The following is a 57,671-nucleotide window of genomic DNA, read 5'->3' on the forward strand; positions in this document are numbered from 1 at the left end:
ATACTGGATAACTATGTTCGTCGCTGTTTCTTTGCCGAACTCTTTTCCTATAAGAGAACGGATGAAAGCATGGGCTTCTTGCGCTTGTTCTGGGGTTGCTGTTTTTCCAGTTCCAATTGCCCAGACTGGTTCGTATGCGATAACAACGTTTTGTAATTGTTCTGGAGTCATATCCCTTAAGCCCTCTATAATTTGCCGTCGTAGAACCGACTCCATCATATTCCCTTCACGTTCGTCAAGCGTTTCTCCAACGCAGAACATTACATTTAAACCTGTTGTTATTACATATTTAAGTTTTTGGTTTAACAACGTATCTGTTTCGCCAAAATATTGCCTACGTTCACTATGTCCTAATATAGTCCAACGACAACCTACATCCAGCAACATTTGTGGTGCTATTTCTCCAGTATATGCCCCTGATTCCTTTAAATAGCAATTTTGCCCACCTAATTCAATATTTGTACCTTTCAATACTTGTGATACGGCATAGAGGCTTGTAAATGGCGGACAAACAATAATTTTAACTTGGTCAATTCCCTCTACTAATGGTTTAAGTTTATTTACAAGGTCAAGAGATTCATTGACTTTTTTGTTCATTTTCCAATTTCCAGCAATAATCGACTTCATTTCATTTCCTTTCTTACAATGATTTTAAAAATGAAAAATAAAAAAATATCTCTTTCTATAAGGCTGTTGGGTATGAATTGGATATATAGATTATCATAAATCGTAACAATTTATCAAAAAGCTATCTATTAGATATTGACTGTGATTTTGAAAAAAAAGGGGCACGAATAGATAATACAATCCGCATTGCAATATTGAATATATCTTCTACAATAGTATAAAAAACGGGGACTACAAGCAATGTTAATATCGTCCCTAAAATTAAACCGCCGACCAATGCTTTACCTAAACCTGAAAACATGACAGCACCTCCTGATTTAGCCATTGCTAATGGGACAAGCCCCAAGATAGTTGTCAATGCTGTCATCATTACAGGTCTAAGTCGGTCTTTACTTGCTTGTACGATTACGTTAATCAAGTTGTTATTATTTGTTTTTCTCAAAAAATTTATATGGTCTACTATCACAATTCCATTATTAACGATTACACCAACCATTAATACACAACCGATTAGTGTAATCATATCCCAGTAGGAATTAGTAAAGTATAATGTCCATGCAGAACCTATGAGAGAAATGGGGACTGTAGTTAAGATAACTAAAGGCAAAAGTAATGACTCAAAAGTTGCACTCATAACGATATATATAAGGATAAGTGCCATACTCATAGTCATAGCAAAATTGGTTAAGTTCGATTGGATTTCTTCTAATTCTATGCCATAATTTAGATTGTAACCGTCAGGTAAATCGATGGATGATATTATAGATTGTAATTCATCTCTAATGAGTGTCAAATTCTCCGTGTTTGTTCTTGCACGGAAATTTATCACATTGCGACCGTTATACCTTTTTACAAGTTCCGGTCCGGGGCGTTTTTCATAAGATACAACCTGATGCAAGGGAACGAGAGTCCCTTTACTTGAAATGACTTTTAAGTTATCAATATTTGCTTTTGTTTTTCTGTCTTCTTCTTTATATTGTAGCCATACGGGAATTTCTCGTGTTCCCTCTTTAAAATAAGGAAGTTGAGCACCTCTAAGGGCTGTGTCAATGGTTTGGGCGATAGTAAATGGGTTGATACCTTGCTCATCTGCTTGAAGTTCATTTATTGCAACCCTCATTTCTTGTTTTTTTTGCTCAACATCCGTTTCTACATCTGTGAAGAGTGGATTACTTAGGAGTAATGATTTTATCCGTTGGGCTTGTGCAAATAGTATCTCATTATCCCCACCTGTAAGTCTTAATGTCACTAATCGTGATGTTCCTGATTCACCGGTATCAGCAATTGAAAACTCTAACTTGCCACCAGGAATATGGGAAGGAAGTTTACTTTTAACGATTTCTAATGCTTCTTCAGTAGTGCAAGGTGGATTTCTACCAATTTCACCATCATCTTCTGTGTACAAATACACATGAATTTCCCCTCCACTTTTTCCATGGAATAGCAATATATTTTTTATAGCTATTGATTCACGAATTGGTTCTAATTTCTGTGTAAGCTGGTCAAAGAGGTCTTTAACTTTTGCAGTGTCAAAATTCTGGTCAAGGGTAATTTTTATATCCACTTCACGTGTGTCTAATTTAATTAAATCTTTCATCCCTACTGATTTAACAGGGATAAGATAAGAAATCACTAAGAATAGACATAAAGCTAAAAGAAAAGCCAATCGATTTTTTAGAGACCAATGTAGCAATAATTCTAAAAAGAAGTATAGTTTTTCTAAAAGTTTAAAACTCCCCGCTTTTTCACGAATGGAAACTAATAAATTGTGGAAGAATATCATGAGTTTCATCTGATTTTTTTCTCGGGGTAGGACATGTATGGAAAGAACTAAAGGAACGACAGTTAAAGCGATTAATAGGCTTCCTAACAAAGCAACAATTAAAGGCCCTCCTAACTGTTTCATAAATACCGACATTCTGCCTGCTTCAAGATAATACATAGGTATAAACACAACAATTGTGGTAAGTGTGGATGCGGAAATAGCTATACCTACTTCTGATGCTCCACGAACAGCACTTGTTTTTATATCATAACCTAACTGTTGGTATCGGATAATATTTTCAACAGCAACAATGGCATTGTCTACCAACATTCCAACAGATATAATTAAAGACACCATCGTTATAATATTAAGTGACATGTCAGCAAAATACATAAAAATAATGCCAATCATAAGAGATGAAGGAATGGCAAATGCTACAATAATAGTCGGAATAAGTCGGTGTAAGAAGATAAGTAATACAATAAAAGCCATAATTCCGCCGTAGATTCCCTCACTGAACAGATTGTTTAATGCCCGATTAATTAAATCGGATTGGTCAAAAAAGATTTTTGTAACAGTTCCCTCAAATGCTTCCTCAGATAAAATATTCTTCAATTCACGTTTTATTTGATTGCACACATTTACTGCGTTTGCTTCTGATTCCTTAATAACAAGTAAAACGACCCCACCTTTTCCATCTAATGCTACTCTCTGGGAATCTTCTCTTGAACCAAATCGGACGGTCGCAACATCTTTTAGTCGCATACCATTTTTATTGACGACAAGGTTTTCAATATCAGATAAAGTTTTATACTCACCTTTAAATTGAACAAAGTATTTTTTATCTCCCTCTGAGATAGAACCAAGTGAAGCATCTAATGAGGCTGTCCGAAGAGTATTTAATAAACTTACTATGGGAATATTAAGGCTGTTGAGTCGGTCCTGAGAAACTTCGATTAAAACCTCTTTCTCAGGGATAGGAGATATTAATTTAATATCTGCAACTCCATCAAGCCGTCGGAGTCTTGGAATAAGAGAGGTGCGGACTAAATAAACATAATTTTCCTCATCTTCTGATTTAAATAAGCCGATAGCTATGACTGGAATGGCTCCTGAACTGAACCGTTGAATAATAATCCGTTGTACTTCATCTGGAAGAGTCATTTTTAAACGTTCTATTCTGTCTCGAACGTCTGCAGTTGCTAAAGTCATGTCAGTGTCTAAATTAAACCACATGTCAACAGAACAACCATTTGAAGAACTTGTAGTAGCAATGCTCCGAAGTCCAGGGATAGTCCTGAATTCTCCCTCCACTGGAATAGCGATTTGCTGTTCTATTTGTTCTGGTGAACTCCCAGGATAGGGAATATAGCATCCGATAAAAGGACGGTCTACTTTAGGAAGAAATTTCAAAGGAATACGGAACCATGAGATTAATCCCAGAACGAGAATGGATATAGAAAGCATGAACATAGTAATGGGACGATTTATGGCTATTTTAGGTAGAGACCATGTCACTTGTTTCGTACCTTATGAGAAAGGTTAGAAAACATATAATAAGCCATAGGGATGAGCCATAAAGTCAACAAGGTGCTTGCAGATAGCCCTGTAATTACAGTTAATGCCAATGGCTGTCTTAATTCGGAGCCTTCTCCTTTAGATAATAGCATGGGCAGTAGCCCAAGAACTGTTGTTAATGTTGTCATAAAAATAGGTCTCAAACGGACCATAGATGCTTGAATAATAGCATCGTGTAGGGATAGACCACGTGTAATAAGTTGATTAGTATAGTCAATCAACACAATAGCATTGTTTACTACGATGCCTGCTAATATGATTGAACCCAAAAAAACCATGATGTTTAAATTAGTACCTGTTAAAAATAAAATGATAATGACACCAATGAATGCTAAAGGCACAGATAACATCACTAATATAGGTAACCAAATAGATTCAAATTGAGAAGCCATTACCACATATACCAGAAAGGTTGCAAGTAATAGAGCAAGTCTCAAACTATGGTATGACGTTGCTAATTCACGGTTTTGTCCGCCAAGAGTAATAAAAAATTCTCGAGGTTTTTCAACATCTCGAAGTTTAGATATAACTTCCTGTGACACACTTGCCAAATCTCGTCCTTCGATATTGGCAGTTATTAATGCGACCCTTTTTTGTCCAATTCTCCGAATATCGCTCGGTCCAACATCTTCTACAATGGTTGATACATCACAAAGACGAACAGGAACAGCCCCTTCTATAATTGACATCTGTTTTAGGTCATTAATGCTTTGAAGGAATGTTTGATTTGTTCTAACACGAATATCAATTTTATCTCCACCACGATTAAATTTTGTGGCAATTTCTCCTTGAATTTCTGTTCGTAACTTATTTGCGACTTGAGCAGGGGAAAGTCCCTTCTCAGCTAACAGTTCTCTATCTAACTGGATAAGTATCTCTGGATAACCAGATTGTATTGATATATCAGCATCCTTAACGCCCCGAACTTGTCGTACTTTTTGGAGGCATGCCTCACCTACAGATTTCAAGGTATTTAAATCATCACCAAATATTTGAACCTCAAGATTACTTTTTAACGTGAATAATGTAGGAAGTGTAAAAATAATTGATTCCTCAGGAAGGGGAAGAAGAGATGAACGTATTTCATCTATAATTTTATCTTGTATTTGTGCAGTTTTACTACGATCTTTTAATAGAATTGTAAAAGTAGCTTTATTCTCGTTTTTTCCTTTGCTTTCAGTTTTGCTACTTTCTGTACCAACTTGTAATGTAATACGTTCTATATATGGATTCTCTTTTAATTTATTCTCTATTCTAAGCACCTTTTCTAAAGTTTGATTAAGTTGTGTTCCAGCACGGGTTTCATATTGGATATTAAATTCTCCTTGTTTCATTGGTGGGATAAGTTCTTGTCCTATTCGGGGTAAAAGCGTTATGGTATATGTAAAAAGTGCAATGGCTAAAAATATATAAATAGGTGCAAATTTAAGGTTGGAAGAAAGTGAAATTCTGTATAAATGCCTAAAACTTTCAAAAACGATATGAAATAGTTCTAATGGTAAAAAAAGTAAAAGACTAAGTGTCTTTTTAATCAGTAATGCACACAAGGCAAATGATAAAAATATGGGGGAAACTATAATGAAAAATAGGATTAATAAAGGATATACGAAAATATTTATAATGCCCCAAGAAATAAATTTTAACAAGATATTTATAGGGAAAAATATAATTTTAAGGAGATTTAACCATCGAGATGAACGTGGAGAATAACGTAATATTTCAAATAAGGTTTTCCTGCTGTATTGAATATGTCGTTTGAAAGTAAAAACAATTGTAAATATAAAAGAGGCAAACAGGCTTTTATGTTTTATTTGACGGAAAAATAAGAAAATACGGAAAGGGTGTAATAGATGTTGTGTATTGCTTGGTTCTGAAAAGAAATGGGTTTTTGATACTAATAATGGATTTAAAAACAAAGCAGTGAGTAGCGAAGCTAAAAGGGAGAAAGTAACAGTTAGAGCAAGGTCTCCAAAGATTTGTCCTGCAATACCCTCAACAAATGCAACGGGGAAAAATACGGCTATAGTAGTTAATGTAGATGCAACAACAGCGGAACTTACTTCAGATGTTCCACGGATAGCAGAATCAATAATAGAATCTCCTTCTTCTCGACATCTAGCAATACTTTCTAATACGACAATAGAGTTGTCTACTAACATTCCAATTCCTAATGCTAATCCGCCCAACGACATAATATTTAAAGAAATGCCTCGTATGAACATGGGAATAAATACAGTAATTATTGAAATTGGAATAGCGAGTCCAATTGTAAAGGTACTACGTATTTCTCGCAAGAATAAATAAAGTATAAGAAGGGCTAAAAAACCGCCATTAATCGCTGCGGATTGAACTTCTTCTATTGAACTAATAATAAATTGGGACTGGTCGCTTATGATATGAATCTTTGTATCAGGTGGAAGAGAACTAATTAAATTTTTCCTTTTAAATTGTTCTCGTCGAGCATGTGGGTCTTCAATTGTATGTTTTCCTTCTGAATCGTGAGCAACAGGGCTTAATTCAAGAGAAAGTTGCTCATTGATTAATTCAGAAAGACTTTTTTTCCTTTCAATACCTAAGAGGTCTTTTACCAGATTACATACAGTAACAGTGTTAGAATTTCCTTCCTTGTATATCTCCAATTCAATAGCTTCTTCTCCATCAATTCGTATTATTGTATCGCGTTCTTTAGTGCCCCATTTAACTGTAGCAACATCCTTTAAATAAATAGGGGTACTTTTTGGAGAGGTCTGTTGAATATTTGAAGATGTAGCATCGGTATTGAGGGTTAGAGATGAGATTGAAGAAATAGGATTGTTTGATAAAGAAGGTATGTTAAGGGAAGTAGAGATGATTACATTTTTTATGTCTTCTATATCTTGGAATTCTTTTAAAGTTCGGACAATATATTCCGTTTTCCCCTCAGACAATTTGCCTCCAGCCACATTTATATTTTGACTTGCTAAACTTCGGACAATATCATCCAAAGAAAGCCCAAGTGATTTAATCATTTTACTATCGACAAGAATTTGTATTTCTTCTTCTTGTCCCCCTTTTACTACCACCTGAGCAATTCCTGTTTCTGCTTCTAAATCACTTTTTAATTTTCGTTGGACAGATTCGCGAAGTGTAGTTAAATACCGTTCTTTTTCTACTGGTGATATATTTGCAGGGGGTGTTAATCCAATCCGTATTACAGGGTCTAAGTTTGGGTTAAATCTAAGAATAACAGGTTTTTTTGTAACTTCTTTAGGTGGTTCAAAAAGGTCTAAACGGTCTCGTACATCCTGTTGTGCAATATTCATGTCTGTATTCCACATGAATTCTAATGTAATTTCTGAAAGACCTACTGAGGAAACACTACTTATTTCTACCAACCCACTAACGATACTTAACATTTCCTCTAACGGTCTTGTAACTAATTTCTCGACATCTTCAGGGGCTGCACCTTCAAATTCAGTTCTTACAGTTAACGAAGGGTATGAAATATCAGGCATAAGGTTAATTGGGAGTTTTTGATATGAACGCCAACCAAAAACGATAATAGTTGTAAATATCATTATGATGGTAACTGGCCTTCGGATGGGAAAAGATATAAAACTTGAATTTGAATTAACTACTGTGGTTTGTTCGTTCACTATGACTCCCCTTAATTTTTATTGAATCAAGACCAAGAATGTTTTAATATTGATGTTATTATGTTGTAGATGTTTTTTCTTGTTGATTTAGTATTTTTTCTAATGAAGTTACTTCAACAATAGAACCAGGCTTTAAATTTAACTGCCCTAATGTAATAACTAATGTGTGTTCATCTAATCCACTCAAAATTTCAAAGTAAGAACTATCTTCTAAACCTACTTGAATTTCTACTTTCTGAGCAACAAATTGGACACTATCATGTGTTTTGTCTTTGTGATTTATATTTTCTATATTTTCACCACTTTTAGATTGTGCTATAAAAACATATTTTCGTCCATTCTCTTCCAAAACTGCATCTTTTGGTATTACTAATACTTGCTCCCGAGTTTCCATTATAAGTTTTATCCTTGCAAATGCAGAATCTTTGATGCATGTATTATTACGATGTTTCTCATGAAATTGTAATATGGTTTTAATTGTTCCAGTATTTGGGTCTATGGTAGGGTTAATTCGTAAAACGGTAGCAGTAAATTTTTCAGTTGGACAGGAATCGATAATGACATCGGCCTCTTGTCCTTTTGAGACTTTGGAGATTTCTCGCTCTGGTAAGTTGATAGGCAATATAAATGAATCAGGGTCAACAATCGAGAAAACTGGCATTCCAGTACTAACCAGAACACCTTTTTGTATATTTTTACGTGTGATTATACCGTTAATAGGGGCTGTTATTGTTTGGTTTTTCAATTGCAATTGTTGAATCTTAAGAGTGGATTCTGCAGCATCTAATGCAAAACGAGCATTGTCTCTCTCAACTTTGGAACCTATCCCTTCTTTTAAACTATTTTCTGCTATTTCTAATGCCGCTTTGCATTTTTCTATATTTACTTTTGTTTGGAGTATCTGGGTTTCGACTTCTGATGTGTCTAATTTAGCTAAAATTTGACCTTCCTTAACATAATCACCTTCCTCTACAAATAATTCCTCACAAATCCCAACCCCTTTTGAGATAACCTCTACTTTTTTTTCAGCAGAGACTCGGGTAGTTGTTTCAAAATATTTATTGATATTTTGTTTTGTGGGAAACGTAGCCTCTACTGGAAATGCAACAGGTTTACTTACATTTGTTGATAACTCATCGTTTGCATCAACTTTCTTATTAAAATAGCACCCCTGATATGATATAAATTGAAATAAGATAAACCAACTTACTAAAATCGGTACAAGTTTTTTTTCCATACACACCTTAAATAATTGAATTTTACTTTAAGTTTAGAACCTATATATATTGTATCAAAACAAGTATCGTAAAATAACTACCATTTAGACTTTATTTTATTACAAATTGTAACGTTTTTTTTACAAAAATTTTAAATTAAAATGTAAATTAAAATTTGTAAATAATTTCTTGACAATATATAATAAAAATATCATTATTAATAAGTGATATTATTAATAGAAAAATTGTATACTATGGTTGTGATTTTAAAAAACGACAGGAGAGAATTTATATGAATATGTTATGTCGTATGAAATGTGTAAGTAGTCTATTAGTAATAATTTTAATGTTAGTTTTATCAGGATGTCCGAGAAATGAATTAGGAGGGGGGCTTGTAGTCGAACCAACATCTATTGATTTTGGTTCAAAAGAGACAAGTGTAAATTTATATGTATGGAAGACATATACATCGACATCCATTGGCCCAATTATTGTAGAATCTCAAGTTCCCTGGCTTCTGGTTGAAAATTGTACCTCATCTGAAGATGGGTGTTATAGTTCAGGTCCTTACGATAGAAAGAAAATAAAAATCACGGTTGATAGAGAAAAGACGGAGTTAGGTTCTAACGTCGGCAATTTGATAGTTCGTGCTACGAATGCACCTGCAGTTACAGTTCTTGTTACATTACTGGATTTAATAAAAGTAGATTTCGATGCTTCTAATAAATTTGTATCCGTAAATGAATCTATTCGATTTTTTAATCAAAGTTCTGTTCAGTCAGGTAATATTAACAAAGTAACATGGGATTTTGGGGACGGTACGACATCAGAAAGTTATAATCCCACACATTTTTATCAAAAACCAGGTAACTATACAGTTACATTAACAGTAGAAACAGAAAATGGAACAGAGAAACGAGTAAAAGAGAATTTTATTAATGTTGCAAGTGGAAAATTGGAAGTTGATTTTTCCGCAAGTTCACAGATAGTTTTATTAGGCGAAGATGTCCAGTTTATTGACCGAAGTCGTTCTGAAAAGGAAACGATAACAAAGCGGTATTGGGAATTTGGGGATGGTAAAACGAGTACGGATGTTAATCCAAGATATAGATATTCTAAGCCAGGTATTTATACAGTTTCTTTGACAGTATATACAAATAATCAAAGTAGCACATTAGTAAAAGAAGGTTTTATTACAGTTCAGGAAGGTGTGGCTCCTGTAGCCAAATTCTCAGTTAGCAATATAAAGCCGTTTGTTAATGTCCCAGTCCAGTTTACTGATTTATCTGAGCCTGGAACAGCACCTATTACAGAATGGCTTTGGGAGTTTGGTGATGGAAATACCTCAGATGAACAATCGCCTCAATATGCTTTTTCAAGATTAGGAGTTCAGCAAGTAAGACTTACAGTTAAAAACAAGTTTGGGGGTAGTTCGTTTACTTTACCTGTGGAAGTTATTTATATGCCCCCTGTAGCTGATTTTGCTGCAGAGCCATTAGTTTCTTATCAGGGCGAAAATGTACTCTTTGTTGACTTATCAAAGAAAGGAACAGAACGTATTATCAAATGGGTTTGGGATTTTGGAGATGAAACTACAGAGACTATACAATACGAACCTTTTACTCATGAAAATGGTAATACAAACCATGTTTATACAGAATCGGGTGTATATTCAGTTTCTCTAACTGTGTATACAGGGACCTCATCTAATAACGAAAGTAGTGTTACAAAAGAGTCCTATATTACTATACACCAACCACCTGTCCCTAAAATTAGTGTCTCTACAAGAAGTCCACTTATTCAGAAAGAGACGAAATTTTTAAATAGAACTGCTTTAGGTACTGAAACAGATTTGACGTATGAATGGGATTTCGGAGATGGCTCCCCTACAAAAATTACTACAATCAAAGAAGATGTCTCTCATGTTTATAGCGAGCCAGGGGTATATAATGTAGTATTAAAAGTCAAAACAACATTAGATACCTTTGTAAGTGACCCTGTTGAGGTGTATGTCGATGCCCCGCCAATTCCAGATTTTGATTATGAACCCAAGAAAATTACAATCGAAGATTTTGTTCACTTTATCGATATGTCAAATTCAGAAGGGACAAGACCTATTGTAGGATGGGTATGGTCTTTTGGAGATAATTCAGAACCATCTACGATGCAGAATCCGATGCATCATTTTTCAACGCCAGGAAAATATAAGGTAGAACTATATTTACTGTTTGTACACTCTAAGAGTGGCGTTCAGTTAAAAACAGCACCTATATCCAAAACAATTACAGTAGGTACCGCAACACCTCCTGTGGCTAACTTCCGAGTGGAGAGTCCATCAGCCATTGTGAATAGTGAAGTTAAATTTATCGATTTATCCATCGCTGGGACGGTTCCTATTGCGGAATGGGAGTGGGACTTTGGTGACGGTGGGACATCCTCAGAACAGTCACCAATTCATAAATATAGCGAGCCAGGATTATATACAGTTAAATTGAAAGTTCGTACTGCTGGCGGATTGGAGTCCGAAGTCGTAAAAGAGAATTGTGTTATTGTAGGTCCTTATGCAGAACCATTAGATATTTTTGTGAGAGAACGTGACCCTGAATATTCATGGACAGCACCTACAGAGTATCCTGTTAGTTATGAATCTGGTTCTGTTACTATAAGGTTAGCAACGGCATATATAACACGAATGACTTCACAGGCGTGGCGTAGCTCAGATGAGATTTACAGTGGTAGAATTTGGAAACATAATTTGTCAATATTTGTTCCAGAACGATTGAGAACAAGTACTGGATTTCTATTTGTAAGTGGAGGAAGTATTAATAGTTCTCCGCCTAATGAAGATAACAGGCTATTCTTTGGACAGTTGGCAGCGTTAACTGGTTCAGTTATCGTTTATTTAGATAATGTTCCGAATCAGCCAATAGTGTTTATGGATGATTATGATCCAGAACAGAATAAAGTACTGAAATCACGAACAGAAGATGATATTATAGCCTATAGTTATGATAAATTTATGAATGAATATAAAGCAGGAAATTATGATTATCATTGGCCTCTTCTTTTTGCAATGGCAAAATCTGCAGTTCGTGCTATGGATACAACACAGGCAATTCTTGGGAATATAGCACCCGTCCAATTTATTGTTTCAGGTGGTTCTAAACGGGGGTGGACTACATGGTTAACAGGTTTAACAGATTATCGTGTTAAAGCAATTGCACCTTTAGTAATTGATGTTTTAAATATGGATAAGCAGATGGAACATCATAAGAAGGTCTATGGCTATTGGGCTCCGTCCATTTATGCATATGCTCAAATGAAAGTTTTTGATAGGCTTATTTCTAATGGAGAAGGTATACCACCAGAGGCAGAGGCATTATTAAAATTAATTGACCCATATGAATATTTACCACGGACTGAACATATTCCAAAATATATAATAAATTCATCATGTGATGAATTTTTTGTGCCAGATTCAGCTCGGTGGTATTATGACGATTTATTAGGTGAAAAGTATATTAATTACATTCCCAATGTCAATCATAGTTTGGGAGGATACTTAAATCTTAATGCAGAGGCACCACAGTATCTTTTAGCTTGGCTGTTGGTTCAAACCCAAAATATTCAACAGCCTACGTTCACATGGGAACGTGTTAATGAAAATAAACTAAGGGTTAAGGTAGATAGTAATTATATTTCGCAAATAAGAGAGGTTAAATTATGGAAATGTACAAATCCTGGTGCGAGAGATTATAGAAAATATAAAATTGATGATATAAATGTTCAGTATGAGAGCACAACGTTACAGCCTATTTCGCCTGGGGAATATGAGGCAAATGTCTTTACACCTACCTCAGGATGGACTGCCTTCTTTATTCAACTCATTTTTAATAACCCAGCTAAATTCCAGATGGCTATACCAGGATTGAATGTCCCACCCCTTGTATATACAACACCGATATTTATAACACCTGATGATTACCCAGAATTTCCATCAGAAATAAGAAGAGATCCAACAACATATCCTTATCCTTATTTAATTTTAAGAGGTTCGCCTTATGAAATGGGTAAGGATTATGGGCGTTTAATGAGAACCGAAATAATAAATCATGTTAATTATGTGTTGAATAATTTGTCTCAATTTGGTGTAAATTCAACGATTCTTAATAATGTATGGAATACTCAGAAAAATACCATTGATGAACGAATTAGAGAAGAATTACAAGGAATATCGGAAGGAGCTGGCATTTCATACGACAGTTTAGGAAAACTACAATTGGTAGAATTGCTAAGCCTATATGGTAGTACAAGAGCATCAGGCTCTCTTTTATGGTCATTAGCAACTAATATGCCTCAATTTTTTGATATGACCCCAACAATTCAAACATATTCCTTAAATAGACAAATAGTCAGTGGAGGACAGCAAGATTATCCAGTCGTTGTATTTTATATTCCTGACCAAGGTTTTCCACATGCCCTATTTACTTTTGCAGGAATGGTTGTCAGTAGGGCAGGTGTAAATGCCGCAGGTATATGTTACGGAGATATACCGATTTCTGGAGAAACAGTAAATGCTCAAGAGAATGCCTTATCTGCATTTCGTAGTGTCCTGTATGATTTAAACAGGTTAGATACAACAATTGATTGGATTAATACCTCCTCACAAGGTCGAAAACATACATATCTTCTTGGTGATGGTAGATACGAACAAAGAGGAGCAAAATTACTAATTGATGGAAATTTAAGAACACTCGTAAGAGATTATGATACAAAGGATAATTACTATCCGTTTGTATTATCAAATGTAGTTTACGAAGGAGATACAGATAAAAGAGATATCTATAATTATATTAATAATAACTATGGACTGTTTGTTGAAAATGGTTTATATATTTTAACTCAAAAAGGTGCTATTTCAGGTTCTAACCTGATGAACTTAATTATTGATGCGACTGCATTTAAAGGTTATGTTGCCTTTGCCAATGGGACTCGGGATGCCTCAACTCAAGCATATATGGTAGTAGATTTCCAATCTATATTGCCTTAGTCTAAGATAATCAATATTAGGGTTTTGTAAGTAAAATAATGAACAGTATATTTATTTGTGGAGGATAAGGGTCGTTTATTGATGACAGAATTGATGGACAAAATATTGAGAGGTAACGATGAGATTAACTTATTAACCTCTCTTAAAGGTAATATTTTGGTAGTTACTATGGAAGTCCCATGGCAAGTTTTGCAAAAACAAATAAATTGGTCTCCATCTCAAATAATTTGGGCTCATGAGATGGATTTGCCAGTGATAGAAAAGTTAGAACAGGAACTTCCTCTATTTGATTGGGTTGTCGGGATTGGGGGTGGTGTAAGTTGTGACCTTGCTAAATATATAGCATGGAAAAAGAGTATTCCATTAATATTGGTACCAACAATTGTCTCTGTTGATGCTCCTTTTACACCCTCTATTGCTGTTCGTGAAAATAATGTTGTGAGATATATCGGAAATGTTGTACCAGATAAGATTATTATTGATTATAATTTAGTAAAAAGTGCCCCAGATAACTTAAATAGAGCAGGTGTGGCAGATATTTTGAGTATTCATACAGCACTTTGCGATTGGGAATATGCTCGAAAATACAACAATGAACGATATGATGAACATATTGCACAGGAAGCAGAGAGATGTCTCTATGATGTCGATAGGAATGCCGAAGAAATTTATAAAGTAAGTCCCAAAGGGATTGATACAATAGTTGATTTATACTGTAAAGAAGTGGAACTCTGCAATACTTTTGGAAATGCAAGACCTGAAGAAGGTTCGGAGCATATCGTTGCATATCATGTAGAATATTTAACTAAAAGGCAGTTCTTACATGGTGATTTGGTGGGATTGGGTATCTTTTGTATGAGTAGATTGCAAGAAAATAAAGTTGAATGGATTACAAAATTGTTAGAAAGATGTGGTGTAAAATATCGAGTTGAGGGTTTATCAAAGGATGAAATATCACAATCATTACTAAGATTAAAAGAATTTAAGGATAAGACTGGATTATTCTTTAGTGTTATTGATGTAAAAGAAATTAACAATGAATTTGTAAATAATGTATTATATAAAATGAACTTAACATAAAAGAAGGAAAGGAATATGGAAAAGATGATGTGGGTTATCACAATTTTATCGTTTTTACTAATTGGAATGTCAATAGGAACCTGGGCAGATACAGTAGCCTTTTCAGAAGCAAAGCCTATCTGGCTAAAAAATCGAGCAAAGGAAATGAATGATTTTGCAGGATTTAGAGCGATATTCAATGTTGACGATGTAGAAAATGTGTTTTTACGTTGTGCTGGACATGATTTTTATAGGGTTCATGTCAATGGCAAATTTGTATTATATGGTCCCGCAAGAGGTCCACATGGCTTCCATCGTATGGATGAAATCAACATTTCTAAATATTTACAAAAAGGCGAAAATATTATAGCCATAGAGGTGATTGTCTACAATGTAAATGGATATGGTATTACAAACCAGCCAGGTTTTATCCAAGCAGAAGTTGTCCAGGGTAAAAAGGTATTATGTGCTACTGGTTCTGATAAGAATCCTTTTATGGGATTTGATTTAAATTATAAATTCAAAAAAGTAGAACGCTATAGTTTTCAAAGAGGATTTACTGAGGCTTATCATTTTACCCCACAATCGTTGATCTGGATAATGAAAAAAGAAAATGCTCCAACACCTTATGAGGTGGAGATTCAGGAAGATAAAGCACTTATTCCACGAAGAGTTCCTATGCCAAACTTCGAAATAATACCACCCGAAAAGATAATTATTGAAGGTAAAGTAAATTTGCAAAAACCTATAGAGAAACCATGGATTAATAGGAGTGTTGAACCCAGAGCGGATTTCCTTGGCTATCCATTTGACCAGCTTGAATATTCACCTCCAAAAGATTTCCAACAAATGACCATTGAAAAGGGAGAACAGAAAGAACAGACAGCCAACTTCCCTCTTCTTATCAATGCATCAACTTATAATATATTTGATTTTGGAAGAAGTATGACAGGTTTTGTCTGTCTAAAAATTAAAGTAGATGAACCTACGAAAGTATTTATCACTTTTGATGAAATGTTAAGAAATGAAACAGTAGATTGGAAACGATTAGGTTGTCATAATGTTATTGCATTGCATTTGTCCGAAAAGGGTGAATACAACTTTGAATCTATCGAACCATACACTTTTAGATATATGCAAGTTTCCAATACAAACACATCAAGTACAATTGTATCAACAGGTATAAGACTTTATGAAAATCCAGAAGCCCAGAAAGCAAAGTTTGTATGTTCAGATGACAGATTAAACCGAATTTTTGAAGCAGGTAGAGCCACCTTTGCTCAAAATGCTGTAGATATTTTTATGGATTGTCCTCATAGAGAACGTGCAGGTTGGTTGTGTGACTCATTCTTTACATCGCGGGCAGGTCTTGTTTTGACTGGCAATACATCCGTAGAAAAGAATTTTTTTGAAAACTTTATGCTTCCTCCCAAATTCGAGTTTTTGCCAGATGGAATGTTACCTATGTGCTATCCTTCAGACCATAATAATGGGCAATTTATCCCTAATTGGGCTATGTGGTTTGTTATTCAACTCGGAGAATATGCAAAAAGAAGTAATGATTGGGACCTGGTAAATGCTCTTAAACCTAAAGTGTTAGCATTAGTTAAATTTTTTGACGCCTACAAAAATTCAGATGGACTATTAGAAAAATTGCCCAGTTGGGTTTTCGTTGAGTGGTCAAAAGCTAATGATTTCGTTCAGGATGTGAACTATCCATCCAATATGTTATTTGCAGGTGTTTTAGACACTGTAGCGGAATTATATAATTTACCAGAGTATAAGCAAGAGGCAGAAAAAATTAGAGAAACTGTTCGCAAGCAGTCTTTTGATGGGACCTTCTTTGTAGACAATGCTGTTCGTAAAGATGGAAAATTAGAAGTTACGAAAAACCGTACCGAAGTGTGTCAATATTTTGCTTTCTTTTTCAAAGTTGCTACAAGAGAAACACATCCAGATTTGTGGAATATAATACGAAATGATTTTGGACCTCATAGAAAGGAAAAAGACAAAAATAAATATCCAGAAATTTATCTGGCAAATTCATTTATTGGCAATGTCCTCCGTGCAGAATTATTGACAATGAGTGGAGAAGGAGATAAAGTCCTCGATGAATCTGTAGGCTATCTTGATTATATGGCTCAAAGAACAGGAACCTTATGGGAGAATGTAGACGATGGGGCAAGTCTAAATCATGGCTTTGCTTCACATGTGGTTTATATTTATGATAGGGTTGCATTAGGTATTAGTGAATTTGACCCTGTGAATAAGAGAATTAAAGTTGTATTTCGTCCATTATCCTTAAAATACTGTGAGGGAGAAATCCCTGTCGGTGATAATCAAAGTATAAAAATGAGATGGGAACAAGACGATAACGCCATAAAATACAGATTAAGTGTTCCCCAAGGCTTTACTGTTGAGGTCGAAAATCTTACATCTAAAAACCTGGTTAAGGAATCTTCATAAGTAGTTTAAAACAACACTAATTTAACCAATAAAATATTGAAAATCCCTTTCAACAAGGGGTTCGATTTCTTTTCTGTAAATTATAGAATCCTTAACTTCATTTTTATGTTCTTCCCAGAAGGTTTTCCACTCTTCAATAGAATTGAGTTTTTTACCATTTAATTCTATTTTCCATAAATTATTTAGGGTTTCTTTGCTTGAATTTACAATTCTCGGTTCAGGATGATTAAGATTTTCTATTAAAACTGGGGTTACAGACTTTAATCCAATATGAGCAATTGCATAATTTGTTGTTATACAGACATTGATGTCAGGGTCTACAAGACCACGAATAATTAGATTGTAACTTTCCATATCTTTAGCAATTGATAAAAGTTCTATAGATTTTTCTCGAACAGTTGGGGCAGAATCAAAAATTTTTTCCCTTAAAATTTTTATTGTTTTGTCTTTATTTATCTTAAACAAAATTTCTAAGATATGTGGTGTTGTTGTAGGGGAATAGGAGGGAAGGTAGTATTCCAAATAAGGGAAAATGTCCATAGTTTTTTGAAGTTCTAACAATCCATTTTTAGCAGTAACACGGTCAATTTCTTCTCCCCATTGTATTCTACTAATTAGTGCCTCAACCTGTGCTCGTTGGTCTTTATTTAATCCCGTTTTTTCGGTAAGTAATTTGTCTTTTTGTTCCCATTCCTTTTTTGCTTCATCTAAATTTATTTCACCTGTTTTATCGTTTTTTTGTATGTTAGCGATTTCGTCCTTTGTATATTTAAATATTTTCTCTCCTACCTGTATTGTATAAATTCCATCAGATGATTCATCAACGATTTTCCCATCAAAAGTGATACCGTTTTTTAAGGTGAAGGTGTCTGAAAATGTAACAATACAGATAAAAGAAAAAAATACATGCAAAAAAGCAAAAAAGAAACTTTTACCCATTTTAATCCTCCTATAGAGATATTAATTAAAAAATTATTGGAAGTAAAATGCGATTTTTCGATAACTAACAACATTGGGGTCTGTAATTTCAAGGAATCTCCGTACACGTGGGTCATAATACATCGTTAAACCAATACCAACGCCATTATCGGCTGGAACAAATACTCCTAAATCTGCTGAGACTATACCGCCACGGACAATCATTTTTCCGTATGTGTTGGAGTTGTGTCTTGCTTTACTTCTCACAATACACCAGATAGAATTGTTACTATATAGAAGTCCATCGAATTGGAATGGACGTCCTGAATTCGGACGGCTTAATTCATCATTAAACCAAATGTGACGCAAAGTATCTTCACTAATCCAATTCATGTCTGGACTACAATAATGATAAGTAGCACGAGTTAAAATATCAAGGGGTAAACCTTTTTCTATAAGATAATCTCGTAGCAATTTTACTCCCGATTCATTATACTTTACAGCATGTTCATCAGTCGCATCATAGATATAAATTTTATCCGGTTGACTTGCTCTTAATCCATAAAATCGAGGGGTATAATTGGGATCTGCTAATGCTTTTTGTAATTCCATTCGGTTAAATAATTTTAATTCTGATGTTGTAAAGCTGAATTGTTGCCCTTTTCTCCCGGCAACAATTTGCCCTGCATCTACAGAATCAGGGTCAAAATATCCCCAACGCAGAGTTTCTGTTACTTTATTAATTGTTACATTATTTGTTCTGTGGGCATTTCTTGTATCAATACTGTATTGGCTCCACTGAGGAAATTTTTCCGTATTTCTTGCACTATGATTAACTCCACGAACAGTTAAATAATCACCAAGCATGATACTTCCCCCAGCAACAAGAGCAAATGCATTAGTTGTTCCATCTTCAGCTTGTCCAAATTCACCAGGAGCATCTGCATAAGTTACATCTCCAACTACATAAACATTGCCTCGTACTAATAATTGTCCTTCCCCTTTAATCTTGCCAGCAATAATTAAGTCTCCGTTTACCGCAACAGTCCTTTCTATCTGTATGGGATCTTGTTCTGTACCAATAAGTATAAGATTACCATCGTAAGTTCCTGTAGTTGCAAGACTGTTAATAGCAGAATTCGAAGCAGTAGGTAATGGATTATTTATGTCTGCAGGTACATATACAGAACCACGAGGAATACCATATGCAACGCCGGAAGTTATCTGTCCCGGTGGGGGGGCTTCTCCTTCTATTATTGTATTATCAAAATTGACTCTTCCATTTGCAGTATTAAAAACCATTTGAAATTCTTCATCATCAACTATACGATTGTTATTATCATCAGGAAATGGAGCCGGAAAATTATTAGGTACAATACCATCTGTTTGAGCTTGATCGTTTGTAGGATAATCCATGTACAAATTTGCAAATTGAACGAGATCTCCATTAGGAGTTGTCCCTGCATTTTGTAAATTTGCAGTTATCATATTGCCTGAAGAATCTTGAATAATTTTCCCATTGTCGTTGCTAATACGGTATGATTTCAAAGTGGAACTTTGAAGATCCGAAGCAGAAAACTGTGTTCCATCAGGTTTATAAACCCTACCTCTTGTATACAGTGTTCCTGCAACACGGCTATCTGCTTCTGTTGGTCTTACTAACATGGATTCCAGAGAGGCAACCTTAATACGGTCGAATGTATTATAATTGGCAGGGTCAGAATTTCTGTATAAATCTAAAGATTGGAATTCTGCATGACATAGAATACAGCTTATATTATTTGCGAGAACAGCAAATTCTGTGTGAGGACTTGCTTTTCCTCCAATGCTAACGACCTGTACAGCTGTCTTGGCAATGCCATTCCGTGTTGCGGTGGATGTTATTGTCAGAAATGAACGAGACAATTCATCGTATCTCGCAATATGAACACTTTCAATTTGCGATATTTCTCGATTGTTGTTAGGATCTCTTAAAATGATAGGTTGATTAAACAAAGCCCAACCCCGCCGGTCATATCCAGCAGGATAAGTTTCAAATATTCCATTTCCATTTCCTGTCTCATCAACATCTTTAGTTCCATTAAAATTCAGATCTTCATTTATAGGGATTCCTAAATTGTTATCAAGATAGTAGCGGTAGGAAGCCCAATTTCTTGTAGTGTTTCCGCTTGTTTCTAAGTAATCATTCCAAAGTCTCTTAAATGCCAGATCTATACCTGCTTGGGTTGCTTCTCTTAAAATAATATCATCTGCAGAAAAATCGGTTTCTCTTTTATTGTTTACTATCGTCGCTGTTATAACTCCTATAGCGCCCAAGATAATGATAACAGAGATCGTAGCAAAAATTAAGGCAATACCTGATTCTTTTTTTCTTATAAAACGCATACTCTATCTCCTAATTTTCTAATTTAACTATCCCACTGAGTTCAGCACGAATTAAAGGTCCTTCTCCCGGACCCATTCGTTTGGTTCCTTCCAAGTAAATATATAACAAAGTAGGAGTATTTTCCTTATCACTTCTATCAGGTAATAATTGAAATTCTACATTACTAATACAATTTGCACTTCCTATCACGCGTCTATTATCTCCCTGAATCATCACTAATCTTCTTGTTAATGCGCCATCTCCGTTTGTATCTTCACCTACGTCTAAAATGGCATTAGGAGGAACTCCTTCAGATGAACGGTCCTCATTTTCATATTGCACAAGAATCGGCTGAGATGATTGGACAAATTCAGGTGTGTTAACGGGTACAGGAACAAAAAAACGCAAACTTTGTCCATTATTTTGAAGTTGAATTGCTTCTGCTCCAGGGGGTGCTACTGGTGGGGTAACATTTGTGGTGACTTCTGTATATGCTTGTTTTACTAATTCTGAGAGTTCATTAAAAGTATTTCGCAAATCGGAATCGATTTCATTTTGGACATATGAAAGTGATGCTGATTTTACAGATGATCGTAGTGCCAGAAAACTCAGAAGAGAAATTGTAGCTATTAATGTAGCAGATATAGTTACTTCTATTAAGGTAAATCCTAAAGCTCTTATACTCATATATACATCCTTACCAAATTATATAGAAGTTAATATTGTAGCTACTGTATCTCTTATAGTATGTCCACGAGTGGATGTCCATGTGGCTGTTACAAAAACTTGAACAGGATTATTTGTTCCACCAGCAGGTTCTCCATTCATATTCCTAAGGACAACACTTATTTGTAAATCAGGTATGGGTATCGGATGTTCTTCAAGGGTTGTTATTGATAACCAATCATTGGATGTCTTCTCATTTATCCATTCATAAAAACCTTCCCAATTAAAACTTTCATTACTTACTACAAAGTCCTTCCTTTTTTCACGAATGGCTTCAATTACTGCACGACAAGTATGTAATGCCTGTATCCGTTCTCTTTGAATTTGTAAATTATTGTGGGAAGAAACTAATATAACTGAAGTTACTCCTACCACAAAAGAAAATATAGCTACTGAAATCATAATTTCTATTAATGTTAAGCCATTATTTTTCTTTTTGTTCATATTTTCTATTCCTATATTATTTATACCACTATATATTATAACATAAAAATATATAAAATATTTCAAAATAAGCGAAAAATTTCACATTATATATGGAAAATTACTCATCTGCAAGAAGAATTTAAATATGTTTTTTCTCTAATTAATTATTTTGATGTAATTTGTATGAATTATTTTAAATTCTGTGCTCCGTCTGAAGGCGGGGAAATAATATAAGAGCCATTTCTTCCAGTAAGAGAATTATATTTTTCAATCAGGATATTAACAAAATTGTTAGCATGTTTTGTTTCTACTAAGTTGATTGTACATCCACCAAAACCAGCCCCTGTCATTCTTGCCCCAATGCATCCTTGTATATTTCGAGCTATATCGGTGATTATTTCTAATTCGTAATTAGTAACTTCATAATCTTTTTGTAGACTATAATCTGATTCATTTAATAAAACACCAACCTTTGATACATCGCCATTTTTTAATGCTTGGATACAGTCTAAAACGCGTTTATTTTCTGTTAAAACGTGACGAGCGCGTTTGTATGCAATGGGATTTATTTTATCTTTTATATTATTCAATTCCTCAATAGTATAATCGCGAAGGTGGGTGGCATTTTTCTTATAGAATTCGTTTAGAGTTGTTAATGCATCTTGACATTCTGCTACGCGTTCGTTGTATTTTGAGCTTGTAAGACCTCTTGGGCAATTTGTGTTTGCTATAACAAAAGTATGTTCAGGCAAATCAATGGGAATTAGTTCATATGTTAGAGTTCGACAATCTAAGAATAAAGCATGCCCTCTCTTCCCACATCTTGATATAAATTGGTCCATAATTCCTGATTTTAAGCCTAAAAATTCATTTTCTACCCGTTGTCCTAATTTTGCAGATTCAGTGTCATCTAAAGAAAAATTGTTTAATACCTCAAAAAATTTTAGTATTGCCATTTCTAATGCTGCCGAGCTACTTAGTCCGCACGCTATCGGAACATCTCCATAGATGATTCCATTTGCACCTGACACATGGTATCCCATTTTGATTAGTTCATGAATGACACCCATAATATAATCCATCCATGGCTCAAGTGGGTTCCTTGACGGATAATTTATATCTGCAATTCCCTGACGATTTGTATTAATTGCATAGAAATTGATTAATGTATCATTTCTTTTTTTACCTGCGATATAAATGCCTTGTTCTAATGCCATTGGGAGCACATATCCATGGTTATAATCAGTATGTTCACCTATAATATTGACCCTTCCAGGAGCTTTCACGATAACATCTGGAGTATAACCGAAACAGGTTTTAAATTGTTCTTCTAATTCGTTAATGATTTGTTCCATAAATTAAGCACTCCTTCTTTGAGAAAAGTGAGGACATAAAACTTTGATTTATGCAATTACTTGTTCAGTTATGGGGTCAAAAAAGTGAGTATTGTTGATATCTAATTTTAGGGTTATGGGTTTCCCAGTAGGTGGTTCAGAAGTCGCTTTTACCCGAGCTGTAAGTGTGACTTTACCAGTACTTATATATAAGTTCATCTCAGAACCCATAGGTTCAACTACATCAACAATTGCGTGTATAAATGTGCCATGTTCTATTGACTGGTCTTGTTGTATTGATATATCTTCAGGACGGATACCCATAGTTATATTTTTGTTTATATATGCTTTAAGGGATGGTTGTTTGTGTTCAACAATTTTGATTTCAATTTTTTCTTCATGATTGACAAAATATATCTGATTATTTTTTTCATATATAACGCCGTCTATCATATTCATCGGGGGACTACCAATAAATCCAGCTACGAATTTGTTAATAGGTTTATGATATAAATCTAATGGTGTTCCTATCTGTTGAACTAAACCATTATTCATTACAACAATGCGGTCGCCCATCGTCATAGCTTCGATTTGGTCATGTGTAACATAAATTATGGTAGCCTGTAATTGCCGATGTAGTTTGGAAATTTCAGCTCTCATCTGAACCCTCATCTTTGCATCTAAATTTGATAAGGGCTCATCAAAGAGAAACACTTTAGGGTTTCTGACAATGGCTCTACCTACGGCAACTCTTTGCCTTTGTCCCCCTGAAAGCACACGAGGTTTCGCTTCTAAATAATTTGTTAACCCTAATATTTCTGCCGCTTCTCGGACACGTCTATCAATTTCTTGTTTTGGAACACCACGCAACATTAGTCCAAAAGCCATATTTTTATATACACTCATGTGTGGATATAAAGCATAGTTTTGAAACACCATTGCTATATCACGGTCTTTAGGGTGTACATCATTTACAAGTTTACCATCAATATAAATCTCACCAGAACTTATTTCTTCTAACCCCGCTACCATCCGTAAAGTAGTTGTTTTACCACAACCCGAAGGACCAACTAATACAACAAATTCCTTATCGTTTATAGTTAAGGTTACATCTTTAACAGCAATAACTCCATTAGGATAGATTTTTGTTAATCCTTTTAATTCAACTTTTGCCATTTAATAATTCCCTATTTTAACGAATACAATTAGTTTTATCTTAATTATATTTTATTTTGTTTTATCTCATTAATTAAACTTTGTCTAAAATCCGTTGGTATGTCATTATTCTCGATTATGTAAAACGTTAGAACTGGTTCCAATAGGTATAGTGGATTATCGATAGTTAGGTTTGTTGAATTATTAAATTGAAAACTGTTCGTTTTATTTACAATATATTGTTCAGGTTCGAGATTCTGAGTAATATTGATAACTGCTTTATTTACTGTAACAGAAAGAACATTATGAAATAGATATAGATTCTTTTCATTTATTTTTGTTTTGATAAGATTATACACATTTCCTATATTTGTTCCCTTTTCTGGAAGGTAATATAAGTTAAACGCCAAATCATTAAAGTAAAAATTGTATTTTATTTTAAATGGATAAGAAATATAGGGTTTTATTTGTATATGGTTTATTTGAATTGCAAATTCTTCTGGATAAGGTGGAAGGTTTGCTAACGTCAAACCGTTAATATTCAGCGATAAATCCCAAAAGTTAATAAAAACATTTTTAAAATGAATACCTTTATATACATCATGAATCATCTTATTTATACATATTTTTAATAAATAATTACGTGAATGGGGGAGAGTGATTACTATTAGACAAAAGATAATTACAAGAACACAAAATAACTTTAACAAGAAAGTAGATAATAATTTAAATGTTAGTTTATCTTTGTAAGTTTGTTTTAATGTCTTTTTTTTCGATTTATTACTACTGGATTTTGACAAAGTATATACCCAGATTTTTATTTAGAAGTTATTTATTTTTATTTATAACAGAAGGCTTTTTTGTTGGTTTATTGCCTGTGGAAACATCAACATGGGTTGATTCTTGCATTTGCTGGGGTAGATTAGTTTTTCCCTGAAAATCAAGAGAACTTTTTCCTTCATTACCTCCTTTACCGTACTGTATAAGTGTCATTTCACCATCATTAGTCGTTAGTTTTACAATCCCAAGTGGTTTAACGTCATCATTTAGCCAAATATCTTTTATTTGCCCGTTATTCTCTATTTTGTAATGTTTCGATTTAATTTTTCCATTTTTATAAGTAACTTCTTCTTCATTTATAAACTTCTTTTTTTGAGACAAGTTATTATCCTTACTGCTATCAGAAATAGTAGTTACATCTATATTTTTTGGCGGTTCTGCCCCCTCACGAACAATAATTTTGTGAATTGTTTCCTTTCCTTTAGAATCGTAGGAAATAAGGAACCGATACACAGAAGGGAACCCTTCCAAAGGTATAATCTCAGACTCTAACCAGAGTGCATTTGTATCTTTATCTACAACCTCCGTTCCTGTAATAGCTTGCCTTAATAAGACATGGGTATTTGATATTTTGTCTAATATTTCATATATAGCCCAGACACCAGGCTCAGAAGAAATTATTTTTCCACTTAATAATCCTTCTAAAAAATCCTGAGAATGAATATTGAAGGTTAGAAAAAACGAGGATAACGACAATGAGATTATCAGAGGGAATAAAAAGAATATATTTTTTGTGAATTTAATAGGTAAATAGACATTCTTAATATATTTCTTTTTTGTATACATAAATTAATTTATCGTTCTATACCAGTAATTTTTGGATTTCATCTTCTTTGTCATCTGGTAGTGAAATAATCTCATTAAGTATATGAGCCACTTGTGTTGAGTCCGTTTTTATCAATGTATAAAGTAAATGTAATATTAATTGCTGGACAATTTTAGGAGCTTCATTAAGTTCTCTAACCATTTGAAACAAGTGAGTCGCATATATATCAAAAATCTTTATTTGGATACTATTTTTAGGGTCTGAAAGTTCGTCTGAGTTAATAGGATAAATCCCCTCATCCTTCCATTCTTGAATTAATAACTGCGTTTTTTCAGCTTCCCGTAAAATAAAGTGTTCCCGTAATTTCTTTTTGCAAAACTGTGTTAAGAACCGTACATCTTCACACAATTCATCTGCTTGAAGTAACCCCTGTTTATCTAATTCTTGTATGTAAGATGACTTAAAATATGCAGTATAACTAAAACCACGAAAATGTAATCGTGGGAATGGAACATATCGTGTAAATCCATTCTGGTCACAGAAAAGCACCCCTTTCCTTCCAGAACCTATCCATTCGACAACAGTTAATTTTGCATCAATAGTTTTTCCACTTGGGACGACAATTTCATTAAAATTATATTCATGTTGATATATTTGGGCATTTTCAGGGTCTATAGTTACATTGTCGTAGATAATTTTAACACTCGGATATTGCATTAGATAAGGGGCAAAAATATCTGTAATTTCTTCTAACGCAGTTACCCCCCTAATTAAAGAAATATTATTGTTAAGAAGTGAGATACGTACATGCATTCCCGTTTTAGATTCCGCTTCTCTAATGGGTTCAGGCTCAGAAATTTCAAATATAGAAAGATTTTCAGAATTTCCAACGATTTGGTAATGGTAGAATGTCCCCTTCTCAGAATAGATACTTCTCCATAAAACCCTATTCCCTAATGAGAATGCACGAAAACGCCCTTTGCCATATTTACCATGAAGAATACGTTTTTCATTTTGTGTAACATATTCTTCTCTTTTCCACGAACCGCCAAGATTGCCAAATGCTATGATTGCATCCTTAAATTTTAAGCCATGACCATCGTCAATGATGTCAATATAATCAAGCCCACCTAATTCATTTTCAACAAATCGCACCTCGACATGTTGAGCCTCTGCATCCAACGCATTCCAGATAAGTTCAACTATTGCGTTTAATGGTTTTGTTTTACCTATTGTTTCCAGATGGTCATCTTTAACTTGAATATGTATTGTTCGCACGTTTTCGCCTTAATATTTTATTGTTATTAATTGTCTATAATAGACTATTGTAATAAAAGATAATTATATAAATAAATTATTGTTTATGACATTTTTCTATGGTCAATAACACGACATGCTTTTCCTGTAGAACGTTCCAGACTATTGGGTGCCAGAAGTTCTACATTAATGTGAATCCCTGTTATATCATGTATTTTTCTTAGTACTTTGTCTCTTAAGGCTTGCATCTCGCTCATTTTATCCGAAATAAATCCTGGCTGTACCTCTACTTTAACAGATATTTCATCTAAAATATGTGGTCTGGATACTTCAATGAGATAATGAGGAGCAATACCTGGAACTTGTAGTATCGCCTCTTCAATTTGAGATGGGAATACATTAACGCCACGTATAATTAACATATCATCAGACCTACCCTTTACTCTGGACATTCGTTTTGTAGTTCTACCACAAGGGCATGGGCTACTATCAAGTTGGGCTAAGTCTCTTGTCCGATATCGAATAATAGGAAAAGCCTCTTTAGTTAAACTTGTAAAGACTAATTCACCATATTCACCATATTTAACAGGCTCTAATGTGGTCGGATTTAAACACTCAACGATAAAGTGGTCCTCTTGGATATGCATGCCATTTTGGAGATAACATTCACCACTAACCCCAGGTCCTATAACCTCGCTTAAACCATAATTGTTAAAAGCCATAATCCCAAGTTGTTCTTCAATTTCCTTCCGCATATCATCTGTCCACATTTCTCCGCCAAAATGTCCATATTTAAGCGATAAATCAGATGGATTTAATCCCGCCTCTTGTGCCGACTCGGCTATATTTAAGGCATAACTGGGAGTACATATAAGGACATCAGGTTTCAAGTCTTGAATAAGTAAAATTTGTCGGGCTGTATTTCCTGAGGCAGCAGGGATAATAGTTGCTCCTACCTTTTCAACACCGTAGTGGAGACCGAATCCGCCTGTGAACAAGCCATATCCGAAAGAAATCTGAACAAAATGCTCTTTACGTAGTCCACCTGCTACTAAAAAACGTGCACATAAATTTGCCCATGTTTCAATGTCATTTCGTGTATATGCTACAAGAGTAGGTTTTCCTGTTGTCCCTGATGAGCCATGTATTCGTGCTAATTCACTATGCGGTACCGCCACTAAACCTAAAGGATAATTCTGACGCAAATCTTCTTTTACTGTAAATGGTAATCGTTTTAAATCATCAAGAGAGGAAATATCCTCAGGTCTTACATGAGCTTTATCGAAAGCATCTTTATAAAAAGGCACAGTATTATATATTCGTGTTACTACATCTTGAAGCCGTTTTAGTTGGAGAATTTCTCTATCTTTTGGCTCCATACATTCTGCTGAGTCCCAAATAATATTTTCGAAATGGGTATGTTTCACTTAAAACCCTTTCTACTTATTAATTATTATTGATTTGCTTTTTCGTATAATTGGACACTATCCAACACATTAATTCCTTTTTTCTGGAGAACTTCTATTGCTAAATCTGGCTTATCAAATCTAAAAACAATTACCGCTTTATCACCACTACGAAATGTAAATGCATACATATACTCAATATTTAATCCAGACTCCTCTATAACATCTAAAATTTTTGCAAGTCCACCTGGTTTGTCTTCAACTTCAGTTGCTACAACTTCTGTGATGTTTACGATAAAGCCTTCCTGTTCTAATACTTCTTTAGCTTTTTCCCATTCTTTAATAATGAGTCGAAGTATCCCAAATTGCTGAGTATCTGCTAATGAGAGTGTTAATATATTAATATTGTGCTTTGCTAATACACGACACGGTTCGCTAACCCTTCCAGGTTTGTTCTCTAAAAACATTGAAATTTGATGTATCTTCATAATATGACCCTCGTATTGGTTTAGTGGTTATTTTATTATGATAATAAAATTATATTTGTCGCAAATCTAAGACACGTTTAGCTTTCCCTTCACTTCTTGGGATAGAGTGTGGTTCAACAAGACGAACATTAGCACGTATATTTATAACACGCTCGATAGATTGAACAAATCGTTCCTGAAGTTTCTCTAACTCACTAATTCGGTCACTAAACATTTCTTTTGTCACCTCGATTAAAATCTCCATTTGGTCTAAACCATGTTCTCGGGTGAGTTTAATTTGATAATGTGGAGTAGAACCCTCTACAGCAAGTAATGCTGTTTCTATCTGGCTTGGGAATACATTCACTCCACGAATAATAAACATATCATCACTTCTACGGGATATTTTTTTAATCTTCCTAATAGTTCTCCCACAGGCACATGGTTCTGTATAAAAAGCAGTTATATCTCGTGTACGATAACGGAGCATTGGCATTGCTTTCTTACTTAATGTCGTTAAAACTAATTCACCTTCTTCTCCTTCAGGCAGAGGTTCTAACGTTTCTGGGTTAATAATTTCGGGATAAAAATGGTCTTCCAAAATGTGGAGTCCGTCTTGACATACACATTCAATACCAACCCCAGGACCTATAATTTCAGATAATCCGTATATATCATAAGCCTTAATGTTAGCTTCTCTCTCAATATAATCCCGCATAGCATTGCTCCATGGTTCAGCCCCAAATATGCCTATCTTCAAAGGTGATGACTTTAAATCAATGCCTAACTCGCCAGCTCGTTCGATGATGTGAACAAAGTAACTGGGTGTACAGCAAATCACTGTAACATTAAAATCTTTTAATATCATGATTTGGCGGTCAGTATTACCACCAGATATAGGTATAACAGTTGCTCCTAATGACTCCGCTCCATAATGAAACCCTAATCCACCTGTAAATAAACCATAACCGTATGCATTTTGGACAATGTCGCCACGGTCAACACCACAAGCGGCTAAACATCGCACCATAGCATTACACCAAACATCAATATCTTCCTTTGTGTATGCAACAACAATAGGTTTACCTGTCGTGCCACTTGATGCATGCAAACGAACAATTTCATTCATTGGACTTGCAAACAAACCAAATGGATAGGTGTCTCTCAGGTCTGTTTTGACTGTAAATGGGAGTAATTTAATATCTGCCAATGAGTAAATATGGTCAGGGTTGATTTTCTTTTCATCCATCCTCTGTCTGTATAATGGAACTTGTTCATACGCCCGACGCACCATTGCTTTTAAGCGGTGCAACTGAATTTTTTCTAAGTGTTTTTTTTGAAGGTAATCAACAGAACTTAAAAGGTTAAACTTACTTCCAGCGTCATGCCAAAATGAACTCATACTTCTGCCCTCGCTATTATTTATGATATAGAATTACAACTGTTATTTTGAAAATGTGGCAATAGTATAATGATAAATTAAATTCTTGTGCAAAATAACATAATTGGAGAAAAATATTTATGAAAAAGAATCATTACAAGATACATTATTTATTATTTATCACGCTGAGCATTATTTTATTAAGCAATTATAACTATGCAGAAGGTAGTCGCAAGACCGTAGCCTCTCTCTCTACAGACTTATATGAAGTCCATTTACATAAAAATGGAACTGTTAGAATTCTTTTTGCAAATGGGACTGAAATATTAAAATTAGACTATCCAGCAGTTACGTATGCAAATAAAGAAGAAAAGGAGTTATTAAGGGTTTCTGGGTTAAATTGGTATAAAGAACCAATTAAAAACCCTTTAGGTGAAGGGATGGGTTTGTTTTTAGAAGGTAAAAATGTCTCATGGGTTATAGAAGCATATCCAGGAAAGCCATTTCTTACAGCAAGATTAAGATTCACAAATAATACAAAGAAAGAGGTGAAAATACAATCATTAATACCAATTCAAGGATTATTATCTCAATTTGAAGATTATAAAGATGCCACAAAAGAATCAATAGTTTGTTTAGGTAATGGAAATATATTTGAGAGTATGACGGATTATCCACAATGGATAAATAATAGTTTTGATATAAAAACTCAGTGGAATTTAACATTATTTGATAAATCTATGCATCAAACAATTCTTACTGGTTTTCTTACATTCAAAAAAGCATACAGTAGGATTATTTTATCGGAAGACCCAAAGAAGAAAAAAGTATTTATGAGTTCTGAGTGTATTTTTGATCCTGTTATAAATCTTGCTCCTGGACAATTTATAGATGCAGAGCTTCTGTATTTATCAATTGTTCAAGAATCCCCTCACATTTGTATGGAGAGATATGGAAGAGCTATTTCTGTTTTTAACAAATTGCAGAAGAACAGTTCATTCTTACCACATGGATGGGATAGTTGGAGTACAGCACGTAATAGGGATATAAATGAAGATATCATTTTAAGGAATATCTATTTTGTTGATGAAAACTTGAAAAGATATGGATGGAATACAATTTCAATCGATGCAGGTTGGGAACGAGGTCCCGCTGACTGGGAACCCCATCCTGATAGGTTCCCTAATGGACTTAAACCTACTGTTGAAGAGATTCACCGAAGAGACATGAAGGCAGGCTTATGGGTAGACTTATTTACTATTCCAGAAGATTCAAACCTCGCAAAAGAGCATCCAGATTGGCTGGTATTGCCAGATTCAAGAGGTAAGTTGTTGTTAGGGAAAGATAAAAAAGTTTTGGATGTTACTATTCCCGAAGCCTATGCTTATGTCAGAGATATATGCAAAAAAATTTCTGATGATTGGGGGTTTGATGGACTTGTCGAAGCAGATTTTGTATATCATCTATTATTGGCAGAAGGATATCGGGATAAAAATCTTACAAAATTAGAAGTTTTTTGTCATGGTTTAGAATCTATACGAGAGGGGATTGGTTCTGACAAATTTCTGATGACTATGGTTCCTATTCCTATCTCAGGAATGTTTGCCGATGGAATACGTATCGGATTTGATAATAAACCTTTATGGTCGTCTAATGCACTCACGGGTAATTGGGGATGTGTTGAGTCATTAAACAATTTTGCAAGGAGATATTATTTATTTCCACATTTAGGAGTACCTGACCAAGATTGTGTTTTTTTAGGTCATACGGAGACAAACCAGAGATGGAGAGTACCCGAAGACAAAAAACTCACAACATCCCAGTTTGTCGCATGGGCTACTGGAACAAGTCTCACTGGTGGTGTTTTTAAAATTGGCGAAGAGTTTACCACATTAAATACAAACGAATTAAACATTTTGCGGAAAATTATTCCAAAGACAACTCAACCTGCACGTCCTATAGATTTATTTGAAAACCCATATCCACGTATTTGGGCTCTTCCCATATCTGGACATGCTCTGAATGGAATGATAGTCGCTGTATTTAATTGGGATGTCGGAAAATATGAAAAAGTACCAGTTTACTTAAATCAGTTAGGTTTAACAGAAGGAAAATTGTATACTTTGTATGATTTCTGGAATGAATCATTTTTAGGGATTATTCAGAATGCATTTGTTGTCGATGCACCTCCGTCTTCTGTTTCCTTATTTGGAATTCGTTTATTAGAAGATAAACCAATGTTTGTCGCATCTAATCACCATATTACACAGGGCATGTTAGACGTCGTTGAAAATACCTATGTGCCAACTGAGAACAAATTGAGTGGAAAAATGAAAGTAATTGAAGATACAGACTATTCCATAACCTTTTTTGTCCCCAAGAAGAAAACAATAAAAATGTATGAATTCTCTGTTCCTAATGTGTCATTTCGGGAAAAAGAAGGTGTTATAACGTTCCAATTTAATGTACCGAAGAATGTTGATACGTTGGAATGGAACATTTCCTTTGATTAAATGAGAGGAGATAAAAATAAAAATGTTTTTCAAATCGCAAAAACGTGTTGAAGAGAAAATAGTGTTATATTGTCAAAAATCAGAAGAATGTGTAAAATTAGGCCTTACTCTTATTACCGATTGTATCGGCAGATCTGAATGTGATAAACGGCAGGATGAGGTTATCAAAGTTCACAAATCTGAAAGTGTTGCAGACGATTTGAGAAGGGAAATTGAGTATTTTATCTACGAACGTTCCCTATTTCCCGAATCTCGGGGGGATATTCTTGGATTGCTCGAAACTCTGGACTATATTCCAAACCAAATACAAGAATCTGTGAAAATGTTGGTAGAACAAAGAATAATAATCCCCCAATTATTAGATGGGGAATTAAGGCAAATGGCTCAAATTACTCAGAAATCTGCTGAAATCACATTCCAGGCGGTTAGGAATCTATTTTCAAATTTTCGTGATGTTTTAGAAATGTTAGGTCAAATAGATGCCTTAGAAAGTGAAGTTGATAAAATTCAATCCGATTTAATTATAAAAATATTCAAAAGTGATTTTGAACCATTCCAAAAAATCCTTTTAAGAGACCTTATAAATGAGTTAGAAAATGTCAGCGATTACGCAGAGAAAGCTGGAGATTATATGAGAATTATGATAGTAAAAAGGATGATGTAAGAATGTTATGGCTGACATTAGCGACCGCTGGTTTTTTGGGCTTAGCATTAGGAGCAAATGATGCAGGTAATGTATTCGGGACAGCAGTAGCAACACGTTTTATTCGGTTTAGAACTGCTGGCATAGTAACCTTTATTTTTGTAGTTATTGGTGCAGTTTTGCAAGGGAGTAAAGGAATAGATACTCTTAGTGGAATTACAAACCAAACTGTCAATACGTCAATACTCATAGGGTTAGTTGTCGCATTTGTAAGTTTTATTCTAACAATATTAGGGCAACCAATTAGTCTTTCACAAGCAGTTGTAGGAGGTATCTTGGGATTGGGTTTAGCACAAAATAATGTCCAATGGCATATATTAGAGAAAGTAATTATCTGTTGGATTTTTACACCATTAGGTTCTGGATTTATTGCAATAGTATGTTACAAACTTTTATTTTTAATATTCGCAAAAATAAAAGTTGGAATTTTAACTCGTGAAACAATAATTCGATATGGATTATTAATTTCAGGAATAATGGGTGCCTATGCATTAGGTGCTAATAATGTCGCAAATACAGTTGGTATGTTTGCAGGTTCATGGGAGAATATCTCAAACACAGAATTGTCACTATTAGGAGGTTTGTTTATTGGTATAGGAGTAATCCTTTTTAGTAAGTCTGTAATGATGAGTATTGGCAAAGGAATTGTATTATTAGATGGATTTTCCGCATTAGTTGTTGTTTTGTCATCAGGAATAACTGTTTTTATCTTTTCCATTATTGGTGTTCCTGTAAGTTCTACTCAAGCGGTTGTGGGAGCCATTATAGGTGTTGGAATCCATCATGGGGTTCATACATTACATCCCCGTATGATTAAAGATATATTTCTTAGCTGGATTATAGCCCCTCTATCCTGTCTTATTTTAACTTCATCAGGTTATGTAATATTTATTACCTGAAAAATTAGAAAATCTCTAAGTATAAATCTTCAATTTACAAGTATTTACCATTTTATTTCTATAAATAAACTTTCGTCTGGACTGTCAATAACCAACGGCTCTCTAAAAATTATAGATATCTCATCAGCCCCATAATTATTCTTATTTATAACACCAACGAACTCACGGACAGAGTTATATTGCTTATTTTTATTTATATTTACAGAAATAGATTTGTATTGTGGCTTTTCTGCAGGTATGCCAATTTTTTTAATTTCTTGTTTACCATAGTGAAGTGTTAATTTAAGGCTTGTTTTTCGAGTCATTTTATTCATCTCAAGGACTCCCCATGAAGTGCCAGTAGTATAGAAGAAAGTACACGGATTTGTTTTTACACGAGGGTGGATAATTAATGTATTGTTATCAACTAGAAAACCAGAGGAAGCAAGTAGTAATGCATACGCCGACATAGCACGTGCATAATGTCCACCGCATTCAATTTCGCTCCAAGGATTTTTTCGATTTCCTGAATATCTTGAACGTGCTCCAGTGACTATTTCAGTTGCCTTTTCAAAATCGCCTTCATATATCATAAAACTTGCTATTTCATACTCCATTCCTGTCCATATCTCATCACAGTATAAAATGGGAGAATCGGGACGTCCACCATTAGGCCAGGAACACATAAGTAAACCAGGTTCATCATCTTCAGCGAACCGTCGTGGAAGCTGAGTATGACCATAAAAATTTTGTCTCCAATTATATTTGTAAATAGAATTTAAAGTTGTCTTAACCTGCATTTCAGGGAATAAATATCCAAGTCCGAGAATATGAGCCCACCATTGTCCTAAAAGTTGGTCTGAATGGCATCCTGGGCCATAACAATTCATTTGATTATATACTTCAGGACCTACGTCAGGAGCATCAAAAACATTGATAAAATATTCACCATTCCAGCATGTCTCTATATATTTTTCTACTCCTGTGTTAAACCGCTTTTGACATTCTTGTATAAGTTCGTTTTGTTCAGGCCCCCCTAACTCACGAAGCATATTCTCCATAGCTTTTAGTACTGCTAAGTATAAGCTCCCAATAAAAGTATTGGAACCGTAAAGATGAGTGTCATACGTATTAGGTTGTTCACCACGGATTATACCTTCACCTGTCGGGTCATGCTTTTCCAGAATATGCTTAAACACGTGCACAGCATTAGTCCATAACGGTTCAATCCATTTTCTATCACCTGATATTTTGTATTCACGGTAGAGTTTTAAGATAGTACCCAATTCACCATCTAAAGCATGATGGAATGGTCCTCCAATCTCATTTTTTAGTTGAGGTTCGGTAGGTGGAACAATGAATCTGTGAGGGATATAATGTTCTTCTTTATCCATTTGATAAACGAGTTCTTGATACCGTATCTGTTGCTCCAATTTCGGAAACAGGTAAGGTAATGTCTGTGCATAGTTATAAACATGAGTACAATTCATGGGACAACAACTATCAGTTCCTTCAAAACCACCGACAGTCCCATCTTCTAAAAAGATATATATAGGTGAATGAAGAGTAGCAATATTGGCAGAAATAGCTTCAAGCATAATTGAAGGTAAAGAGGAAGTGAACAAGTCTTTATGAAATTGGGCTGTTTGATTAACAAGGTATGATTGTTTATCCAAACAGTATTCTATTACTTCCCTTGCACTATGAAAATGATTGTTATAAAAATTTCCAAGGCGATGGTCATACCTTAATGGTGGGAGTGTCCAGAAATATTGATTCCCTCGAGTTCTGTTAGGAAAATACCATGCAACCAGAAATGTAACTTGTTCTTTTTCTCCACCATCAAGTTCAAATGGATAGGCAATAGTCCCATTCCATGTGTATCCTGAGTTACTTGCTCCATTACATTCAGGATTCGGAATAACTCCATTATTAGAGAAACTTTGCCAAAAATAGTTAAAGTTGTTCCATTGTGAACATGTTATTATCGCTTTATTGTTCGTTTTTTGAATCGCAAAAGCCATATTTCCCCATAAAGGATGTGATGAGTCAAGACCTTTTTGGGGTGTATATGTAATCCCTGATGGGATACTTAACAACGAAGCAAGACCGTCTTTCCTGTCCGTTGGCGTAAACCATTGAATCACATCCCCATTGCACCAAATAATAGATCCTTTTCCTATTTTCTGTTGAACAATTAAAGGAGTACCATTATTTGCTTTTAATAAAATCTGAAGGTTTTTACGATCAATTGGTGAATGAAACTTAAAATATCTTTTTTGTTTCAGAGAAATTCCATTTAGGTTTACTAAATTATTCTCTGAAGAATTTTCTGTTTGATAATCTACCCATTCTCCTTTTTGAGAGGTAAAGGGCAACCACGATAACAATGTTTTATAAGTCTTTTTATCGATAGGATATTTGTTGGATAAAACAATATCATCTATCAGGATATGCCCCCAGCCGTCTGTATCGTTATCGACTATCTCAATTTGTGCTTCCTTCCCAACATAATTAGAAATATTCCAGATAACCTTTCGTAAATTCTCAGAGTTAGAACCTGTAGCTGAAAGGACTTTAACACCATCTACAATTAAATCTAAATATAGCGTCTCTGGTTTATTACCACCCCCGATGCGAAAATGAAGAAAATGATGACGGATAGTAAATGTTTTAGATACCGCTTTCCCTGTTTTTTTATCATCCCCATTATACGAATTAATAAAATATTTTCCCTCATGACCCGTTATATCTGTTTGTAAAGGAAACTTACCATCCGCAGGGACTTCCCCAAAGGCATCACCTGTAATTGTCCAATTCTTATAATTTCTACTTTCGAAATTGTCTATTACCAAATCTTTTTTATGACCTTTTCGGGCATTATTTATAGCAAGCATCCAATCGAAAACAGAGTTAGAGTCTCCATTAAGAATAAGATGTGCTCCTTTTTGGACGTCCTCATTAATTTTCCGAACTACTTGTGAAGATAAGACTTTATTTGAAGGTCCTAACCAATATATATTCGTTGTGTCGTAGTCGAGCTGTATATCTTGATTTATGTCATCTTGAAATTGAAGTTTAATACCCGATGTATATCTTAAAGGATGTGCACTGTCATATTGGTTTGTAATAAAACGTATTGTTTTTGGGAAAGATTTTTGTTCACATGAATTTATCCCCATGTCAATCAATACTTTATCAGAATCTTCTTTAGTAGTATTTATGTTGTAACCTAATTCTGGATGAAAGATAGCTTGTATAGTTTCACCATTCAAAGTTTGTTCAGAACTTTTTAATTCGCTATATCCATCCCAACCAACAATATTAGGTATTGTCCCAGCAAGAACACCTTTAATATTGTTTGTTGAATTGTTTTTCAAAGTAAATGTGAAAAATATAGCAGGAAGAGATGAATTAAGTTCATCAAGAGGAATAAAAGGAGAAAAACATTCTAAAGAGATATCTAACGAAGGAGCAAAATCTTCAAATTTCAAAAGTGCAAATGGAAATTCACCAATAAATTTGATGTTATTAACTCCATCCGCAGGCAATAAAGGATTTTTTTGAAGTATCTTAGATATCTTTTCTGTCCCATTATCAATAAAAATCGAAAAGAAAGCATCAGAAACAGTCGCATTTGAATTAAAATTGTTGACTATTTCCCACGGACTTAATTTGCCATCTCCACGGATATAAATTTGTCCAGCCCCAAATCCACCCAATGGAAATGCAATTTCTTTTAAGTTGTCATCTGAGTAAATTTTATTAATAATAAATTTGGCTTCATCGATACATTTTTGTTCTGCATATACATTATTGAATAGTTGTAAGAAGGCTAATGGTGCCCATAAAAAGATAAAAAATAGTTTAAGGCTAACCATTTTTGAATACATAATCCATCCCTTATAGTTTATGTTTGTGTTTATAAACTAATTTTATATTTTTCCTAATTTACAAACGCCCCTTTTTTGGAACACATCTAATTTTAATGTTTTTACTGGCTTTGTTCTTCTGCCTTTGCTTTTGCTACTAAATCTTCCAATACTTGAAGTAATACCTCAGTTTCTATACCATACGCCATACATACCTCTTCGATAGTTTCGAATCGGCTAATACCACAATGAGCACAACCGCCAAGATGAAATGCAGCAAAAACCTCTGCTACACGTGGATGTACAGACATTGCTTCCGCAACAGGCATATCAGGAGAAAAAATTTTGTTTTCACTTTCAGACATTTTTATTCCTTTCTAATCATTATGGAATTTTATTTTAGAATAATATAATTTATTCGGAAAAAACAACATATTTTAAGGCTATAATATTTCGATTGTGGAATAACATTTAGGAAATAGTAATGAATAAGATAAAGTTAGCCAATATTAAAGAATTAATAAACAAAGAACATATAATAAAAAAAGTTTTGGGAAAAACATATTTAATTGAGGAGAGAAATAATCAGTATATAGTTTATGAATATATGTGTCGTCATCAGGGAGCAGACTTATCTCTTGGAACACTCAAAAATGGAGTAGTGACATGCCCAAGGCATGGTTGGCAATATAAAAGAGAAACAGGTGAATGTATCAAGGGTGATGGAATTCCTCTTAAACAATGCCAAGCTGAGGTTTCAGAAGGATACATATTTCTTATTATAGAATTAGGTAATTAGTAATAAGACTATCAGTCCTATTTCAACTGCAAAATGACATAAAAATGCCATAATGTTGTTTTCTCTTTTCATTGACCACCAACAGGCGAAAAACGAGAAAATAAACATTCCTGTCATTTCTAACATCGCTTTATATATATGGTACAGAGTTTCTACTACAGGAACAAGCAACCAAACATAATTCTTAGAAAGTTGTTGACATGAGCGAAGGAGTAAATGCCTATTCATAAATTCCCAACCAGGTAACCATGATATCACCCATAAAACTTGTTGAATAGCAAAAAACATTTTTTGATTAAAAGGAATACCTCTTAATCCCGGATAATACATCCGAAGCATTGGAGATACAAGAACAAAAACCAGTGATAACAAACATATAACGATAAATACCGATAATAATATATAGTCTGATTTCCGCCAACTTCTAAATGAAAACCAACCAAAGTTTATAAACTTGTAAAAAAGTACAAATGGAAAAATTAACCATAAGAAAAATTTTGTTGCATCAAAGTTTTGGAATATTAAGATATATGAATAGTATTTTATGACAGGTACTTTGTTTAGAATGTCAAAAAGGCTTATACTGAATTTACCCCATGATAAGATAAAGTGAACATCAAAGGTTATAAAAGTATCAATTATTAACACAGAAATGACATATGCAATGATAGTAATTGAAGCGAGAAAGGGAATTTCCTTATTTTTAACAGGAATATCTTTTTGTTGTTCAGTAGTTTTTGTCATAAGGTTTTATTTCTTTCCTATGCAATTTTTGACTTTTATAAAAGTCGCATAAATCACAAATTATACACTCATTGCATTTTGGTTTTCGGGCATGACATATATTTCTACCGTGAAATACCAAAAGATGAGAGAAGAAAGTCCAGTTTTCAGGTGGAAGTAGTTTCATTAAATCAAGTTCTATTTTATTGGGATTATCAGATTGAGTAAACCCCAACCGCTTAGCTAATCTCCCACAGTGAGTGTCAACAATAATTCCTGGCGTCTTGAAACACTCCCCTAAAATAACGTTCGCAGTTTTTCGACCCACTCCCGATAGAGATAGCAGTTCATCCATAGTTTTAGGGACTTCTCCGGCATATTTTTCTATTAATATCTTACACGTCTCTATTATATGCTTTGCCTTATTACGATAGAAACCAACAGGCCTTATTAATGTTTCTAATTGCTTTTGTCCAATATGAATGTAATCAGATGGCGACTTCAATTTCTTGAATAAAGTTTGACATACCTGATTTACCCTTTCATCGGTGCACTGAGATGCAAGGATAGTCATGATTAAAAGTTCAAACGGAGAGTGATAATTTAATGTACAGTGTGCATCAGGATAAATCTGGCTTAATTTTATATATACCTGTGTAGCGTTCTCTTTTAAAGTGTTGATTTCTTTTCTTTTAACCAAGTTAACATATCCTCTAAGTTCATACAATTAAGAATATCTTTTGGTAGTAATGTTCCTTTTCGAGCAGTATAAACTCCATATTTCAAATCTTCTATACCTTCGAGATTATGAGCATCTACAGAAATAATAAATTTTGTATTCATTTGTACAGCCTTATAAATATTTCTCCAGTCCAAATCTAATCGTAATGGATTTGCGTTAATCTCAATTGCTACCTGATGACTAACGCATGCTTTTGCAATGGTTTCTATATCAATTGGATAGCCTTTCCGTGAAAGAAGAAGCTTACCTGTTGGGTGTCCTATAACATCTAAAAATGGGTTTTCTATTGCTTTAAGTAACCTACTTGTAGCAGTATTTTTATCCATTTCAAGTTTTGTATGAACAGACCCAATAACCATGTCAAATGTAGCCAAAATTTCATTCGGATAATCTAAACTCCCATCTGTTTTGATGTCACATTCAATACCTTTTAATATTTTGAACGGTTTATAAATTTCATTCAATTTCTCTATTTCTTGATGTTGGTTTTCTATGTCTTTTATAGAAAGACCATGAGCATATCCAGCAGATTGACTATGGTCACAAATCACAAGATATTTAAATTCTCTATTAATACAATATTCTGCTAATTCTTCTATTGAGTTTTGTCCATCACTGTATATCGTATGACAATGAACAATTCCTTGTATGTTTTCCAAACGAACTAACTCTAATGCTCTTTGAAAAACAAAATCCATATCCGCAAAATTTTCTCTCAATTCAGGAGGTAGATAGGGGAGACCAGTAACCTGATAAAACTGATGTTCTGTCTCAATATTTATTTTTTGGTTTTTTTCTTTGTATAGACCATCTTTATTAAGGACAAAATCTTTTTCAGTTAACATTTTATTTATTTTTTCAATATACTCCTTTGACCCTGTTAACAGTAACGTATCTATGCCCAAATCCTCTTTATGTGATAAATGTAAAAAAATTGGAATCGGAAATTGATACATCTTAACAGTTCTTGAATCAATAACAGTAGTATTGTTGTCATAAATATGTATTGTATTAAGCATTCGTTCTTTATTATCTGACACAATAAGGAGATTAATATTTCGAACAGTATCACAATACCTTCTTAAACTGCCCACAATAAATATATTTTCAAGATTGATATTTTTTCCTAATTCTCTTATAAATGACTCTGCTAAATTAAGACCATCGGAAAGAAGATAATAGCCTCTCCATTCTCTTAAGAACTCAATACTTTCAATAATTTTAGATTCAATTTTCTTATTAAACCCTGGTACAGAAGCGACATCCCCTCTCAAACATGCGTTATAAAGCTCATCAATATTTGTAATATGTAAATGCTCATATAATGCACGAATCCGTTTTGCACCTAAGGATTGGACATAAAAAAGATCTAATAGTGATGAGGGATATTTACTTCTTACCTTTTCCAAAGCGGGGACAGGTTCATTATGAGCCCATGCTATTATTTTCTTCTCGATAGCTTCCCCAATTCCTTCCAAACTTCTCAATTTGCCTGTTTCAATAAGTTGTTCAATCGTATCATCCGTATGTTCAAGAGTTTCTGCAGCCTTGATATAGGAACGAACCTTAAAAGGATTTTCGCCATCAATTTCTAAGTATTGTGCCAATTCTCTTAAAGAACGAATGATACCTTCTTTGTCCATGTATGTTTCTACTTTCTAACTTCAAAACCAAGTGCAATCTTAATTACTTCATTTACATGAGAAACCAGATGAAATTTAATTTTCTTTTTTATAGATGCTGGAACTTCATCAAGGTCATTCTTATTTTTCTCTGGTAGAATCACTGCCTTAATACCTGCTCTACCTGCTGCCAATACCTTTTCTTTAATTCCTCCTACAGCGAGCACACTACCCCTAAGGGTAATTTCGCCCGTCATTGCCAAATCATGTGGAACACATTTCTTCGTAAACAATGAGGTAAGAGCCATTAAAATTGTAATACCAGCACTGGGACCATCTTTAGGAACCGCACCAGATGGAACATGGATATGTATGTCATTTTTAGAGAAAATATCATCGGGAATATTCAATTTTGACGCACAGGAACGAAGGTAGCTAAGCCCAATTTGTGCCGATTCCTTCATAACTTCACCTAATTGGCCAGTTAATATTAGATTACCTTTGCCAGGCATCGATGTCGCCTCGATAAATAAAATATCACCACCAGTGGGGGTCCATGCCAAACCTATCACCACCCCAGGAATCTTTGTTCGCGAAACAAAGTCCTCATAGATTCTCTCAGGACCTAACAATTCCTTTACATTATTTTTATCGATTACAACCTTTACAGATGAATCTGAAGCCACCTTTTTTGCAACACCACGACAGATATTGGCAATCTCACGGTCAAGATTTCGAACCCCTGATTCTCGAGTATAATTCATTATAATCTTTACAATGGCATCTTTTTTAATTGTAATATGTTTTTTGGTAAGGCCATGTAATTCTGTTTGTTTTGGAATAAGGTATCTTTTGGCAATTTCAATTTTTTCTTCCAACGTATATCCTGGCAAGTGAAGTATTTCCATTCTATCTCTGAGAGCCCATGGAATAGGTTCTAATTCATTAGCAGTAGCAATAAAAAGCACTTTTGACAGGTCAAAGGGTACACTAATGTAATTGTCTACAAAAGAATAGTTTTGTGCAGGGTCTAATACTTCAAGTAAGGCAGAGGAAGGGTCACCTCTAAAGTCTGAACCCAGTTTATCTATTTCGTCAAGCATAAACACAGGATTTTGAGAGCCTGCTTTTCGAAGCCCAGAGATAATACGCCCTGGCATTGCACCAATATATGTTTTTCGATGTCCACGAATCTCTGCCTCATCATGAATACCCCCTAAAGCAACACGCACAAATTTTCTACCTAAGGCACGTGCTATTGATTGCCCTAATGAAGTTTTACCTACTCCAGGAGGACCTTGAAAACATAAAATTGGACCTTGAGTATCTGGTTTTAATTTTCTTACCGCTAAATATTCCAAAATTCGTTTTTTGATTTTATCTAAGCCATAGTGGTCATGATTTAAAATCCTTTCCGCTTCAACCAAATCCAGCCTATCCGAAGTAAAAACACCCCATGGTAGGTCCAGAACAGTATCTAAGTAAGAAATGATTATATGATATTCAGGTGAATATTCGTTCATTCGTGAAAGACGATTTAATTCGCGAAACAATTCTTTTTTCGTATCATCAGGGGCTTTTAAGGCTTCTATTTTTTGCTTATATTCATTAATTTCCTGTTCTTTACCTTCAGTTTCACCCAATTCTTTTTGAATTGCTTTTAATTGTTGGCGAAGATAGAATTCTTTTTGGTTTTTCTCTATTGTTTTCTGAACATCCTCTCTAATTTTTGTCGAGGCTTGTGCAAGTTCTACTTGATATTGTAATTTCTCAACAATCTTTAACATTCTGGACTTTAAGTCAGGCATTTCTAAAATTTCCTGACGTTCTTTAATCTTTAACCGTATATTAGAAGCAACCACCGCTGTTAAAAATATCGGGTCTTCAATACTATCTAAAAAAGCTTTAGCACCTTCAGGGACGTTAGGGTTATTCTTGATTAATTCTGCCATTTGTGTTTTTATTGCAAGTGCAATAGGTTCTAATTCCTTAGGTGAAAAATCAGGTTCTTCTAATAGCAGTACCCGAACAATAGGATACGGAGCTTCCCTCATGATACCACCAGAAAAGAACCTTCGTGTGGCTTGAACGAATATATTTAAGCCTCCATCAGGAGTCGCATGTTCCTGTAGTATTCTACCTATACAACCTATAGAATAAACATTAAAACGATTACCTGTTTTCTCTTCTTTATGTTCCTGTTCGGGTTTCTCTGCGAGAAGAGCAACGAGTCGGTGACTTTTAACTGTATCTTCAATCAACATCTTTTCAGATGGGGTCGTAATATGTAGCGGTAGCATTGCCATAGGAAAAGGGACAATATCTTGAAGGATTATTAAGGGCAGTGTGTCTGGAATATCAAAAGTTGTAGGAACAGGTAATGCCCCATTAATTATTCCACTTTTTTGGTCATCTTTTTGCATAAATCATTCCCATATTACATATTATTTGCTGAATGTTAAAAATTATTTTGAAATATGAAATAAAATTATATCATATATTTTATAGAGTATTTTAAGATAGTAATCCGATTAACAAATGTAATCTCTATTCGAAGTTATACTGTAATATTTGATAAACTATCAGCAATGCTTTTTGAAAATGATAAATAAAAATAATTAGGAACATGATATGCCCAATAGAAATAGTAAATTTGAATTTTTATCTATCTTAATTTTCTTACTCGGAGTTGTTGCTTTATTAACCAATGGTTTTACACCAAAAATATCAGCCCAGAGTAACACCAAAACAGATATATATCAGGCGATTGAACCTATCGGACATACACTACAAACAATATTAGACGAGTATGTTAAAGAGGTAGATATAAATAAAATAGTGGAAGGGGCTTTAGTCGGAATGATGAGTAGTCTTGACCGCCATAGTTCGTATATCAGTTCCTCGGATTTAAAAACACTAAGAGACGATACTCAAGGTGAGTTCGAAGGGATAGGGGTGTCGATAAAAATGGATGACAACCAAAATGTAATCGTATTTATGCCTATTCCAAATTCACCAGCAGCAAAAGCAGGATTGAAACCATTTGATATTATAAGAAAAATTGATGGAATTCCTGTTGAACAACTCTGGAAGCCAGGAATGTCCGAACAAGAAAAATTGAGCTCAGCCGCTGAGAAGATTCGTGGACCCATTGGGACGAAGGTTCAATTAACAATTGAAAGACCACATTCAGATAAAGATAGTGAAACATTTGACGTAACAGTAGAACGAGCGAAAGTTCCTTTAGAAAGTATTAAAGAGAGTCGTATATTACCTTCTGGGTATGGATATGTTCGTTTGTCAGATTTTAAAGAAAATACAGCCAGCGATTTGAAGAAAACAATAAAAGAAATGTTAGATAAAGGTATAAAAGGGTTTATATTAGATCTGCGTTGGAATCCTGGCGGTTTATTAACTGCTTCTCAGCAGGTATGTGAATTGTTCCTTCCTAAAGATTCGCTGGTTACATACACTCGGAGTAGAGGACAGCTGACACAAGAAAATGGTAAAGATTTAGAACTGAAAACAAGAGACAGACCTGTTTTGCCCTTAAATATGCCTATGATTTTATTAGTTAACAACCAAACTGCGAGTTCCTCCGAAATTGTGACAGGAGCATTACAGTACCATCAACGTGCCCTCATAGTAGGAGAAAAAACGTTTGGAAAGGGAAGTGTCCAGACAATTATCCCATTACCTCCCAAAAATGAAACAGCATTGCGACTAACGACTGCACTTTATTACACACCCGCTGGGGTAACGATAGACCACGAAGGGATTTTACCAGATATCGTAGTAGAGATGACCGACGAAGAAGAACGATTATTGGCATTGCAAATGTATAAATCTTATGAAAAAGACCCTTCAAAAATTAATGAACAAAATCATGGCTCTGTTACAGGGAATGAGATAATTCAAGTACCACCCGAAAAAATTCAGGAACAAGAACAACTCCTTCATGAAGTCGGAAAAGTTGCGGGTGAAGATGCTGTTAAACTCATGAAAGAATTCTTCCGTAGAAAAAATGCTTCGGAAGGGACTGTGGAAGATACACAACTGAAAAAAGCAGTAGAAATCCTCGGAGAAGACCCAATTTGGGAAAATTTGATAAAAAAATACCACAAAGATGTGAAAGAAACTCAAAAAGAGGCTAAAAATGGTTCTGAAAAAGAAGACGAAGATAGTGAAGTTAAAAGGAGATTGTTAGAAATTGAATTGCAAAACAATACGCCTCCAGTTCCTTCCTTACCATAATAAAAATTAATACATTGGCAAAACATATATCAGTATAAATGAAAAAACATATCAATCAACCATTTGATTTGCAAACGTTAAGGAAGATATTAACGATGAATAGGTCATTTAATCGTGCAAATAATGAACTCAGGCCTATTTCTATTGAAAAAAGTTATATAAAGACCGCCCATGGTTCTTCTTTTGTATGTTTTGGCGAGACAAAAGTAATCTGTACAGCATTTTTCGAAAACAAAGTCCCTCCATGGTTAAGAGACTCTGGACAGGGTTGGGTTACCGCAGAATACGGAATGTTACCAGGGGCTACCTCCCAAAGAGGGGATAGAGAATCCATTCGTAAAGGTAGGTCTCAGGAAATTAGCCGACTCATTGGTAGAAGTTTAAGGGCTGTGGTTGACCTTAAACAAATTGGTGAATGTCAGGTTATGGTTGACTGTGATGTTATTCAAGCAGATGGAGGTACGAGGACAGCCGCTATTACAGGCGGATTTGTCGCTCTATATGAAGCATTAAAAACATCAGTAGAACGAGGATATTTAAAAACAATGCCAATAATTGATATTTGTTCTGCGGTAAGCGTTGGTATTGTTAATGATGAATATCTTGTAGACTTAGATTATAATGAGGATGTTCAGGCAATAGTTGATATGAATGTAGTTATGAATTCTAAAGGAGAACTAATTGAAATACAAGGTTGTGGTGAGCATGGTGTCTTTACAAGAAAACAACTAAACAAACTTATAGATATGGCTACTGAAGGAATACAAAAAATTATTGAAATACAAAAAAAGGTTGTTGAATGGGATGAAGGATAAAAAGATATTAGTTATCGCTACAGGGAATAAACATAAATTTCAGGAAATAACAAAAATTATGGACTTAAAAGACTGGGAAGTTAAATTTTTGAAAGACTTTCCCGAGTTTGAAATCCCAGAAGAAACAGGGAAAACTTATGAAGAGAATGCATTCATAAAAGCCAAAACATGTGCAGATAAATTAAAATTACCAGCGTTAGCAGATGATTCTGGTTTAGAAGTAGATGCCCTGGGAGGAGAGCCAGGGGTATATTCTTCAAGATATGGAGGTATTGAAGGTGATTCAAAAAGAAATATAACAAGGTTATTAGAAGAGATGAATACTATTCCAGAAGGAAAAAGAACAGCAAAATTTATCTGTTGTTCTATGTTAGTTTTCCCTGATGGCTTTTCTCATATTGAATGGGGTGAGGTAAAGGGACGGATAACATTCAAACCCAGTGGTACTGCTGGTTTCGGATATGACCCAATATTTATCCCGGATGGATACAAAAATACCTTTGCGGAACTATCTCCAGAGGAAAAAAATAAAATCAGTCACCGTGCCATTGCATTCCGAAAAATGGCTGATTTTTTAACCCATTTTAGTTATGAATATTGTTCTTCCTGATAACAAAGGGATACAAGAAGCTGTTAATGCCTTGATATGTGATGAAGTTGTTGCTTATCCGACAGAAACAGTTTACGGATTGGCAGTAAATCCATTTTCTGAACGAGCTTTAAACAAACTTTTTCAAGTTAAAGGTAGACAAGAAAATAAACCTGTGCTTCTTGTGGTTGGAAATATAGAACAAATATATGAACTTGTAATAAATATTTCTGATAAAGCTAAAAAGTGTATAGAAAAATTCTGGCCAGGACCTTTATCATTACTACTACCATGTAAACAGGAATTATCAAAAAAACTCACAGCAGGTCAAGGTAAAATCTGTATTCGTTGGACTTCACACCCAATAGCACAAAAGTTATCATTAGAATTTGGACATGCTATTACCTCCACTTCAGCAAATCGTTCAGGTGAACTACCTGCAAATACAATAGAAGAATTACCAAAAGAGGGAATTAACGTCGCCATTAAAAGTGAGATACAAATTAGGAAAGAACCATCCACTGTTTTTGACCCTGATTTGTGTAAAATACTCAGAGAAGGCACAATTAAAAAAGGAGAATTAGAAAAGATATTGGAAGAAAAAGTATATATCGAATAGTAGATTAATAGAAAGGAATTTATAATGAAAATTGGAATTGGTTGTGACCATGCAGGCTATGAAGGACCTCCACCATTATATAAACCTACAATTGTTGAACACCTTAAAAATAGAGGTTATGATATTGTAGATTATGGAACCTTTGGTCCCGAACCTGTTGATTATCCCGATTTTGCAAAAGCCTTATGTGTGGGACTTATCAAGGGAGAGATTGAGCGTGGTGTCCTTATTTGCGGTACAGGGATAGGAGTTTCTATGAGTGCTAACCGTTTTCGGGGAATAAGAGCAGCAGTATGTACTACCCCTTTAATGGCAGAATTATCCCGTACACATAATGACTCAAATGTTATTTGTTTAGGCCGTCGTATATTAAGTTTAGAACAATGTATCGAATTAATAGATATATGGTTAAGTGTGCCTTTTTCTAATGGTGAACGACATATACGTAGACTTAACAAGGTAGATAAATTGGGAGATATAACATGTTGAATGAAAAGGAACTAATACCTCGTAAAATTGTTGAAGAGTTAGATAAATATATCGTTGGTCAGGACGAAGCCAAAAAGAAAGTTGCTATTGCTTTAAGAAACCGATGGCGAAGACAAATGATTCGTTCTGACCTTAAAGATGATGTAATCCCAAAAAATATTATTATGATTGGACCAACAGGCGTTGGAAAAACAGAAATAGCACGTAGATTAGCAAAGTTAGTTAATGCACCATTTATTAAGGTCGAAGCATCACGATTTACAGAGGTAGGTTATGTCGGCAGAGATTGCGAATCCATGATTCGCGAACTGGTAGACGTCGCCGTTAATATGGTAAAAGAAGAGATGAAAGAACAAAAAAGAGATGAAGCAAAAAAGATAGTAGAAGATAAACTTGTAGAATTACTTTTACCAAAGCAACCAAGAAGCACTGCTGAATATAAACCATTTGACCCTACTCAGGGAGATGAAAAGCCTGTTATTCAGAACAAAGAAGAATCATTTGCTAAAGCAAGGGAAATATTAAAAGAACGATTAAAGCAAGGGTTACTTGAAGACAAAGAAATTGAAATTGATGTAAAAGATAGCAAAGGAATGCCTTTATTACAAGTGTTTTCAGGTTCAAGTTTGGACGAAATGGAAATTTCCCTTCAAGAAATGCTCGGAAAATTTATGCCACAATCTCAAAAAAGAAGAAGAGTCAAAATTAGTGAAGCACGTAAAATCCTTGAGTCAGAAATATTACAAGATTTGATTGATATGGAACAAGTAACACGTGAAGCCATAGACCGAGTGCAAAATACAGGTATTATATTTTTAGATGAGATAGATAAGATTGCTTCACGTGGCTCACCTGCTCATGGACCAGATGTGTCGAGAGAAGGCGTTCAAAGAGACATCTTACCAATTGTAGAAGGTAGTACCGTTTTGACCAAGTATGGGCCTGTTCGGACAGACCACATCCTCTTTATCGCAGCTGGGGCTTTCCATATGACGAAAGTATCAGATTTAATCCCAGAACTTCAAGGAAGATTTCCCATTCGTGTTGAATTAAAAAGCCTTAATAAAGAAGATTTTAGAAGAATCCTTACAGAACCCAAAAACTCCTTAATTCGACAATACATAGAGTTATTAGAGACAGAACAAATAAACGTGAGTTTCGCCCAAGATGCTATCGAATGTATGGCTGAATATTGTGAGAAAATAAACCAGCAAACAGAAGATATTGGAGCCCGTAGACTACATACCATAATGGAAGTAATCCTTGAAGATTTAATGTACGATGTCCAGAAGTACAAAGATAAAGAAGTCGTTATCACCCGTGAACAAGTGGAAGCGAAATTATCGACGATAATTGAAAATAGAGACTTAACAAAATATATCTTATAACTATTTGGAAAAGGAATATTCTTGTACCGCATAAAAGAAGTTGAATGCATAGGATTAAGTGTCGCATGTATTATTAGAAAAGAAGACTGGAATGAAAATTATAAACCCCAAAATCAAAACAAAGAAGTAATAAATGTTCTTAAACAAAACAATGTAAATATAAACGCTATTTATAGAGTAAGACAGGAGCATACAAATCAGATAAAAATTATTGACTCCCATCATCTTACTAATTCTTACAAAGAAGAAAATTCTATTGCGGACGGAATCATAACGCAAATTCAAGGACTCGCTTTATGTATATCGGTTGCTGATTGTGTGCCTATTGTTTTATTTGATGTAGTAAAAAAAGTTTTAGGGCTTATCCATGCTGGTAGAGAAGGAACGAGAAAAAAGATTGTACAGGTAGCATTAAACATATTTATGGAGTATTTTTGTTCCAATCCAGAAAATATTTTTTGTTATATAGGTCCCTCAATCGGTCCTTGTTGTTATTATGTTTCAGAAGAGTTGGCAAAACAATGTGCAAAAGAAGGTTTGGTAATAAAACAAGAAAGAATCATAGATTTATGGCAATCAAACAAAATTCAAATGATAGGCAGTGGAATAAAAGAAGAAAAAATAAAAATTTCAAATATATGCACGTGTTGTAATAATGAATATTATTCCTATCGCAGAGGAGATAAAGATTTAAGAAATTATGTTGTTGCTATGATTTGATTTGTTTATTGAAAGAACAATTATTTTTGTGTTAAACTATCTTTAGAGAAGAAAAAGAATAGAGTGGGTGTAATGCCCACTCTTTCTTATTATAAATACATTATTTAGGAGAATAATTGTGTCCACAAAAGAAAGAATAAAGAAATTGTGGATGACCTTAGAACCGTATGTTATTGAAAAAGGCTTCGAACTTATAGAATTAGAGTTCGGGGCTTATGGGAAATCTCCTGTTTTGAGAGTTTATATTGAGAATCCGACAAGACCTATTACTATTGACGATTGTACAGAAGTGTCATATATATTAAGTAATGTGTTAGATACCATAGATATGGAAGAACAATCATATATACTTGAAGTCTCATCACCAGGTTTTGATAGACCTCTTCGACGAGAAAAGGATTTTGTTCGTTTTGCAGGTGAAACTGTTCGGGTTCAAACAGATATGCCAGTCAATGGACGGAAGAATTTTAAAGGTGTATTGCAAGGTATCGATAATGAAATGGTTCTTGTTGATGTAAATGGAGAAATATTACAAATCCATTTAGAGAATCTAAAACATGTGAATTTAGTGAGGTAAAAAGGAGAAAAGGTTTGAACCAAGAAATTAAAAAAATACTTGACCAGTTAGAGTTAGAAAAGAATATAGACCGTAAAGCACTTATAGAAGCAATTCGAAGTGCTGTAGAAGTTGCTGCAAGAAAAGAAATCGGACCTAAATCCAAAGTTATTGTTGAATTATCTCACGATACATTCGAATTTAAAGTTTTTGAAATAAGAACTGTTGTCGAAAAAGTTGAGGAACCTACAACACAAATTGCCCTTGAAGAAGCAGTAAAATTAAATCCAAATGTAAACAAAGGAAATCTGTTAAAAGTTCCTACTGAAATAAAAGGTTTCGGAAGAATTGCTGCGCAAGCGGCAAAACAAGTTATTATTCAAAAAATAAAAGAAGCAGAAAAAGAACAAGTATATTCTGAATTCAAACAACGAGAAGGAGACCTTGTAACAGGTACAGTAAAAAGGGTTAGTAAAGGAGAAATAATCGTAGCATTAGGAAGAGCAGAGGCAATTTTACCTGTAAAAGAACAGACACCTGGCGAAATTTACCGACCAAACGACCGTATAAAAGCCTATGTATTAAAAGTAGAACGTAAAGATAAAAACCAAAAAGGACCCGTGATTGTTTTATCAAGGTCAGCTCCTCAATTAGTCAAAGCACTCTTTGCAAATGAAGTTCCTGAAATATATGAAGGGATTGTGGAAATAAAAGCAGTCGCACGAGACCCAGGGAGAAGATGTAAAATCGCTGTGATATCTCATGACCCAAATGTAGACCCTATAGGTGCATGTGTAGGACTTAAAGGAGCAAGAGTAAGAGCAATCGTTGAAGAATTAGGAGGAGAAAAAATAGATATTATTGAATGGAGTGATAATCCAGCAGAATTATGTGCACGTGCTTTAAATCCAGCAGATATAATTGACGTATCTGTGAATGCAGAAAAAAAACTACTTCTTGTTGCTGTCCCACAGGACCAATTATCATTAGCCATCGGCAAACATGGACAAAATGCAAAATTAGCATCTCGTCTTGTTGGGTGGAATATAGATATAAAAGCGGAACAAGTTCCGAAGGAAGAAAAAACAGCCAATGATGAATAACTTAAAAGGAAACTCTGTTCCGGGAGGTTGTAATTAATGCCGACACTTAAACAACTTGCAAGCAATTTTCAACGTATAACAAGAAAACAAGCAGAAAAAATCTTAAAAGAAGTATTTCATTTAGATAGTTTTGAGAAAGATTTGACTGATGAACAAGCACAAATATTATTAGATATAGACGATGCCCCAGATAAGCAGGAAGAAATAAAAAATAAAGTAATTGAGGAATTAACAAAGGCTGAGAAGAAAGAGAAAGGGAAAACCTCCAGCAAGAAAAAGAAAATGGATGAAGCTGGGGCAGAAGAAACAGTAGAAAAGAAAAAAGAAAAAGAGAAAAAAACAAAGAAAGAGAAAAAAGAGGAAAAAGAACACAAAAAAGAAGAGAAAAAAACTCGTGGGAGACCAAAATCAAAAGAGAAGAGAGAAGGAACCCTATTAAAAGAGAGGAAGAAAGAACCTTCTAAAAGAGGTAGAAAAAAGAAAGTAACAGAACAAGAAACAAAAGAGAGAAAAAGAACTCAAACGAAGAAAGAGGGTAGAAAAAGAAAAAAAGAAGTAGTTGGCAATGTTGAAGGTAGTATCAAAGAAAAAGGTGACATTACCAAAGAACAGGACATATCTTATCAAATAGAACCTCCAACCAGTGTATTAACTATTGAACCTAAAATTGAACCTCATGAAGAGGTAAAAAGTGATACAACTGAAAAGATTCAAGTACAAAAACAAACTCCTCAAGCCGAAATAGTATCGGCAGAAGAAATTAGTCCAAATAAGAAACAACCTATTGACGACACAAAGAAAAAAAAGAAGTCAAAAGAACAAAGTGTCGAAATTAGTATTGGTGCTGCTGTAGAAGAGTCAGAACCTGTTGTAGAAGTCGTGTTATCAGATGGAACAAGAGCACGTATCGGTGATGAAAATTTTGATGAAAAAATTCTAATGACCAAGTCAACAACAGAAGAAACAACAGAAGATATTATAGACCTCGAAGAAGATACAGAATACGAGTTATTGGAAAGGAAAAAACACAAAAAGGTAGCAAAACATATTCCTATCCCAGACCCAGAGGTCGTTGAAAAAGTTAAGCGATTATCATTAGAAAAACTAAAGAAAAAAGAAAAAACTCGTCAAAAAGAAGTTGTTATTGATAAAACCGATTTATTTAAAGGGCATGAAGAGCGAAAACCTAAAACCGATAAGAAGGATAAAAAAAGAGATAAGGAACCGAAACGTCAACATATATTTGATGATGAAACAATTATGAGAGAAGCTGCCGCAGTAGTCAAAGAATATGAGGCATATGGTTCAGTCTCACATTTAAAGAAAAAGAAAAGGAAAAAAGACAAAATGTCTTTTGAAGAAACTATGGAAAAAGTAGAAGTCCCAGTTATTGAAGTTAGTGGTCCTATGACTGTTGAAAATCTGGCTCAATTCTTAGAAATCTCACCATCAGATATTATTGTAGATTTGATGGACTTAAACATAATGGCAACAAAAAATCAGCTAATAGATTTAGATACAATTCGATTTATTACACAAAAGTATGGTGTCGAAGTTAAATTAGTTATTCCAGAAGAGGAAGATATTTTAGTTGAGGAACCAGATAAACCAGAAGATTTAATGCCTCGTGCTCCTGTAGTCACAGTAATGGGACACGTTGACCATGGTAAAACCTCTTTGTTAGACCGTGTACGTTCTACGAACGTTGTGGCAACAGAGTCCGGTGGAATTACTCAACATATTGCTGCGTATGAAGTTAATACAAATAATGGCAAAGTTGTATTCCTCGATACACCAGGACACGAAGCATTTACTCAAATGCGTGCTCGTGGTGCAAAAATAACAGATATTGTCGTATTGGTTGTAGCCGCAGATGATGGAGTTCAACCACAAACAATAGAAGCAATTGACCATGCAAAAGCAGCAGAAGTCCCCATTATCGTAGCAATAAATAAATGTGATAAACCCGATGCTCAGCCCGACCGAGTCCGTCAAGAACTGGTTGCTTACGATTTAATAGATGAGGCTTGGGGTGGAAAAACAATTATGAAAAACATATCCGCAAAAACAGGTGAAGGTGTTAATGAGTTATTAGAACTCATTATTCTGCAATCACAAATCATGGACCTAAAAGCAAATCCTAATAAAAAGGCACGTGGAACTGTTATTGAAGCGGAAATTAGTCGAGGTTTCGGACCTGTCGCTTGGGTTTTAATTCAAAAAGGAACACTACGGGTCGGTGACATCTGCCTTGTAGGTAATACTTGGGGTAAAGTCCGCACAATGTTTAATTCCGCAGGGGATGTAATTAAAGAAGCAGGTCCCTCAACACCTGTTTTAATATCTGGTTTAGAAGAATTACCTGAGGCTGGTGATACTCTTATAGTTGTAGAAGATGATAAGAAAGCAAAATTGATTGCTGAAAAACGAGCAGAAATTAAAAAACTACAAAAAGGTGAACAAGCTAAAGTTATATCGTTAGAAGATTTCCACGCATTAGTAGAGTCAGGAGAACAAAAGAAACTTCATATCTTAATAAAAGCTGATGTTCAAGGTTCTGCAGATGTATTAAAATCCAGTCTATCTGGACTGGGAAATGAAGAGGTTGGCGTTGAAATCATCCATTATAGCGTCGGAGAAGTAAACGAATCAGACGTACTATTAGCACAAGTGAGTAAAGCAATAATAATAGGATTCCGCATAGGAACAAATTCACGTGCTCAAAAATTAGCAGAAGAAACAGGCGTAGAGATACGTAAATATGAAGTTATTTACGACGTTATTGAGGATGTGAGAAAAGCATTATCAGGACTTTTGAAACCTATTATTAACGAGATAATTATGGGACATGCAGAGATAAGAAAGGTATTTCACTCATCAACATTTGGAAATATAGCAGGTTGTTTCCAATTGGATGGTACAACAGTACGTGGTTCATTGGCACGAGTTATTCGTGAAGGAAATGTTATTTGTGAAGATAGAATAAATTCATTAAAAAGAAATAAAGATGATGTTCGTGAAGTTTCTGCAGGCTTTGAGTGTGGAATAAAGTTGGAAAAATTTGAAGATATTAAAGAAGGGGATATAATAGAGACATATAGATTAGAAGAAGTAAAACCCAGTTTAAATTAAAATAACAAAATATTTTGGGAAGTAATTTATGGGGTAGCTATTGGCGTTTTACATTTAGATTTTTTGATATTTGGAGCAAGGTCCCTTAAAGAAAAGAGGCGTGTCGTTAAAAGTTTAACTTCTCAAATAAGAGGAAAATTTAATTGCTCCATAGCCGAAACTGAATATTTAGACTTATGGCAGAGAGCCCATATTACCGTTTGTGTCGTTTCAAATGAACATAAATTTACAAACACACAGTTGAATGAAATTGTAAAATTTGCAGAAAAAAACGCTGATGCACAAATGATTGACTATAGGATAGAAATGCTATGACATCAAAAGGAAGAACAGAAAGAGTTGCAGAATACATTCGTGAAGAAATTGCAAAACTTCTAATTGATGGCATTAAAGACCCACGACTTGGTTTCGTTTCTGTCATGGGTGTAAAAATGTCAAAAGACCTTCGATATGCCAATGTGTATGTAAGTCTTTACGGTGATGAAAAACAACGGAAGAGTTCTCTTGTAGCACTACAGAATTCTGCTGGTTGGGTCAAAGCAATGATTGCTCACAACTTACACATGCGTTATATCCCCGAAATACGATTCTTCCCAGATGATAGCCTTGATAGAGTATATGCAATGGAAGAGGTATTTAATAAAATACATGAAACACGCGAACAGCAACCCTTTATCCATCTCAATTTGCCAACACTTATTGAAGAAATAAAAACATCTGACCGAATAATGCTAACAACTCATGAACGCCCTGATGGTGACGCTATTGGAAGTTTGTTAGGTTTATGGTATTGGCTCGAATCACAAGGCAAAGAGGTTGTTTTCCCAATGATTGCCAAAAAAGTTCCTAAAATGTATTTATTCATGCCAAGAGCAGATAAAATCCTGACTCTGGAAGATGAAGAGCCACCTCATATTAATGTAGATACAGTAATTATTGTTGATGTTGCTTCATTAGACAGAATTGGAGACGTAGCACAATTAGTTGTACCAGCCCATAAAGTGATTGTAATTGACCATCACGATACACCAGGTGCAAATGGATTAATGGGTTTTATCGATGCTTCATATTCCGCATGTGGCGAAATAATTGCAGAAATGTTCTTAACTACTCAAACACCATTGACAAAAGAGTCAGCAATATGTTTATATGTAGCACAGGCAACAGATACAGGAGGATACCGATTTTCAAATACAAAAGCCCGTTCTCATCAAATTGCATCCGTACTCCTCGAAACAGAATTTGATCTCGAAGAAATTAATACAAAAATATTCGATACTATGACAATATACCAATTTGAATTGCTTAAACGGATTGTAAACCGCACAAAAATAGAAATAAACGGCAAAGTCTCTTATAGTTACTTAAATCAGAAAGACTTTGAACAGATAGGTGCAACATTAGAAGATTGCCACAATTTGGTTAATGTATTAAGAGACATAGAAGGAGTAGTAGTAGGTGTTTTATTCACAGAAATGACTTCAGGTAAAACAAAGGTTAGCATACGTTCACGTAAGGAATTCCATGCTGGAGAATTTCTAACACAATATGGAGGTGGTGGACACCAGTGTGCAGCTGGTGGTGTTTTAAATATGCCTTTAGAAGAGGCAAAAGCATTGATAATTTCCAATATAGAAAAAGAAATAAAGAAAAAAGAGTGAAAAGTCTATTATGGATGGAATACTTTTAGTTGATAAACCTTCAGGAATTACATCT

The 57,671-nt window shown here is 34.5% G+C and carries 41 protein-coding genes (2 of these 41 running past the window's edge); 19 read left to right on the plus strand and 22 right to left on the minus strand.

The genetic code is table 11. From position 1 onward, the window contains the following. The 4 genes from tpiA to PLJ10_00480 form a co-directional block, all read right to left on the minus strand. A protein-coding gene (gene tpiA, locus PLJ10_00465; GenBank protein ID HOK08114.1) for a triose-phosphate isomerase crosses the window boundary here: on the minus strand, positions 1 to 627 show its 5' portion. It extends 126 nt beyond the left edge of the window; the window shows 627 of its 753 coding nt (coding positions 1-627); its start codon is at positions 625 to 627; its stop codon lies beyond the left edge, outside the window. Between the two features lie 121 nt (positions 628 to 748). Continuing rightward, complete coding sequence (locus tag PLJ10_00470; GenBank protein ID HOK08115.1) at positions 749 to 3,910, minus strand: efflux RND transporter permease subunit; 3,162 nt, start codon at positions 3,908 to 3,910, stop codon at positions 749 to 751. Continuing rightward, the gene (locus tag PLJ10_00475; GenBank protein ID HOK08116.1) at positions 3,907 to 7,605 is read right to left on the minus strand and encodes an efflux RND transporter permease subunit; all 3,699 of its coding nucleotides are present in this window, start codon (positions 7,603 to 7,605) and stop codon (positions 3,907 to 3,909) included. The genes PLJ10_00470 and PLJ10_00475 overlap by 4 nt, the downstream gene beginning before the upstream one ends. 58 nt (positions 7,606 to 7,663) lie before the next feature. Continuing rightward, positions 7,664 to 8,842: an efflux RND transporter periplasmic adaptor subunit gene (locus PLJ10_00480; protein ID HOK08117.1), complete on the minus strand. Its 1,179-nt coding sequence runs from the start codon at positions 8,840 to 8,842 to the stop codon at positions 7,664 to 7,666. A 272-nt stretch (positions 8,843 to 9,114) separates the two neighbouring features. Between PLJ10_00480 and PLJ10_00485 the strand changes: the two genes are divergently transcribed. From PLJ10_00485 to PLJ10_00495, 3 genes are all read left to right on the plus strand, one after another. Next, positions 9,115 to 13,872 carry a PhoPQ-activated protein PqaA family protein gene (locus PLJ10_00485; protein HOK08118.1) on the plus strand — a complete coding sequence of 1,586 codons (4,758 nt, stop codon included), beginning with the start codon at positions 9,115 to 9,117 and terminating at the stop codon, positions 13,870 to 13,872. A gap of 81 nt (positions 13,873 to 13,953) precedes the next feature. Next, positions 13,954 to 14,952, plus strand: coding sequence for an iron-containing alcohol dehydrogenase (locus PLJ10_00490; protein HOK08119.1), 999 nt, complete (start codon positions 13,954 to 13,956; stop codon positions 14,950 to 14,952). Between the two features lie 15 nt (positions 14,953 to 14,967). Beyond that, the gene (locus PLJ10_00495) at positions 14,968 to 17,397 is read left to right on the plus strand and encodes a family 78 glycoside hydrolase catalytic domain (GenBank protein ID HOK08120.1); all 2,430 of its coding nucleotides are present in this window, start codon (positions 14,968 to 14,970) and stop codon (positions 17,395 to 17,397) included. Between the two features lie 21 nt (positions 17,398 to 17,418). Here the strand turns inward: PLJ10_00495 and PLJ10_00500 are convergent, their stop codons facing one another. The 12 genes from PLJ10_00500 to PLJ10_00555 all read right to left on the minus strand — a co-directional run bounded on the left by PLJ10_00500 (position 17,419) and on the right by PLJ10_00555 (position 30,459). Further along, positions 17,419 to 18,336, minus strand: a complete 918-nt coding sequence (locus PLJ10_00500; GenBank protein ID HOK08121.1) for a HEAT repeat domain-containing protein — start codon at positions 18,334 to 18,336, stop codon at positions 17,419 to 17,421. A 33-nt stretch (positions 18,337 to 18,369) separates the two neighbouring features. Further along, positions 18,370 to 20,700, minus strand: coding sequence for a hypothetical protein (locus PLJ10_00505; protein ID HOK08122.1), 2,331 nt, complete (start codon positions 20,698 to 20,700; stop codon positions 18,370 to 18,372). Between the two features lie 10 nt (positions 20,701 to 20,710). Continuing rightward, the gene (locus PLJ10_00510; protein HOK08123.1) at positions 20,711 to 21,367 is read right to left on the minus strand and encodes a hypothetical protein; all 657 of its coding nucleotides are present in this window, start codon (positions 21,365 to 21,367) and stop codon (positions 20,711 to 20,713) included. Positions 21,368 to 21,385: 18 nt separating this feature from the next. Continuing rightward, positions 21,386 to 21,850, minus strand: a complete 465-nt coding sequence (locus PLJ10_00515; GenBank protein ID HOK08124.1) for a prepilin-type N-terminal cleavage/methylation domain-containing protein — start codon at positions 21,848 to 21,850, stop codon at positions 21,386 to 21,388. 170 nt (positions 21,851 to 22,020) lie between these two features. Next, the gene (locus PLJ10_00520) at positions 22,021 to 23,187 is read right to left on the minus strand and encodes a galactokinase (GenBank protein ID HOK08125.1); all 1,167 of its coding nucleotides are present in this window, start codon (positions 23,185 to 23,187) and stop codon (positions 22,021 to 22,023) included. 48 nt (positions 23,188 to 23,235) lie between these two features. Continuing rightward, positions 23,236 to 24,342, minus strand: coding sequence for a sn-glycerol-3-phosphate ABC transporter ATP-binding protein UgpC (ugpC, locus tag PLJ10_00525; GenBank protein HOK08126.1), 1,107 nt, complete (start codon positions 24,340 to 24,342; stop codon positions 23,236 to 23,238). Between the two features lie 44 nt (positions 24,343 to 24,386). Then, positions 24,387 to 24,932 (minus strand): hypothetical protein, encoded by a 546-nt coding sequence (locus tag PLJ10_00530; GenBank protein HOK08127.1) that lies wholly within the window; start codon positions 24,930 to 24,932, stop codon positions 24,387 to 24,389. Between the two features lie 217 nt (positions 24,933 to 25,149). Beyond that, positions 25,150 to 25,947, minus strand: coding sequence for a hypothetical protein (locus tag PLJ10_00535; protein ID HOK08128.1), 798 nt, complete (start codon positions 25,945 to 25,947; stop codon positions 25,150 to 25,152). 16 nt (positions 25,948 to 25,963) lie between these two features. Then, positions 25,964 to 27,205 (minus strand): ATP-binding protein, encoded by a 1,242-nt coding sequence (locus PLJ10_00540; protein HOK08129.1) that lies wholly within the window; start codon positions 27,203 to 27,205, stop codon positions 25,964 to 25,966. A gap of 83 nt (positions 27,206 to 27,288) precedes the next feature. After that, positions 27,289 to 28,563 (minus strand): phenylacetate--CoA ligase, encoded by a 1,275-nt coding sequence (locus PLJ10_00545; protein HOK08130.1) that lies wholly within the window; start codon positions 28,561 to 28,563, stop codon positions 27,289 to 27,291. A 74-nt stretch (positions 28,564 to 28,637) separates the two neighbouring features. After that, positions 28,638 to 29,078: an ACT domain-containing protein gene (locus PLJ10_00550; GenBank protein ID HOK08131.1), complete on the minus strand. Its 441-nt coding sequence runs from the start codon at positions 29,076 to 29,078 to the stop codon at positions 28,638 to 28,640. A 49-nt stretch (positions 29,079 to 29,127) separates the two neighbouring features. After that, positions 29,128 to 30,459, minus strand: a complete 1,332-nt coding sequence (locus tag PLJ10_00555; GenBank protein ID HOK08132.1) for a phenylacetate--CoA ligase — start codon at positions 30,457 to 30,459, stop codon at positions 29,128 to 29,130. 119 nt (positions 30,460 to 30,578) lie between these two features. On the opposite strand from PLJ10_00555, the gene PLJ10_00560 reads away from it, so the two are divergent. The 3 genes from PLJ10_00560 to PLJ10_00570 are packed head-to-tail and all read left to right on the plus strand — an operon-like array spanning position 30,579 to position 34,553. Continuing rightward, the gene (locus PLJ10_00560) at positions 30,579 to 32,951 is read left to right on the plus strand and encodes an alpha-galactosidase (GenBank protein ID HOK08133.1); all 2,373 of its coding nucleotides are present in this window, start codon (positions 30,579 to 30,581) and stop codon (positions 32,949 to 32,951) included. Positions 32,952 to 32,973: 22 nt separating this feature from the next. Beyond that, positions 32,974 to 33,615: a DUF47 family protein gene (locus tag PLJ10_00565; GenBank protein ID HOK08134.1), complete on the plus strand. Its 642-nt coding sequence runs from the start codon at positions 32,974 to 32,976 to the stop codon at positions 33,613 to 33,615. A 2-nt stretch (positions 33,616 to 33,617) separates the two neighbouring features. After that, positions 33,618 to 34,553, plus strand: coding sequence for an inorganic phosphate transporter (locus PLJ10_00570; GenBank protein HOK08135.1), 936 nt, complete (start codon positions 33,618 to 33,620; stop codon positions 34,551 to 34,553). A 44-nt stretch (positions 34,554 to 34,597) separates the two neighbouring features. On the opposite strand, the gene PLJ10_00575 is transcribed toward PLJ10_00570, so the two are convergent. Together PLJ10_00575 and PLJ10_00580 are read right to left on the minus strand one after the other, a co-directional pair. Beyond that, on the minus strand, positions 34,598 to 38,425 hold the full coding sequence (locus tag PLJ10_00575) for a GH116 family glycosyl hydrolase (GenBank protein ID HOK08136.1): 3,828 nt from the start codon (positions 38,423 to 38,425) through the stop codon (positions 34,598 to 34,600). Between the two features lie 101 nt (positions 38,426 to 38,526). Then, complete coding sequence (locus tag PLJ10_00580) at positions 38,527 to 38,769, minus strand: DUF1858 domain-containing protein (protein ID HOK08137.1); 243 nt, start codon at positions 38,767 to 38,769, stop codon at positions 38,527 to 38,529. 119 nt (positions 38,770 to 38,888) lie between these two features. Between PLJ10_00580 and PLJ10_00585 the strand changes: the two genes are divergently transcribed. Then, a complete protein-coding gene (locus tag PLJ10_00585; protein ID HOK08138.1) occupies positions 38,889 to 39,203 on the plus strand; it encodes a Rieske (2Fe-2S) protein in 315 nt (104 codons plus the stop codon). Here the strand turns inward: PLJ10_00585 and PLJ10_00590 are convergent. Genes PLJ10_00590 through lon form a run of 4 tightly spaced genes read right to left on the minus strand, consistent with a single transcriptional unit; the run spans position 39,192 to position 44,713 of the window. Next, positions 39,192 to 39,947, minus strand: coding sequence for a hypothetical protein (locus PLJ10_00590; protein ID HOK08139.1), 756 nt, complete (start codon positions 39,945 to 39,947; stop codon positions 39,192 to 39,194). The two genes, PLJ10_00585 and PLJ10_00590, sit on opposite strands and share 12 nt — an antisense overlap. Then, on the minus strand, positions 39,931 to 40,626 hold the full coding sequence (nth, locus tag PLJ10_00595) for an endonuclease III (protein ID HOK08140.1): 696 nt from the start codon (positions 40,624 to 40,626) through the stop codon (positions 39,931 to 39,933). Before nth ends, PLJ10_00590 begins: the two co-directional genes overlap by 17 nt. Further along, on the minus strand, positions 40,596 to 42,311 hold the full coding sequence (polX, locus tag PLJ10_00600) for a DNA polymerase/3'-5' exonuclease PolX (protein ID HOK08141.1): 1,716 nt from the start codon (positions 42,309 to 42,311) through the stop codon (positions 40,596 to 40,598). The genes nth and polX overlap by 31 nt, the downstream gene beginning before the upstream one ends. 8 nt (positions 42,312 to 42,319) lie before the next feature. After that, positions 42,320 to 44,713: an endopeptidase La gene (gene lon, locus PLJ10_00605; GenBank protein ID HOK08142.1), complete on the minus strand. Its 2,394-nt coding sequence runs from the start codon at positions 44,711 to 44,713 to the stop codon at positions 42,320 to 42,322. Between the two features lie 208 nt (positions 44,714 to 44,921). On the opposite strand from lon, the gene PLJ10_00610 reads away from it, so the two are divergent. The 12 genes from PLJ10_00610 to truB form a co-directional block, all read left to right on the plus strand. After that, positions 44,922 to 46,544, plus strand: a complete 1,623-nt coding sequence (locus PLJ10_00610) for a S41 family peptidase (protein HOK08143.1) — start codon at positions 44,922 to 44,924, stop codon at positions 46,542 to 46,544. Between the two features lie 95 nt (positions 46,545 to 46,639). Then, complete coding sequence (rph, locus tag PLJ10_00615) at positions 46,640 to 47,359, plus strand: ribonuclease PH (protein ID HOK08144.1); 720 nt, start codon at positions 46,640 to 46,642, stop codon at positions 47,357 to 47,359. Continuing rightward, complete coding sequence (gene rdgB / locus PLJ10_00620) at positions 47,349 to 47,969, plus strand: RdgB/HAM1 family non-canonical purine NTP pyrophosphatase (protein ID HOK08145.1); 621 nt, start codon at positions 47,349 to 47,351, stop codon at positions 47,967 to 47,969. Before rph ends, rdgB begins: the two co-directional genes overlap by 11 nt. Beyond that, on the plus strand, positions 47,950 to 48,567 hold the full coding sequence (locus PLJ10_00625) for an L-threonylcarbamoyladenylate synthase (GenBank protein HOK08146.1): 618 nt from the start codon (positions 47,950 to 47,952) through the stop codon (positions 48,565 to 48,567). The genes rdgB and PLJ10_00625 overlap by 20 nt, the downstream gene beginning before the upstream one ends. 24 nt (positions 48,568 to 48,591) lie before the next feature. Beyond that, positions 48,592 to 49,056, plus strand: a complete 465-nt coding sequence (rpiB, locus tag PLJ10_00630; protein HOK08147.1) for a ribose 5-phosphate isomerase B — start codon at positions 48,592 to 48,594, stop codon at positions 49,054 to 49,056. Then, complete coding sequence (hslU, locus tag PLJ10_00635) at positions 49,050 to 50,444, plus strand: ATP-dependent protease ATPase subunit HslU (protein ID HOK08148.1); 1,395 nt, start codon at positions 49,050 to 49,052, stop codon at positions 50,442 to 50,444. The genes rpiB and hslU overlap by 7 nt, the downstream gene beginning before the upstream one ends. 21 nt (positions 50,445 to 50,465) lie before the next feature. Continuing rightward, the gene (gene pgeF / locus PLJ10_00640) at positions 50,466 to 51,164 is read left to right on the plus strand and encodes a peptidoglycan editing factor PgeF (protein ID HOK08149.1); all 699 of its coding nucleotides are present in this window, start codon (positions 50,466 to 50,468) and stop codon (positions 51,162 to 51,164) included. 118 nt (positions 51,165 to 51,282) lie between these two features. Further along, entirely contained in the window at positions 51,283 to 51,741 is a 459-nt protein-coding gene (gene rimP / locus PLJ10_00645; GenBank protein HOK08150.1) for a ribosome maturation factor RimP, read from the plus strand. 14 nt (positions 51,742 to 51,755) lie between these two features. Next, positions 51,756 to 52,823 (plus strand): transcription termination factor NusA, encoded by a 1,068-nt coding sequence (gene nusA / locus PLJ10_00650; protein ID HOK08151.1) that lies wholly within the window; start codon positions 51,756 to 51,758, stop codon positions 52,821 to 52,823. 36 nt (positions 52,824 to 52,859) lie between these two features. Next, complete coding sequence (gene infB, locus PLJ10_00655) at positions 52,860 to 55,955, plus strand: translation initiation factor IF-2 (protein ID HOK08152.1); 3,096 nt, start codon at positions 52,860 to 52,862, stop codon at positions 55,953 to 55,955. Positions 55,956 to 56,266: 311 nt separating this feature from the next. Beyond that, the gene (gene rbfA, locus PLJ10_00660) at positions 56,267 to 57,616 is read left to right on the plus strand and encodes a 30S ribosome-binding factor RbfA (GenBank protein HOK08153.1); all 1,350 of its coding nucleotides are present in this window, start codon (positions 56,267 to 56,269) and stop codon (positions 57,614 to 57,616) included. 10 nt (positions 57,617 to 57,626) lie between these two features. Next, positions 57,627 to 57,671, plus strand: the start of a protein-coding gene (gene truB / locus PLJ10_00665; GenBank protein ID HOK08154.1) for a tRNA pseudouridine(55) synthase TruB. It continues 846 nt past the right edge of the window; 45 of the gene's 891 nt are visible here — the first part of the coding sequence; it begins with the start codon at positions 57,627 to 57,629; its stop codon lies off the right edge, out of view.

This window comes from Candidatus Hydrogenedens sp., assembly GCA_035361075.1.
Lineage (GTDB): Bacteria > Hydrogenedentota > Hydrogenedentia > Hydrogenedentales > Hydrogenedentaceae > Hydrogenedens.

Bases quoted from the DNA above. Each gene is read 5' to 3' on its own strand.
- PLJ10_00480 (HOK08117.1), bottom strand. From the start codon at position 8,842: ATGGAAAAAAAACTTGTACCGATTTTAGTAAGTTGGTTTATCTTATTT.
- PLJ10_00485 (HOK08118.1), top strand. From the start codon at position 9,115: ATGAATATGTTATGTCGTATGAAATGTGTAAGTAGTCTATTAGTAATA.
- PLJ10_00490 (HOK08119.1), top strand. From the start codon at position 13,954: ATGACAGAATTGATGGACAAAATATTGAGAGGTAACGATGAGATTAAC.
- PLJ10_00495 (HOK08120.1), top strand. From the start codon at position 14,968: ATGGAAAAGATGATGTGGGTTATCACAATTTTATCGTTTTTACTAATT.
- PLJ10_00500 (HOK08121.1), bottom strand. From the start codon at position 18,336: ATGGGTAAAAGTTTCTTTTTTGCTTTTTTGCATGTATTTTTTTCTTTT.
- PLJ10_00505 (HOK08122.1), bottom strand. From the start codon at position 20,700: ATGCGTTTTATAAGAAAAAAAGAATCAGGTATTGCCTTAATTTTTGCT.
- PLJ10_00510 (HOK08123.1), bottom strand. From the start codon at position 21,367: ATGAGTATAAGAGCTTTAGGATTTACCTTAATAGAAGTAACTATATCT.
- PLJ10_00515 (HOK08124.1), bottom strand. From the start codon at position 21,850: ATGAACAAAAAGAAAAATAATGGCTTAACATTAATAGAAATTATGATT.
- PLJ10_00520 (HOK08125.1), bottom strand. From the start codon at position 23,187: ATGGAACAAATCATTAACGAATTAGAAGAACAATTTAAAACCTGTTTC.
- ugpC (HOK08126.1), bottom strand. From the start codon at position 24,342: ATGGCAAAAGTTGAATTAAAAGGATTAACAAAAATCTATCCTAATGGA.
- PLJ10_00530 (HOK08127.1), bottom strand. From the start codon at position 24,932: ATGATTCATGATGTATATAAAGGTATTCATTTTAAAAATGTTTTTATT.
- PLJ10_00535 (HOK08128.1), bottom strand. From the start codon at position 25,947: ATGTATACAAAAAAGAAATATATTAAGAATGTCTATTTACCTATTAAA.
- PLJ10_00545 (HOK08130.1), bottom strand. From the start codon at position 28,563: ATGGAGCCAAAAGATAGAGAAATTCTCCAACTAAAACGGCTTCAAGAT.
- PLJ10_00550 (HOK08131.1), bottom strand. From the start codon at position 29,078: ATGAAGATACATCAAATTTCAATGTTTTTAGAGAACAAACCTGGAAGG.
- PLJ10_00555 (HOK08132.1), bottom strand. From the start codon at position 30,459: ATGAGTTCATTTTGGCATGACGCTGGAAGTAAGTTTAACCTTTTAAGT.
- PLJ10_00560 (HOK08133.1), top strand. From the start codon at position 30,579: ATGAAAAAGAATCATTACAAGATACATTATTTATTATTTATCACGCTG.
- PLJ10_00565 (HOK08134.1), top strand. From the start codon at position 32,974: ATGTTTTTCAAATCGCAAAAACGTGTTGAAGAGAAAATAGTGTTATAT.
- PLJ10_00570 (HOK08135.1), top strand. From the start codon at position 33,618: ATGTTATGGCTGACATTAGCGACCGCTGGTTTTTTGGGCTTAGCATTA.
- PLJ10_00575 (HOK08136.1), bottom strand. From the start codon at position 38,425: ATGTATTCAAAAATGGTTAGCCTTAAACTATTTTTTATCTTTTTATGG.
- PLJ10_00580 (HOK08137.1), bottom strand. From the start codon at position 38,769: ATGTCTGAAAGTGAAAACAAAATTTTTTCTCCTGATATGCCTGTTGCG.
- PLJ10_00585 (HOK08138.1), top strand. From the start codon at position 38,889: ATGAATAAGATAAAGTTAGCCAATATTAAAGAATTAATAAACAAAGAA.
- PLJ10_00590 (HOK08139.1), bottom strand. From the start codon at position 39,947: ATGACAAAAACTACTGAACAACAAAAAGATATTCCTGTTAAAAATAAG.
- polX (HOK08141.1), bottom strand. From the start codon at position 42,311: ATGGACAAAGAAGGTATCATTCGTTCTTTAAGAGAATTGGCACAATAC.
- lon (HOK08142.1), bottom strand. From the start codon at position 44,713: ATGCAAAAAGATGACCAAAAAAGTGGAATAATTAATGGGGCATTACCT.
- PLJ10_00610 (HOK08143.1), top strand. From the start codon at position 44,922: ATGCCCAATAGAAATAGTAAATTTGAATTTTTATCTATCTTAATTTTC.
- rph (HOK08144.1), top strand. From the start codon at position 46,640: ATGAATAGGTCATTTAATCGTGCAAATAATGAACTCAGGCCTATTTCT.
- rdgB (HOK08145.1), top strand. From the start codon at position 47,349: ATGAAGGATAAAAAGATATTAGTTATCGCTACAGGGAATAAACATAAA.
- PLJ10_00625 (HOK08146.1), top strand. From the start codon at position 47,950: ATGAATATTGTTCTTCCTGATAACAAAGGGATACAAGAAGCTGTTAAT.
- rpiB (HOK08147.1), top strand. From the start codon at position 48,592: ATGAAAATTGGAATTGGTTGTGACCATGCAGGCTATGAAGGACCTCCA.
- hslU (HOK08148.1), top strand. From the start codon at position 49,050: ATGTTGAATGAAAAGGAACTAATACCTCGTAAAATTGTTGAAGAGTTA.
- infB (HOK08152.1), top strand. From the start codon at position 52,860: ATGCCGACACTTAAACAACTTGCAAGCAATTTTCAACGTATAACAAGA.
- rbfA (HOK08153.1), top strand. From the start codon at position 56,267: ATGACATCAAAAGGAAGAACAGAAAGAGTTGCAGAATACATTCGTGAA.